General features: G+C 66.6%; 51 protein-coding genes, 1 tRNA gene and 1 pseudogene (2 of these 53 running past the window's edge). 26 read left to right on the top strand and 27 right to left on the bottom strand.

What is annotated here, in order from left to right; genetic code table 11:
- Positions 1 to 709 carry the end of a YbaL family putative K(+) efflux transporter gene (gene ybaL, locus Q8M13_RS04200; RefSeq protein ID WP_305298401.1) on the top strand. It extends 1,241 nt beyond the left edge of the window, so the window shows 709 of its 1,950 coding nt (coding positions 1,242-1,950); its start codon lies off the left edge, out of view; it ends in the stop codon at positions 707 to 709.
- Here the strand turns inward: ybaL and rnr are convergent.
- The 8 genes from rnr to ruvX form a co-directional block, all read right to left on the bottom strand.
- Positions 706 to 3,015, bottom strand: a complete 2,310-nt coding sequence (rnr, locus tag Q8M13_RS04195; protein ID WP_305298400.1) for a ribonuclease R — start codon at positions 3,013 to 3,015, stop codon at positions 706 to 708. The two genes, ybaL and rnr, sit on opposite strands and share 4 nt — an antisense overlap.
- A gap of 62 nt (positions 3,016 to 3,077) precedes the next feature.
- Positions 3,078 to 5,759, bottom strand: coding sequence for a type I DNA topoisomerase (gene topA, locus Q8M13_RS04190; protein ID WP_305298399.1), 2,682 nt, complete (start codon positions 5,757 to 5,759; stop codon positions 3,078 to 3,080).
- A 149-nt stretch (positions 5,760 to 5,908) separates the two neighbouring features.
- Positions 5,909 to 7,003, bottom strand: a complete 1,095-nt coding sequence (gene dprA, locus Q8M13_RS04185; protein WP_305298398.1) for a DNA-processing protein DprA — start codon at positions 7,001 to 7,003, stop codon at positions 5,909 to 5,911.
- The gene (plsY, locus tag Q8M13_RS04180) at positions 7,000 to 7,647 is read right to left on the bottom strand and encodes a glycerol-3-phosphate 1-O-acyltransferase PlsY (RefSeq protein WP_305298397.1); all 648 of its coding nucleotides are present in this window, start codon (positions 7,645 to 7,647) and stop codon (positions 7,000 to 7,002) included. The genes dprA and plsY overlap by 4 nt, the downstream gene beginning before the upstream one ends.
- 122 nt (positions 7,648 to 7,769) lie before the next feature.
- Positions 7,770 to 9,062 carry a dihydroorotase gene (gene pyrC / locus Q8M13_RS04175; protein WP_305298396.1) on the bottom strand — a complete coding sequence of 431 codons (1,293 nt, stop codon included), beginning with the start codon at positions 9,060 to 9,062 and terminating at the stop codon, positions 7,770 to 7,772.
- Complete coding sequence (locus Q8M13_RS04170; protein ID WP_305298395.1) at positions 9,059 to 9,649, bottom strand: TIGR00730 family Rossman fold protein; 591 nt, start codon at positions 9,647 to 9,649, stop codon at positions 9,059 to 9,061. The genes pyrC and Q8M13_RS04170 overlap by 4 nt, the downstream gene beginning before the upstream one ends.
- Positions 9,649 to 10,626, bottom strand: coding sequence for an aspartate carbamoyltransferase catalytic subunit (locus Q8M13_RS04165; protein ID WP_305298394.1), 978 nt, complete (start codon positions 10,624 to 10,626; stop codon positions 9,649 to 9,651). Before Q8M13_RS04165 ends, Q8M13_RS04170 begins: the two co-directional genes overlap by 1 nt.
- A 48-nt stretch (positions 10,627 to 10,674) precedes the next feature.
- Positions 10,675 to 11,148 (bottom strand): Holliday junction resolvase RuvX, encoded by a 474-nt coding sequence (gene ruvX / locus Q8M13_RS04160; protein WP_056734783.1) that lies wholly within the window; start codon positions 11,146 to 11,148, stop codon positions 10,675 to 10,677.
- A 224-nt stretch (positions 11,149 to 11,372) separates the two neighbouring features.
- Between ruvX and gatC the strand changes: the two genes are divergently transcribed.
- The 4 genes from gatC (at position 11,373) to Q8M13_RS04140 (ending at position 14,753) form a co-directional block, all read left to right on the top strand.
- Complete coding sequence (gene gatC, locus Q8M13_RS04155) at positions 11,373 to 11,660, top strand: Asp-tRNA(Asn)/Glu-tRNA(Gln) amidotransferase subunit GatC (RefSeq protein WP_056734781.1); 288 nt, start codon at positions 11,373 to 11,375, stop codon at positions 11,658 to 11,660.
- A gap of 1 nt (position 11,661) precedes the next feature.
- Complete coding sequence (gatA, locus tag Q8M13_RS04150; RefSeq protein WP_305298393.1) at positions 11,662 to 13,134, top strand: Asp-tRNA(Asn)/Glu-tRNA(Gln) amidotransferase subunit GatA; 1,473 nt, start codon at positions 11,662 to 11,664, stop codon at positions 13,132 to 13,134.
- A gap of 141 nt (positions 13,135 to 13,275) precedes the next feature.
- Positions 13,276 to 13,977 (top strand): DUF4336 domain-containing protein, encoded by a 702-nt coding sequence (locus tag Q8M13_RS04145; protein ID WP_305298392.1) that lies wholly within the window; start codon positions 13,276 to 13,278, stop codon positions 13,975 to 13,977.
- A gap of 74 nt (positions 13,978 to 14,051) precedes the next feature.
- Positions 14,052 to 14,753 (top strand): FABP family protein, encoded by a 702-nt coding sequence (locus tag Q8M13_RS04140; protein WP_305298391.1) that lies wholly within the window; start codon positions 14,052 to 14,054, stop codon positions 14,751 to 14,753.
- Between the two features lie 66 nt (positions 14,754 to 14,819).
- Here the strand turns inward: Q8M13_RS04140 and Q8M13_RS04135 are convergent, their stop codons facing one another.
- On the bottom strand, positions 14,820 to 15,134 hold the full coding sequence (locus tag Q8M13_RS04135) for a hypothetical protein (protein ID WP_305298390.1): 315 nt from the start codon (positions 15,132 to 15,134) through the stop codon (positions 14,820 to 14,822).
- Positions 15,135 to 15,252: 118 nt separating this feature from the next.
- On the opposite strand from Q8M13_RS04135, the gene gatB reads away from it, so the two are divergent.
- Positions 15,253 to 16,746 carry an Asp-tRNA(Asn)/Glu-tRNA(Gln) amidotransferase subunit GatB gene (gene gatB, locus Q8M13_RS04130; RefSeq protein WP_305298389.1) on the top strand — a complete coding sequence of 498 codons (1,494 nt, stop codon included), beginning with the start codon at positions 15,253 to 15,255 and terminating at the stop codon, positions 16,744 to 16,746.
- A gap of 59 nt (positions 16,747 to 16,805) precedes the next feature.
- Here the strand turns inward: gatB and Q8M13_RS04125 are convergent, their stop codons facing one another.
- Positions 16,806 to 17,345, bottom strand: coding sequence for an RcnB family protein (locus tag Q8M13_RS04125; protein WP_305298388.1), 540 nt, complete (start codon positions 17,343 to 17,345; stop codon positions 16,806 to 16,808).
- A 296-nt stretch (positions 17,346 to 17,641) separates the two neighbouring features.
- On the opposite strand from Q8M13_RS04125, the gene Q8M13_RS04120 reads away from it, so the two are divergent.
- The 3 genes from Q8M13_RS04120 to Q8M13_RS04110 all read left to right on the top strand — a co-directional run bounded on the left by Q8M13_RS04120 (position 17,642) and on the right by Q8M13_RS04110 (position 20,124).
- The gene (locus Q8M13_RS04120; protein WP_305298387.1) at positions 17,642 to 17,917 is read left to right on the top strand and encodes a sel1 repeat family protein; all 276 of its coding nucleotides are present in this window, start codon (positions 17,642 to 17,644) and stop codon (positions 17,915 to 17,917) included.
- A gap of 86 nt (positions 17,918 to 18,003) precedes the next feature.
- A complete protein-coding gene (locus Q8M13_RS04115) occupies positions 18,004 to 19,368 on the top strand; it encodes a lipopolysaccharide biosynthesis protein (protein ID WP_305298386.1) in 1,365 nt (454 codons plus the stop codon).
- 54 nt (positions 19,369 to 19,422) lie between these two features.
- Entirely contained in the window at positions 19,423 to 20,124 is a 702-nt protein-coding gene (locus Q8M13_RS04110) for a sugar kinase (RefSeq protein WP_305298384.1), read from the top strand.
- Positions 20,125 to 20,127: 3 nt separating this feature from the next.
- Here the strand turns inward: Q8M13_RS04110 and Q8M13_RS04105 are convergent, their stop codons facing one another.
- Both Q8M13_RS04105 and Q8M13_RS04100 read right to left on the bottom strand, forming a co-directional pair.
- Positions 20,128 to 21,651: an exopolysaccharide biosynthesis polyprenyl glycosylphosphotransferase gene (locus Q8M13_RS04105; RefSeq protein WP_305298382.1), complete on the bottom strand. Its 1,524-nt coding sequence runs from the start codon at positions 21,649 to 21,651 to the stop codon at positions 20,128 to 20,130.
- Positions 21,652 to 21,868: 217 nt separating this feature from the next.
- On the bottom strand, positions 21,869 to 22,873 hold the full coding sequence (locus tag Q8M13_RS04100; RefSeq protein WP_305298381.1) for an alpha/beta fold hydrolase: 1,005 nt from the start codon (positions 22,871 to 22,873) through the stop codon (positions 21,869 to 21,871).
- Positions 22,874 to 23,024: 151 nt separating this feature from the next.
- Between Q8M13_RS04100 and Q8M13_RS04095 the strand changes: the two genes are divergently transcribed.
- The 4 genes and pseudogenes from Q8M13_RS04095 to Q8M13_RS04080 all read left to right on the top strand — a co-directional run bounded on the left by Q8M13_RS04095 (position 23,025) and on the right by Q8M13_RS04080 (position 25,517).
- A complete protein-coding gene (locus Q8M13_RS04095) occupies positions 23,025 to 23,234 on the top strand; it encodes a hypothetical protein (RefSeq protein ID WP_305298380.1) in 210 nt (69 codons plus the stop codon).
- Positions 23,235 to 24,146: 912 nt separating this feature from the next.
- A pseudogene (locus Q8M13_RS20960) lies at positions 24,147 to 24,254 on the top strand (PEPxxWA-CTERM sorting domain-containing protein); the annotation flags it as partial.
- 205 nt (positions 24,255 to 24,459) lie between these two features.
- Positions 24,460 to 24,549: transfer RNA gene (locus Q8M13_RS04085), tRNA-Ser, on the top strand.
- An 83-nt stretch (positions 24,550 to 24,632) separates the two neighbouring features.
- Positions 24,633 to 25,517, top strand: coding sequence for an alpha/beta fold hydrolase (locus Q8M13_RS04080; protein ID WP_305298378.1), 885 nt, complete (start codon positions 24,633 to 24,635; stop codon positions 25,515 to 25,517).
- Here the strand turns inward: Q8M13_RS04080 and Q8M13_RS04075 are convergent.
- Positions 25,514 to 26,269, bottom strand: a complete 756-nt coding sequence (locus Q8M13_RS04075) for a hypothetical protein (protein WP_305298377.1) — start codon at positions 26,267 to 26,269, stop codon at positions 25,514 to 25,516. The genes Q8M13_RS04080 and Q8M13_RS04075 overlap by 4 nt on opposite strands.
- Positions 26,270 to 26,386: 117 nt before the next feature.
- On the opposite strand from Q8M13_RS04075, the gene Q8M13_RS04070 reads away from it, so the two are divergent.
- The gene (locus tag Q8M13_RS04070; RefSeq protein WP_305298376.1) at positions 26,387 to 27,010 is read left to right on the top strand and encodes a hypothetical protein; all 624 of its coding nucleotides are present in this window, start codon (positions 26,387 to 26,389) and stop codon (positions 27,008 to 27,010) included.
- Here Q8M13_RS04070 and Q8M13_RS04065 read toward each other — a convergent pair.
- The gene (locus Q8M13_RS04065; protein ID WP_305298375.1) at positions 27,007 to 28,278 is read right to left on the bottom strand and encodes a M20/M25/M40 family metallo-hydrolase; all 1,272 of its coding nucleotides are present in this window, start codon (positions 28,276 to 28,278) and stop codon (positions 27,007 to 27,009) included. The two genes, Q8M13_RS04070 and Q8M13_RS04065, sit on opposite strands and share 4 nt — an antisense overlap.
- Positions 28,279 to 28,349: 71 nt before the next feature.
- The gene (locus tag Q8M13_RS04060) at positions 28,350 to 28,886 is read right to left on the bottom strand and encodes a sigma-70 family RNA polymerase sigma factor (RefSeq protein ID WP_305298374.1); all 537 of its coding nucleotides are present in this window, start codon (positions 28,884 to 28,886) and stop codon (positions 28,350 to 28,352) included.
- Positions 28,887 to 29,098: 212 nt separating this feature from the next.
- Between Q8M13_RS04060 and egtB the strand changes: the two genes are divergently transcribed.
- A complete protein-coding gene (gene egtB, locus Q8M13_RS04055; RefSeq protein ID WP_305298373.1) occupies positions 29,099 to 31,330 on the top strand; it encodes an ergothioneine biosynthesis protein EgtB in 2,232 nt (743 codons plus the stop codon).
- Here the strand turns inward: egtB and Q8M13_RS04050 are convergent.
- From Q8M13_RS04050 to Q8M13_RS04030, 5 genes are all read right to left on the bottom strand, one after another.
- Positions 31,327 to 31,545 carry a general stress protein gene (locus tag Q8M13_RS04050; RefSeq protein ID WP_305298371.1) on the bottom strand — a complete coding sequence of 73 codons (219 nt, stop codon included), beginning with the start codon at positions 31,543 to 31,545 and terminating at the stop codon, positions 31,327 to 31,329. The two genes, egtB and Q8M13_RS04050, sit on opposite strands and share 4 nt — an antisense overlap.
- Positions 31,546 to 31,809: 264 nt before the next feature.
- Positions 31,810 to 33,159, bottom strand: coding sequence for an ATP-binding protein (locus tag Q8M13_RS04045; RefSeq protein WP_305298369.1), 1,350 nt, complete (start codon positions 33,157 to 33,159; stop codon positions 31,810 to 31,812).
- Positions 33,156 to 33,908: a response regulator gene (locus Q8M13_RS04040; protein ID WP_305298368.1), complete on the bottom strand. Its 753-nt coding sequence runs from the start codon at positions 33,906 to 33,908 to the stop codon at positions 33,156 to 33,158. The genes Q8M13_RS04045 and Q8M13_RS04040 overlap by 4 nt, the downstream gene beginning before the upstream one ends.
- Before the next feature lie 52 nt (positions 33,909 to 33,960).
- A complete protein-coding gene (locus tag Q8M13_RS04035) occupies positions 33,961 to 34,629 on the bottom strand; it encodes an MBL fold metallo-hydrolase (RefSeq protein ID WP_305298367.1) in 669 nt (222 codons plus the stop codon).
- A 63-nt stretch (positions 34,630 to 34,692) separates the two neighbouring features.
- Positions 34,693 to 36,240 (bottom strand): amino acid permease, encoded by a 1,548-nt coding sequence (locus tag Q8M13_RS04030; RefSeq protein WP_305298366.1) that lies wholly within the window; start codon positions 36,238 to 36,240, stop codon positions 34,693 to 34,695.
- 175 nt (positions 36,241 to 36,415) lie between these two features.
- Between Q8M13_RS04030 and hrpB the strand changes: the two genes are divergently transcribed.
- On the top strand, positions 36,416 to 38,851 hold the full coding sequence (gene hrpB / locus Q8M13_RS04025; RefSeq protein WP_305298365.1) for an ATP-dependent helicase HrpB: 2,436 nt from the start codon (positions 36,416 to 36,418) through the stop codon (positions 38,849 to 38,851).
- Between the two features lie 31 nt (positions 38,852 to 38,882).
- Here the strand turns inward: hrpB and Q8M13_RS04020 are convergent, their stop codons facing one another.
- Genes Q8M13_RS04020 through Q8M13_RS04010 form a run of 3 tightly spaced genes read right to left on the bottom strand, consistent with a single transcriptional unit; the run spans position 38,883 to position 40,838 of the window.
- A complete protein-coding gene (locus tag Q8M13_RS04020; protein ID WP_305298364.1) occupies positions 38,883 to 39,668 on the bottom strand; it encodes an RNA methyltransferase in 786 nt (261 codons plus the stop codon).
- Positions 39,665 to 40,567, bottom strand: a complete 903-nt coding sequence (locus Q8M13_RS04015) for a class I SAM-dependent methyltransferase (RefSeq protein WP_305298363.1) — start codon at positions 40,565 to 40,567, stop codon at positions 39,665 to 39,667. Before Q8M13_RS04015 ends, Q8M13_RS04020 begins: the two co-directional genes overlap by 4 nt.
- Positions 40,568 to 40,616: 49 nt before the next feature.
- Positions 40,617 to 40,838: a hypothetical protein gene (locus tag Q8M13_RS04010; RefSeq protein ID WP_305298362.1), complete on the bottom strand. Its 222-nt coding sequence runs from the start codon at positions 40,836 to 40,838 to the stop codon at positions 40,617 to 40,619.
- Between the two features lie 192 nt (positions 40,839 to 41,030).
- Between Q8M13_RS04010 and Q8M13_RS04005 the strand changes: the two genes are divergently transcribed.
- Positions 41,031 to 41,666, top strand: a complete 636-nt coding sequence (locus tag Q8M13_RS04005) for a TetR/AcrR family transcriptional regulator (protein ID WP_305298361.1) — start codon at positions 41,031 to 41,033, stop codon at positions 41,664 to 41,666.
- A 17-nt stretch (positions 41,667 to 41,683) separates the two neighbouring features.
- Here the strand turns inward: Q8M13_RS04005 and Q8M13_RS04000 are convergent, their stop codons facing one another.
- Positions 41,684 to 43,837 (bottom strand): lytic transglycosylase domain-containing protein, encoded by a 2,154-nt coding sequence (locus Q8M13_RS04000; protein ID WP_305298360.1) that lies wholly within the window; start codon positions 43,835 to 43,837, stop codon positions 41,684 to 41,686.
- 126 nt (positions 43,838 to 43,963) lie between these two features.
- Here Q8M13_RS04000 and dapA point away from each other — a divergent pair, with 126 nt between their 5' ends.
- Genes dapA through Q8M13_RS03985 form a run of 3 tightly spaced genes read left to right on the top strand, consistent with a single transcriptional unit; the run spans position 43,964 to position 46,046 of the window.
- On the top strand, positions 43,964 to 44,848 hold the full coding sequence (gene dapA, locus Q8M13_RS03995; RefSeq protein ID WP_305298359.1) for a 4-hydroxy-tetrahydrodipicolinate synthase: 885 nt from the start codon (positions 43,964 to 43,966) through the stop codon (positions 44,846 to 44,848).
- Positions 44,848 to 45,303 carry an SsrA-binding protein SmpB gene (gene smpB, locus Q8M13_RS03990; protein ID WP_293459377.1) on the top strand — a complete coding sequence of 152 codons (456 nt, stop codon included), beginning with the start codon at positions 44,848 to 44,850 and terminating at the stop codon, positions 45,301 to 45,303. The genes dapA and smpB overlap by 1 nt, the downstream gene beginning before the upstream one ends.
- Positions 45,303 to 46,046 (top strand): GNAT family N-acetyltransferase, encoded by a 744-nt coding sequence (locus tag Q8M13_RS03985; RefSeq protein WP_305298357.1) that lies wholly within the window; start codon positions 45,303 to 45,305, stop codon positions 46,044 to 46,046. Before smpB ends, Q8M13_RS03985 begins: the two co-directional genes overlap by 1 nt.
- 30 nt (positions 46,047 to 46,076) lie before the next feature.
- On the opposite strand, the gene Q8M13_RS03980 is transcribed toward Q8M13_RS03985, so the two are convergent.
- Positions 46,077 to 46,724, bottom strand: a complete 648-nt coding sequence (locus tag Q8M13_RS03980; protein WP_305298356.1) for a uracil-DNA glycosylase — start codon at positions 46,722 to 46,724, stop codon at positions 46,077 to 46,079.
- A complete protein-coding gene (locus Q8M13_RS03975; RefSeq protein WP_305298355.1) occupies positions 46,724 to 47,329 on the bottom strand; it encodes an NYN domain-containing protein in 606 nt (201 codons plus the stop codon). The genes Q8M13_RS03980 and Q8M13_RS03975 overlap by 1 nt, the downstream gene beginning before the upstream one ends.
- Before the next feature lie 33 nt (positions 47,330 to 47,362).
- Here Q8M13_RS03975 and folK point away from each other — a divergent pair, with 33 nt between their 5' ends.
- From folK to Q8M13_RS03955, 4 genes are all read left to right on the top strand, one after another.
- Positions 47,363 to 47,875: a 2-amino-4-hydroxy-6-hydroxymethyldihydropteridine diphosphokinase gene (gene folK / locus Q8M13_RS03970; RefSeq protein WP_305298354.1), complete on the top strand. Its 513-nt coding sequence runs from the start codon at positions 47,363 to 47,365 to the stop codon at positions 47,873 to 47,875.
- A gap of 71 nt (positions 47,876 to 47,946) precedes the next feature.
- On the top strand, positions 47,947 to 48,585 hold the full coding sequence (locus Q8M13_RS03965; RefSeq protein WP_305298352.1) for an HAD hydrolase-like protein: 639 nt from the start codon (positions 47,947 to 47,949) through the stop codon (positions 48,583 to 48,585).
- Between the two features lie 84 nt (positions 48,586 to 48,669).
- Positions 48,670 to 49,029, top strand: coding sequence for a DNA-directed RNA polymerase subunit omega (rpoZ, locus tag Q8M13_RS03960; protein ID WP_056734703.1), 360 nt, complete (start codon positions 48,670 to 48,672; stop codon positions 49,027 to 49,029).
- A gap of 89 nt (positions 49,030 to 49,118) precedes the next feature.
- A complete protein-coding gene (locus Q8M13_RS03955; protein WP_305298350.1) occupies positions 49,119 to 51,287 on the top strand; it encodes a bifunctional (p)ppGpp synthetase/guanosine-3',5'-bis(diphosphate) 3'-pyrophosphohydrolase in 2,169 nt (722 codons plus the stop codon).
- A gap of 45 nt (positions 51,288 to 51,332) precedes the next feature.
- On the opposite strand, the gene Q8M13_RS03950 is transcribed toward Q8M13_RS03955, so the two are convergent.
- Positions 51,333 to 51,770, bottom strand: a complete 438-nt coding sequence (locus Q8M13_RS03950; protein WP_305298349.1) for a CBS domain-containing protein — start codon at positions 51,768 to 51,770, stop codon at positions 51,333 to 51,335.
- Between the two features lie 330 nt (positions 51,771 to 52,100).
- Here Q8M13_RS03950 and Q8M13_RS03945 point away from each other — a divergent pair, with 330 nt between their 5' ends.
- Together Q8M13_RS03945 and Q8M13_RS03940 are read left to right on the top strand one after the other, a co-directional pair.
- The gene (locus tag Q8M13_RS03945; RefSeq protein WP_305298348.1) at positions 52,101 to 53,834 is read left to right on the top strand and encodes an amidohydrolase family protein; all 1,734 of its coding nucleotides are present in this window, start codon (positions 52,101 to 52,103) and stop codon (positions 53,832 to 53,834) included.
- On the top strand, positions 53,831 to 55,059 hold the 5' portion of the coding sequence (locus Q8M13_RS03940) for an amidase (RefSeq protein ID WP_305298346.1). It continues 40 nt past the right edge of the window; the window shows 1,229 of its 1,269 coding nt (coding positions 1-1,229); the start codon lies at positions 53,831 to 53,833; its stop codon lies beyond the right edge, outside the window. Before Q8M13_RS03945 ends, Q8M13_RS03940 begins: the two co-directional genes overlap by 4 nt.

Genomic DNA, 55,059 nt, shown 5'->3' with positions numbered 1-55,059 from the left:
GCCCACGCAGCTAGGCGGGCACACGATCCTGGTCGGATACGGCCGGGTGGGCGAGGTGGTCGCCACGGGGCTGCGCGCCGAGGCCTATCCCTTCGTCCTGGTCGAGTCAGAGGCGGAGACCGGGCTCAAGGCGAAGACCCATGGCTATGAGACCATTGTCGGGACCGCCACCGACCCTCGGGTCCTTGAAGCGGCCGGCATTGAACGCGCCGTGCGAATGTTTGTCGCCGTCGCCGACGGCTTCGAGGGCGGCGGCGTGGTGGACAAGGCGCGCAAGGCCAATCCTGGGTTGGAGATCGTGGCGCGCGCGCACTCCGACACTGAGGCTGCACACCTGATCGCCCACGGCGCGAACCGGGTGGTCATGGGGGAGGAGCAAATCGCCCGCGGGATGCTGGAGCCCGAGGGGCTGATCGAGACCGCTGCGGAAGACGTCCCCAGCGAGCTTGCTCCCACTGGCCCTAGGTTGCTGATCCTCGACGACGCCGAGCGCGCGGTGCTGGCCGCCCTGCGCACCATGGACATCTGGCCGGGCGAGGCGATGTCGAGCGCGCCGGTCCGCGACGCCGCGATCACACGCGGCTTTGAGGCCGCGCGCATCGACACCGCTTTCACGTCCCTGCGGGACAAGGATTGCCTGCGTGATCTCGGCGACGAGCGGATCACCATCACCAAGCAGGGTTTCCTGGCGGGGCTGCAGCCCGCCTAGCGGCGCTTGCCGCCCTTACTCTTCGCCTTGACCTTGCCGGCTCCGCCGCCGCGCTTGGGACCGGTGAACGTCCGCGCCCGGACGCCAAGCCTAGGCCGGGGCGCGTTTGGATCGACGGGCAGGGGATCGCTCAGCATTTCGAAGAGCAGGCCGCCGGTGATGGGCGTGGCCTCCTTCAGCTTCACCTGAACCGAGGTTCCTAGCGGCCAGCGCCGGCCGGTGCGCTCGCCGACCAGGGCGTGGGCCTTGTCGTCATGCACGAAGTACTCGTCGCCCAGGGTCGAGACAGGCACAAGGCCGTCGGCGCCCGTTTCGTCCAGCCGAACGAACAGGCCAAACCGGGTGACGCCGGTGATCCGCCCGGCGAACTCGGCGCCGACCCGGTCGGAGAGGAATGAGGCGACATAGCGATCGGTGGCGTCGCGTTCGGCCGCCATCGAGCGCCGCTCGGCGAAGGTGATCCGCTCGGCGGTGTCCTTCATCTGCGAGATGTCGCGGTCGGTGATGCCGTCATCGCCCAGCCCCAGGGCGCGGATCAGGGCGCGGTGCACGATCAGGTCGGCATAGCGGCGGATCGGCGAGGTGAAGTGGGCGTAGCGGTCCAGGTTCAGCCCGAAGTGGCCGATGTTCTCGGTCGAATAGATCGCCTGCATCTGGGTGCGCAGCACGACCTCGTTGATGATCTGGGCGCTGGGGCCTTCGCGAGTTTCGTCCAGCAGCTTGTTGAACCGGTCGGTGCGCGGCGCCTCGCCCTTGTTCCAGGCGATCCCCAGGGTCTGCAGGAACTCGGCCAACGACTGGACCTTCTCCTGGCTGGGGGTGTCGTGGATCCGGTAGATCAGCGGCGACTTCTTCTGCTCCAAGGTCTCGGCGGCGCAGACATTGGCCTGGACCATCATCTCCTCGATCAGCTTGTGGGCCTCCAGCGAGGCGCGCGGCGTGATCGAGGTGACTTCGCCCTCCGCGTTGATGACGATCTTTCGCTCCTGGCTCTCGATAGCCAGGGGCGAGCGGGCGCGGCGGCCCTTCATCATCGTCTCATAGGCCGCCCACAGCGGCTTCAGGATCGGCTCCAGCAGCGGGTTGGTCTGATCGTCCGGGAAGCCGTCGACCGCGCGCTGCGCCTGCTCGTAGGAGAGCTTTGCCGCCGAGCGCATCAGGCCGCGGATGAACTTGTGCGAGCGCTTACGGCCATCTTTGCCGAACACCATCCGCACGGCCAGGCAGGCGCGGTTCTCGCCCTGCCGCAGAGAGCAGAGGCCGGCCGACAGCCGCTCGGGCAGCATCGGTTCGACGCGGTCGGGGAAGTAGGTCGAGTTGCCCTTGTCGCGGGCTTCACGATCCAGGGCGGAGTCCGAGCGCACATAGGCCGCGACATCGGCGATGGCGACCCAGACGATCCAGCCGCCCTCATTGGACGGATCGGTGTCAGGCTCGGCATAGACCGCATCGTCATGGTCGCGGGCGTCCGGCGGATCGATGGTGACCAGCGGGACGGCGCGCAGGTCTTCGCGGCCCTTCAGGGTCGGAGGCTGGGCGGCCTCGGCCTCGGCTTCAGCGTCCTGGCTGAAGCCGGTCGGAATGCCGTGTGAATGGATGGCGATCAGCGAGGCGGCGCGGGGTTGGTCCACGCGGCCGACGACCTCCAGCACCTTGCCGCGCTTAGGGCCGTAACGGACCTCGGCGGTGACCTGGGCCAGGACCAGATCCCCGTCGCTGAGGTTCTCGGCCTCGGCCGGAACCAGGACCAGGCTGTCCTTGGAGCGGCGATCAACGGGCTCGACCCGGACCTGCTTGTTCTCTTTGCGCACGACGCCGAGGATGCGGTGGGCGCTTTGCCCCAGGCGCTTGATGACACGGGCTTCGAGTTCGCCGCTTTCCAGTTTCTCAAACCGAACCAGCAGCCGGTCGCCAAGGCCGGGCGCGCTGCCCACCGCCCCGCTGCGGTCGGGAGCCAGATGAACGAGGGGCGCGTCATCGCCCTTGACCAGCTTCACCAGCAGGTCGCCGTCCGTGTCGCGTTCGACCACGTCGACAACGCCGACCGGCGGAACCGCGCCGGCTTCGGAGAAGCCCCTGCGGCCGCGCTTGCCGAGCGCTCCGGATGTCTCGAGTTCCTTCAGCATGTCTCGCAGCGCGCGGCGATCATTGCCCTTCAGCCCGAAGGCGCGGGCCATGTCCGCCTTGTCGCTCTCGCCCGCCTCGCGAATGAACTTCAGCAAGGTCTCGCGATCAGGCAGCCCTTGGGGCGGCCTCTCGGTCTTGGAAGCAAACCGCGCGGATTTCGGCGTACGTGTCTTGGCCATGTCGCCTTGTAACGCAGGAATCACGCGGAAGTGGCGGGGATTTGGCTCCCCGCCTCAACAGCCTATTCGTCGTCCCAGGGCGCGGGACCGCCAGCGGGTGCGGGCGCTGCTTCCTCAGTCTTGGCGGAGGCCTTCTTCGCAGCAGGTTTTTTCGCGGCCGGCTTCTTGGCCGCGGCCTTCTTGGGAGCCGCCGCCTTTTCCGCCTTCGGCTTAGCCGCGGCCTTCTTGGCGGCCGGCTTCTTCTTGCCGCCGCCCTTGGCCTCGCGCTCGGCGATCAGGAGCACGGCTTCCTCAAGCGTGATCTCCGACGGTTCCTTGCCCTTGGGCACGTTGGCGTTGGTCGAGCCGTGCTTGATGTACGGCCCATAGCGGCCCGCCAACACCTTCACGGGCGCGCCGTCGGCCGGGTGGGGGCCCAATTCCTTCAGCGCCGCGGACTCACCGCGCCCCGGCCGTCCGCCGCCGGCGCGCTTCTCGGCCAGCAGGGTGACGGCGCGGTTCAGGCCGACGTCGAACACTTCATCGACGCTGGGCAGGTTCGCGTAGGTGCCATTGTGCAGCACGAACGGGCCGAACCGGCCGATGCCGGCGGTGATCATTGCGCCGTCTTCGGGGTGGGCGCCGACATCGCGCGGCAGGCGCAGCAGTCGCAGGCCTTTTTCAAGGTCCATCGCGGCGGCCGACCATCCCTTGGGCAAGGAGGAGCGCTTGGGCTTGTCGCCCTCGCCGAGCTGGACATAGGGGCCAAAGCGGCCGGCTTTCAGGAACACCTTCTCGCCGGTGACCGGATCGACCCCCAGTTCACGATCGCCGCTCTCGGCGGCGTTCTCATCGTCCGACGACTGGGCGATGGGGCGCGTGTAGCGGCACTCCGGATAGTTGGAGCAGCCGATGAAGGCCCCGAACTTGCCGGTCTTCAGCGATAGGCGGCCGGTGTCGCAGGTCGGGCAGCCACGCGGATCGGAGCCATCTTCCTTCGCCGGGAAAATGTGCGGGCCGAGCGCCTCGTTGAGGGCGTCGAGGACGTGGGTCACGCGCAGTTCGGCGATCTCGCCCACCGCGGCGTGGAAATCCTGCCAGAACTCGCGCAGCAGGGCCTTCCAGTTCATCTCGCCGGCCGAGACCAGGTCGAGCTTGCCTTCCAGTGCGGCGGTGAAGTCGTACTCCACGTAGCGGGCGAAGAACTGCTCGAGGAAGGCGGTGACCAGGCGGCCTTTGTCTTCCGGAACGAAGCGGTTCTTGTCCATGCGGACGTACTCGCGGTCGCGCAGCACGGTCAGCACCGAGGCGTAGGTCGAGGGACGGCCGATGCCGAGCTCTTCCATCTTCTTGACCAGGCTCGCTTCCGAATAGCGCGGGGGCGGTTCGGTGAAGTGCTGGTCGGCGCGCGCGTCGATCACGCGGCCATCGGCGCCTTCCTTGACCTGGGGCAGGCGGCCGCCTTCCTCGTCGTCGGCGTCGTCGCGGCCTTCTTCGTAGACGGCCAGATAGCCGTCGAACAGGATCACCTGGCCGGTGGCGCGCAGCCCGGTCTTGCCGTCGGCGCTCTCCAGGTCGATGGAGGTCCGCTCAATGCGGGCCGCTTCCATCTGCGAGGCGATCATCCGCTTCCAGATCAGCTCGTAGAGGCGACCAAGGTCGCTCTCCAGTCGCAGAGAACCGGGGTTGCGGGCCAGGCTGGTCGGCCGGATGGCTTCGTGGGCCTCCTGCGCGTTCTTGGCCTTGGTCTTGTAGATCCGCGCGCTCTCGGGGACGTATTCCTTGCCATAGACGCCGGCGATCACCTGACGCGCCTCGTCGATGGCCTCAGGCGCGGCCTGGACGCCGTCGGTACGCATGTAGGTGATCAGACCGACGGTCTCGCCGCCGATGTCGATGCCTTCGTACAGCTTCTGGGCCGCCTGCATGGTGCGCTGGGCCGAGAAGCCGAGCTTGCGTGAGGCTTCCTGCTGCAGGGTTGAGGTGGTGAAGGGCGGGGCCGGCGAGCGGCGGCCGGGCTTTTTCTCGACCGCCGAGATCTTGAAGCTGGCGGCCTTGACCGCGGCCTGGGCGGCGTGAGCCGAGGCCTCGTTTCCAAGGTCGAACTTGGTCAGCCGCTTGCCGTCATGCTTGACCATGCGGGCCAGGAAGGGATCGCCGCCGGCCGAGACGTCGGCCTCGACGGTCCAGTATTCCTGGGTCTTGAACTTCTCGATCTCGATCTCGCGATCGACCACCAGCCGCAGGGCGACGGACTGAACACGGCCGGCCGAACGCGAGCCCGGCAGCTTGCGCCACAGCACCGGCGAGAGGGTGAAGCCGACCAGATAGTCCAGGGCCCGGCGCGCCAGATAGGCGTCGACCAGCTCCATGTCGATATCCCGGGGATTCTTCATCGCCTCGGTGACGGCCGACTTGGTGATGGCGTTGAACACCACCCGCTCGATCTTCTTGTCCTTCAGGACCTTCTTTTTCTGCAGCACCTCCAGGACGTGCCAGGAGATCGCTTCTCCTTCACGGTCGGGGTCGGTGGCGAGAATGATGCGGTCGGAGTTCTTGGCCGCTTCGGCGATGTCGCTGAGACGCTTGGCGGACTTAGCGTCCACGTCCCAGCTCATGGCGAAGTCCTCGTCGGGCCGCACCGATCCATCCTTGGCCGGCAGATCGCGCACGTGGCCGTACGAAGCCAGGACCGTGTAGTCCGAGCCGAGGTACTTATTGATGGTCTTAGCCTTAGCCGGGCTTTCGACGACGACGAGGTTCATGGGCGCTCTATATAGGGGCGTCCCGGGCAGGAGGCCCGAAATTCAAGGGCGCGAAAAGTGAGGGAGGCGCCTAGGCTGTGTCAACCAGCCGGAGGATTTAGGCAAGACGCTCGTTTTAATAGACCTCTGGTCTCGACCAACGGGGCTCTTTAGAGCCCCGCGACTAAACCGCCCGGCAGCAATTCTGCGCGGCCCGCCAGCGTCAACTCGACCAGGGCGGCGAAAACCACTGGGGCAGGAGCTCCAGCCGCCCTCACCAATTCATCGCGAGAGACCGGCGTCGGCGATAGCAGCGCCGCGACGCGTTCGCGCACGGTGTCTATTTCGGCGTCAGGGATTGGCGGCGGGGCGAAGGGCCGTTCCGGCTCGCGGAACCCACCGAAACCCTCCAGCGCGCGCAGCACGTCGTCCACGCCCTCGCACAGCGCCGCGCCCTGCCGGATCAGGTCATTGGTTCCTCGGGCGCGCGGATCGAGTGGCGAGCCAGGGACGGCCAGAACCTCACGGCCCTGTTCGGCGGCGAGGCGCGCGGTGATCAGCGAGCCGGAGCGCAACTCCGCCTCGACCACCACCACAGCCCGTGACAGGCCCGAGATGATGCGGTTGCGACGGGGGAAATCCTTGGCCGTCGCCGTGCGTCCCGGAGAATTTTCCGAAACAATACAACCGCTCGCGGCGATGCGCTCATAAAGGTCGCGATGTTCACGGGGATAGATGTCGTCGATGCCCCCGCCCAGCACGGCGATCGTTCCGGTGGCCAGCGCGCCTTCATGCGCGGCTCCGTCGACGCCGCGCGCCAAGCCTGAGACGACAACATATCCGGCCGCGCCAAGATCGACCGCCAGGCCGCGTGCGAACCGCTGCCCTCCAGCCGAGGCGACCCGCGCGCCGACGACGGCGACGCTGGGGCGGCTCAGCAGCGAGGGTTCGCCGAGCGCCCAGATCACCGGCGGCGGCGGATCGAGCGTCGCCAGCGGCCCCGGAAAGTGGGCCTCGCACGACGCGATCAGCCGCGCGCCCAGCGCCGCCCCGGCCTCAAGTTCACGGGTGATCTGGTCCAGCGGCGGCACGCCCAGCGGCGACACCCGGCCGCCACGTCGCGCCAAGTCAGGCAGGGCGGCGAGCGCAATGGACGCTTCGCCGTAGCGCTCGATCAATTGGGCGAAGGTGACCGGCCCAACGTTCTCGGTCCGCGCCAGCCGCAGCCAGTCGCGGCGTCCGGCCTCGGTGATTTCGCGGATCACGCAGCGTCTTTTTTCTTACCCACGCCGCTCCGGGGTTCCTCACCCCTCAGCAACCGGCCGATATTGTCCTTGTGACGGATGAAGATCAGCACCGCCATGACCAGCGCCATCACCGCGATCGGGTAGGGGCGGTCGAACACGAACAGCGCCAGGATCGGCGCCAGGGCCGCGGCGGTCAGACCCGCAAGCGACGACAGCCGGAAGATGAAGAACATGGCCAGCCAAATCGCCCCGGCGGCCATGCCCACGGGCCACGCGGCGGCCAGCAGGGTGCCGAAGAAAGTCGCCACGCCCTTGCCGCCCTTGAAGCCCAGCCAGACCGGGAACAGGTGACCGAAGAAAGCCGAGCCGCCGGCCAGGGCCGTCAGCTGCGCCTGCGCCTGCGTGCCGGCGTTACGGGTCAGCAGCCAGGCGATGAACACCGCCACCGCACCCTTGCCGCCGTCGCCCAGCAGGGTGATCAGGGCCAGGTCCTTGCGGCCGGTCCGCAGCACATTGGTCGCGCCGATATTGCCCGAGCCGATGGAGCGGATGTCGCCCTGACCGCCGAGCTTAGCGGCGATCAGACCAAAGGGGATCGAGCCCAGCAGATAGCCGCCCACGACGGCGGCGGCGATCAGCATGGGGCTGAGTGAATCAAACATCGGCGTTCCCTCTCGTTGGCGCAGTGGTAGCCGCGCTCGCACGCGCCGTCACCGCCCAGCGTTCAAGGTGAAGCTTCTAGCGAAGGAGCGTGTTCGTCAATTGTTCTTCGCGTTGCCGACGGTTAGACCCGGTAGACCACTCGCCCATCCACAATCGTCATCTGCACTTCGCCGAACAGCCGGCGGCCGTCGAAGGGCGAGTTGCGGGACTTGGACTTCAGCTTGTCCAGATCGACCACTATGGGGGCGTTGAGGTCGCAGAGCACCAGGTCGGCGGGCGCGCCCTTGGCGAGGCGTCCGGCCGCCAGGCCCAGCAGTTCGGCCGGGCGGCTGGTGACCGTGCGCATCAGATCGACCAGCGGGATGCGGCCGTCGTGGTGGAAGGCGAGCAGGGCGGGCAGCAGGGTTTGCAGGCCCACGGCGCCGGGCGCGGCCTCGTCATAGGGCAGGCGCTTGTCCTCGGCCGGCGCCGGGGCGTGGGCCGAGACCACGATGTCGATCAGGCCCGAGGCCAGGGCCTCGATGGTCGCCTGGCGGTCGTCCTCGCCGCGCACCGGCGGGTCGAACTTCAGGAAGGTTCGATAGTCGCCGATGTCGATCTCGTTGAACGACAGGTGGTTGATCGAGGTGGTGGCGGTGACCGGCAAACCCTTGGCCTTGCCGCGCGCCAGGCTTTCCAGCGCGCAGGCGGTGGTGATCTGGTCCACCAGGAACCGTGCGCCGGTCAGTTCGACCAGGGCAAGGTCCCGGTCCAGCATGATCTTCTCAGCGATCGGCGGCACGCTGGACAGGCCCATGCGGCCGGCGAACTCGCTGGCGGTCGCGACGGCGCCCGCCGACAGCCACGGATCAGCGGGGCGGTGGGCGACCAGGGTGTCGAAGGCCTTCGCGTAGGCCAGGACCCGCTGCATCACCTTGGAATTGACGATCGGCCGGTCGGCGTCGGTTACATAGAGGCAACCGGCCTCGCGCATCAGGCCGATCTCGGCCATGCGTTCGCCCTTGGCGCCCTTGGTGGCGGCGCCGGCCGGATAGACGTGGACCAGTTCGATGTCGCGCGTCCGGCGCAGAATGAAGTCCACGACCGAGGCCTCGTCGATCACCGGATCGGTGTCGGGCTGCAGGACGATGGAGGTGACGCCGCCGGCCGCGGCGGCCAGGGCCGCCGACTTCAGGGTTTCCTTGGTCTCGGCGCCGGGCTCGCCGGTCTTCACGCGGATGTCGACCAGGCCGGGGGCCAGCATCGCGCCGCGCGCGTCGATCACGTCGAAGTCGGCCGAGAGCGTGCCGAGATCGCCGCCCTGGGCGACGTCGGCGATCTTGCCGTCACGGATCAGCAGCGCGCCGGGGCCGTCCCAGCCGCTGGCGGGATCGACGAGGCGGGCGTTCACAAATGCGGTCGGGCGTTGGGTCATAGTTCGGGGCGTCCGATCCATTTTTCGACGACGGGCGGGACGTAGGCGCCCAGCGCGTCCAGCATCTCCACGCAGTCCTCGCGGAAAATCAGCATGTCGCGGTGCGGGGCCTTCAGGAACGCCTCGCCGACCGCATGGTCCACAAAGCCGCGCAGGCTGTCGTAATAGCCGCGCACGTTCAGGAACCCGGCCGGCTTGGCGTGAAAGCCAAGTTGGCCCCAGGTCCAGATCTCGAAGATTTCTTCCAGGGTGCCGGCGCCGCCGGGCAGGGCGACGAAGGCGTCCGACAGCTCGGCCATCCGCGCCTTGCGCTCGTGCATCGAACCGACGATCTCCAGGCTGGTGAGGCCGGTATGGGCGATTTCCTTGTCGCTCAAGGCGTGGGGCAGGACCCCGATGACCTCGGCCCCGGCGCCCAGCGCGGCGTCAGCCACAGCGCCCATCAGACCGACCTTGGCCCCGCCATAGACCAGCCGCAGGCCGCGTCCGGCGATCTGGCGCCCCATGGCTTCGGCGGCGGCGCGATAGATAGGGTCGCCGCCAGGGCTCGCCCCGCAGAACACGCAGACGGAGGCGATGGCGCTCATCAGTCGTTGTCCAGGCGCGCCGCGAGCGAGGCCAGCACCGCCATGCGCGCGGCCACGCCCATCTCCACCTGATCCTGGATCAGCGAGACGGCGAGGTCGTCGGCGACGTCGGAGTCGATCTCGACCCCACGGTTCATCGGGCCAGGGTGCATGACCCGGACATTGTCGGAGGCGAAGGCCAGCTTTTCGCGGTCCAGGCCGTAGAAGCGGAAATACTCGCGCTGCGAGGGGGCCATGACCCCGTCCATGCGCTCAAGCTGCAGGCGCAGCATCATCACCACGTCGCAGCCGGCGATGCCCTTGCGCATGTCGTGATAGACATCGACGCCCCAGCGGTCGGCGTCGGTGGGCATCAGGGTCGGTGGGCCGACCAGGCGCACGTCCGCGCCCATCATCTGCAACAGCCCGACGTTCGAGCGCGCCACGCGGCTGTGCAACACGTCGCCGCAGATCGCGATCTTCAGACCGGCGATCCGGCCAAAGGCGCGACGCATGGACAGCATGTCCAGCAGCGCCTGGGTCGGATGCTCGTGCTGGCCATCGCCCGCGTTGATCACCGAGCAGCTCACCTTTTGTGAGAGCAGTGAGGCCGCGCCGGAGGACGAATGCCGCACGACCAGCAGGTCGGGCTGCATGGCGTTCAGGGTGACCGCGGTGTCGATCAGGGTCTCGCCCTTCGAGATCGACGACGAGCGCGGGCTCATATTGACCACGTCGGCGCCCAGCCGCTTGCCAGCCAGCTCGAAAGAGCTTTGGGTTCGCGTCGAGTTCTCGAAGAACAGGTTCATCAGGGTTCGACCCTTGAGCAGGTCGAGCTTCTTTGAATGCTGTCTGTTGAGGGCGACGAAGCTGTCGGCCAGATCCAGCAGTGCGGTGACCTCAACAGGGTTGAGATCGACAACGGACAGGAAGTGACGCTTCGGGAAGGGGAAGGTCCGCGAAAGGACCTCGTTCAGACCGGTGGGTGCTGCGCTCATTAAAGCGGCGTCTTAGGCCTCCTGGCGGGAGGCGCCAAGCGTTGCTGCTCATTCACCCACAGATCGCAGGCGTTCCAACGCGCCCTGCAGGATCCAGGCGGCGGCCATCTGGTCCACCAAACCGGCGCGTTTGGCGCGGCTGGCGTCCAACTGATCGATCAGGAACCGGTTCACGGCCATGGTCGACATCCGTTCATCCCAGAAGGCGATCGGGATCTCACGCAGCCGCAGCAGGTTGCGGGCGAAGGCGCGGTTGGACTGGCAGCGGACGCCCTCGGTGCCGTCCATATTGATCGGCAGGCCGATGACGATGGCGCCTACCTCGCGCCCGTCGATCAGCGAGAACAGCCGGTTGGCCTCTTGGGTGAACTTGGTCTTGCGGATCAGCTCCAGCGGGCTGGCCACCATGCGGGTGGTGTCGGACACCGCCACGCCGATGGTTTTCTCGCCCAGATCGAGGCCGATCAGGGCAGAATAGCGGGGAATCAGGGCGGGAATTTCAGTCAGTTCGACAACGGCCATGGCGTCTCTGTAGATGGATCGTCTCGAAACAAGAAGATGCTCCCCCACTGGGGGAGCTGTCAGCCGGATGGCTGACTGAGGGGGACTTTAACTCTCGCCGCTGACCCCCTCCGTCTCGCCTTCGGCGATCCACCTCCCCCGGCGGGGGAGGATCTGGGCACCAATCGCTTGTCAAAGGGAGGCCCACACGGCTAACCCCTCCCTCGAACCATTAGGAGGGCCCCATGGCCATCGACGCCGCGACCGTCCGTAAGGTCGCGAGGCTCGCGCGGATCGCCGAGCCCGAGGAGAAGCTGGAACAGCTCGCGAGCGAGCTGAACGGCATCATGACCTGGATCGAACAACTGAGCGAAGTCGACACCGACGGTGTCGAGCCGATGACCTCGGCGGTGCACATGCCTGCGCCGATGCGCGAGGACGTGGTCACCGAGGGCGGCGACGCCTCCAAGGTGCTCTCGAACGCGCCCAAGACCGTGGACGGCTTCTTCGTCGTTCCCAAGGTGGTGGAATAGAATGACCTCGCTCACCAAGCTGACCCTCAAGGCCGCCCTCGACGGCCTAGCCGACAAGTCGTTCTCCTCGCAGGAACTGACCGAGGCTCACGTGGAGGCGGTCGCGGCCGCCAAGCCGCTGAACGCCTTCGTGCTGGAGACCCCGGAAAAGGCCATCGAGATGGCCAAGGCCTCCGACGCCCGCCGCGCCAAGGGCGAGGCCGGCGTGCTGGACGGCGCGCCGCTGGGCATCAAGGACCTGTTCTGCACCGAGGGCGTCCGCTCCACGGCCTGCTCGAACATCCTCGGCAACTTCATTCCGACCTATGAATCGACCGTCACCGCCAATCTGTGGCGCGACGGTGCGGTCATGCTGGGCAAGCTGAATCTCGACGAATTCGCCATGGGCTCGTCGAACGAGACCTCGGCCTTCGGTCCGGTGATCAACCCTTGGCGCTCGGAAGGCTCCAACGCCAAGCTGACCCCGGGCGGTTCGTCCGGTGGTTCGGCGGCCTCGGTGGCCGCTGACCTGTGCCTCGGAGCCACGGCGACCGACACCGGCGGCTCGATCCGCCAGCCCGCCGCCTTCACCGGCACGGTCGGGATCAAGCCAACCTACGGCCGTTGCTCGCGCTGGGGCGTCGTCGCCTTCGCCTCGTCGCTCGACCAGGCGGGCCCGATCGCCAAGACCGTCGAGGACGCCGCCATCCTGCTGAAGTCCATGTCCGGCCACGACGCCAAGGACTCGACCAGCCTGGACATCGACGTGCCGGACTTCCCGAGCTTCGTGGGCAAATCGGTCAAGGGCCTGCGGGTCGGCATTCCGAAGGAATACCGGGTCGACGGCATGCCGGCCGAGATCGAGAAGCTCTGGGAGCAGGGCATCGCCTGGCTGAAGGAGGCCGGCTGCGAGATCGTCGAGGTCTCCCTGCCGCATACCAAATACGCCCTGCCGGCCTACTACATCGTGGCCCCGGCCGAAGCGTCCTCGAACCTCGCCCGCTATGACGGCATGCGGTTTGGTCTGCGCGAAGAAGGCGCGAACCTCACCGAGACCTACGAGAACACCCGGGCGGCCGGTTTCGGCCCCGAGGTGAAGCGCCGCATCCTGATCGGCACCTACGTGCTGTCGGCGGGCTATTACGACGCCTACTATCTAAAGGCGCTGAAGGTCCGCCGCCGCATCGCCGATGACTTCGACCAGGCCTTCGAGAAGGTTGACGCGCTGCTCACCCCCACTGCGCCGTCCGCGGCGTTCGGCCTGGGCGAAAATGCCGACGATCCGGTGGCGATGTACCTGAACGACATCTTCACGGTGACGGTGAACCTGGCGGGCCTGCCCGGCATGAGCATTCCGGCCGGGGTCGATGTGAACGGCCTGCCGCTTGGCCTGCAGCTGATCGGCAAAGCGCTGGACGAGGGGACGCTGTTCTCGCTAGGCGGCGCCATCGAGAAGGCCGCCGACTTCAAGGCCAAGCCCGCCAAGTGGTGGTAGGCCTCTGAGCTTCTCCCTGCCTGAAAGGGCAGGGAGCATCGCTCGGGTTCTCTAGGCGGCGGGACGCCGGTTGCCATGAGACGGCGTTCCGCGCCAACTTGGCTGGCGCTCGCTTGAAGCGCCCCAGGGGACGTCGCCGAGATGAGCGTTTCTTTGCTGCAGCCGTTCGGGCCGGAGATCTGGCTGGCCGACGGGCAAGAAACCGAGGTGATCGGGTTTCGCTACCCGACGCGGATGGCCGTGATCCGTCTGGCTAGCGGCGATCTCGTGATCTGGTCGCCGATCGCGCTTTCCCCTGAACTCCGAGCGGAATTGGCGGAGCTTGGCGAGGTCGTCCACCTCATCGCGCCAAATTCGCTGCATCACCTCTTTCTCGGCGAGTGGCGGGAAGCCTATCCCAAGGCCAGCCTCTACGCCGCTCCGGGCCTGAAGCTTAGACGTGCGGACCTTCAGTTCGACGCCGAGCTCGGCGACACGCCATCGCCCGCCTGGGCCCCGGCGCTCGATCAGGTCTTGGTGCGGGGCAACAGGATCACCACCGAGGTCGTGTTTTTCCATCAACCAAGCGCCACGATCCTGTTCACTGACCTGATCCAACACTTCCCGCCGGGCTGGTTCCGGGGCTGGCGGGCGCTGGTCGCGCGGCTGGACTTGATGACGGCGCCGCAACCCTCAGTGCCCAGGAAGTTTCGCGCCGCCTTCGTCGACCGCGCCGCCGCCCGTATCGCGGTGCGGCGGATCCTCGAATGGCCCGCTGTCCGGGTCGTCATGGCTCATGGCCCACCGGTCGGACAGGACGGCCAGGCCTTTGTCGCCAGGGCCTTTCGGTGGCTGACGGGCTAAGGGGCGCCGGTGGACTTGACGCTTGGGAGGTTCCCGATAGAGCCACCACCAAGATTGGCGCGAGCAGGGATGCGATGATCAACTTCCCCGACGATATCTTCACCGAGCCGGAGAATGTGGACCCGGACACCCTGGCCAATTTGGGGCCGCTGGCCCGGCTAGCTGGCGTGTGGGAAGGGCGCAAGGGCGTCGATGTGAACCCGAAGGCCGATGGGCCCGAACGGCGCGACTATCTCGAGCGCATCGAGATGCAGCCTATCGATCCCCAGGCCAACGGGCCGCAGCTGTTCTACGGGCTGCGCTACCATGTCCATATCGTCGCCTCGGACGAGGACACCACCTTTCACGACCAAGTCGGCTACTGGCTCTGGGAGCCGGACACCGGGCTGATCATGCAGACCCTGGCGATCCCACGAGGGCAGGTGGCGCTGGCCAGCGGCCACGCTGCGCCGGACGGCTCTGGCCTGTTGGTCCGGGCCGACCGGGGAGGACCGGGATATGGGATCTGCTCGACCGATTTCCTGGAGTGGGCGTTCCGGACCGATTCCTATGAGCTCGGGGTGAGCTTCAACGCCGATGGCGGCTGGTCGTATGTCTCAACGACCGTGCTCCAGGTTCGCGGCCGCAGCGAACCGTTCAGCCACATCGACCGCAACACTTTGGCCAAGGTCGCCGAGCCACGGCCCAATCCCTCTGCGCGGATCGCGGCGGGCAAGGCCACCCTGGCCGAGGCGCACGGATTCACGTCGATCGGGGCCGGGCTGCCCGGCGCGTAGCAGCGCCAGCCAGAAAAAAACCCCGTCCAGAGGGCGGGGCTTTTCCAATCCGAACGTGGTCGAAGCCTACTTCTTGGCCTTGTCCAGATCAGCCTGCAGGGTCTTGATCTGGTCGTCGGTGATCGCACCTTGGCTCATCGGCTGCACTTGCTTCAGGGTCATGCCCTTGAACTGCTCATAGGCTTCATGGGTGGTCAGGCCGGGCAGGTTCTTGTCCAGCGCGGCCTTGCCTTCCGGCGTAGCGGCGATGTCGGCGATCGGCGTGTCGCCGGCGGAAGGCGCAGCCGTAGCGGCTGCAGCTTGGGCGAAGGCGGGCGCTGCGGCGAGCGCGCCAGCGGCGAGCGACAGGCCGACGATCCCGGCGGTGATCAGCTTTTTCATCTGAGTGTTTCCAAATCCCCTTTTTGAGGTGCGGATTTCAGACTCTGTTCCGCAGATCGCGCAAGGGATTTCGACCCGCCGGCTTCCGCTTCGGCGCGAGGGGCGCTAGGAACGCCACATGACCGATACGTCGAAATTGATCACCGGCCGCACCGGCCAATGGGAAGTGGTTCTGGGCCTGGAGGTTCACGCCCAGGTCGCCTCGAACGCCAAGCTGTTCTCGGGCGCCGCCGTCGGATTCGGCGCGGGTCCCAACCAGCAGGTTTCGCTGGTTGATGCGGCCATGCCCGGCATGTTGCCCGTCATCAATCGCCACTGCGTCGAGCAGGCGGTGAAGACCGGTCTTGGCCTGGAGGCTAAGATCAATCTTAGGAGCCACTTCGACCGGAAGAACTACTTCTATCCGGACCTGCCGCAAGGCTACCAGATCAGTCAGTTCAAGGACCCGATCGTGGGCGAGGGCGTGGTCATCGTCGAACACGACGACGGCTCTACCTTCAATGTCCGGATCGAGCGTCTCCACCTTGAACAGGACGCCGGCAAATCGCTGCACGACCAGGACCCGAACTCGACCTATGTCGACCTGAACCGGGCCGGCACGGCGCTGATGGAGATCGTGTCGATGCCCGACATGCGCTCATCGGCCGAGGCTGCGGCCTATGTGAAGAAGCTCCGCACCATCCTCGTCTATCTCGGCACCTGCGATGGCGACATGGAGAAGGGCAATCTTCGCGCCGACGTGAACGTGTCGGTCTGCCGCGTTGGCTCGTATGAGAAGTTCCGCGAGACCGGCGACTTCAGCCATCTGGGCACGCGCTGCGAGATCAAGAACGTCAACTCCTACCGCTACATCCAGCAGGCGATCGAGTACGAGGCACGCCGGCAGATCGAGATCATTGAGGACGGCGGCAAGATCGATCAGGAAACACGGCTGTTCGATCCGAACAAGCTGGAGACCCGGTCGATGCGTTCGAAGGAAGAGGCGCACGACTATCGCTACTTCCCCGATCCGGACCTGCTGCCGCTGGAACTCGATCCGGCGTGGGTGAAGGCGATTCAGGACGCGCTGCCGGAACTGCCGGACGCCAAGAAGGCTCGCCTGCAATCGCAGTATGGCCTGACCGCCTACGACGCCGGCGTGCTGATCATCGAGCAGGCCCGTGCCGACTTCTTCGAGGAAGCCGCCAAGGGCCGGGACGCCAAGCTGGTCTCGAACTGGGTGACCAACGAACTGGCCGCCAAGCTGACGGCTGGCGGCCTGGACATCACCGACAGCCCGCTGAAGCCTGACGTGATCGCCGAACTGGTCGCGCTGATCGAGGAAGACGTCATCTCTTCCAAGATCGCCAAGGACGTCTTCGAGCGCATGTCGGCCGGCGAGGGCCGTCCGCGGGAGATCGTCGAGAAGCAGGGCCTGCAACAAGTCTCCGACACTGGGGCGCTGGAGAAGATCATCGAGGATCTGATCGCCGCTAATCCTGGTCAGGCGGACTCGGTCAAGGAAAAGCCTCAGGCCATTGGCTGGTTCGTCGGCCAGGTGATGAAGGCCACCGGGGGCAAGGCCAATCCCGGGACGGTCAACCAGCTACTGAAGTCCAAGCTGGGCATCTGATAGTCAAACGCCCCGGAGGAGACCTCCGGGGCGTTTTTCGTTTTGGCTGTGTTGCGTCGTCAGTTGGCGATGATGTCGAAGATGATGCCGCTGGCTATGGCGGCCAGCAGATAGTCATTGCCGACCCGGTACCAGGCGTAGCCGCGCGGCGGCTGGCGCAGGTGGTAGCGGTGGTAATCGTTCACCACGTAGCCGCGATAATAGGGCGGCAGCGACGAGCCACGACGCCACGAGGCGTAGCCGGGGCGATAGTAGGGGTTGCCGTAGTAGGCTTGAGGCGGCGGCCCGTAGAACCAGCGATTGTTGTAGTAGTAGCCGTTGTGGCGGCCGCGATCCCAGTTGCTGTAGGCGGGGCGATGGTCGCGTCGATCATAGCGGCCGCGATTGTCGTCCCGGCGATCATAGCGATCACGATCACCGCGGTAGTCCCGGCGGTCGCCGCGATCACGGTCGCCGCGATGGTCGTTCCGGTCCCAGCGTTGTTCGTGATTGCCGCGGCCGCGGCCGCGGTCATCGTCAGCGGCGGCGGAGGTCGCGGTGAACGCCATCGGGGCGGCGACGGCGGCGACCGCGGCGATGCTCAGGATCAGGCGTTTCATGGACTTGGCTCCGAGTTCAGCGGTCTGTGGCGTTGACACAAACACTGCCGGCGGCCGCCTGAACTCGACCTGAACGGAACTGTCAGTTTGCCGACTTGTGCGTGGATGCCGGCGCCGCCCAGTCGATGAAGTTTCCGCTCAGTAAACGAAGCGAATAGTGAAAAAAATCCCGTTCTCGTAACTCGGTTCTGGCGGTTAACCCTATCTTTAGTGGCGGTAGACTTCTCTAGGATCACAGAACGCCGGGATCGGAACCCAGAACGGGGACGAGCTGGCGGGGCTAGGGAAACGAGATCATGCTTACGAGCGTGGAGATTGCAGGCGCGGAAGGGCTGCCGCTGCCGACCCCGGACGCTTCGGGGGACGACCTTTTCAAGATGGGCCTGCTCTATTCGACCGGGCAGGGCGGCGCGCCGCTCGACTATGTATCGGCTCATATGCTGTTCAATCTGGCCGCCATGCGCGGGTCGCTGGAAGCCAAGATCTATCGCAAGGAACTGAGCCAGGAGATGGCGTCCGAAGACGTCGCCGAGGCCCAGCGCCAAGCCCGCGAGTGGCTCGCCACCGGCTGATCGCCGTTGCGAAAAGCGCTCGGCGGAACGGGTAATGGGATGTTACTCGCAGGGTCAGGACCAGGGCCGGTCCTGATTGGGATTCGATGGCCGCGCAGGGCGCTTGGGCAGACACGCAAGATACCAGGCCGCCCCCGAAGCGGGCGGTCCGCAGGCGTTTCGCCCTGTCCGATCTTCCCATCCTTCTTTGGCGTGAACGCGGCCTGATCCTGGCCGTCTTTCTGGCGGTGCTCGCGCTTGGGCTGGCCGCCGCATTCGCCATGAAGACCAGCTATCAGACCCATTCCAGTCTGCTCGTGCGGCTTGAGCCTGGGTATGGCTCCGGGCCCAGGACGGGAGAAACCTCCCGGCTCGCACCCGACTCCGATCAACTGCTGCAATCGGAGCTTGAGATCCTCGGGGCAGGGCAGTTGCCTCTGCGGGTCGTGGAGCGGCTGGGACTATCGCGAACCTATCCTGAGCTCGCGGCGAAGGCCGCCAAGGCCGCGCCAGCTGATCGGCGCCGGTTCGTCGCGCAAGCCGCCGCCTTGATCGAGAAGAGCCTCAGGATCGAGAGCACGCCAGGAAGCCCGGTCGTGCGCCTTGGCTTCAGTCATGAGGATCCTAAGGCAGGAGCCTTGATCCTCAACACCCTGCTGGAAGAGTACCTGATCTACCGTCGTTCGGTTCTGCTGGCCCCTAACTCCGAAGCTCTCGACCAGCAGCGCCGCCTGTTTCAGGCGCGTCTGGCGCAGGCGGACAGCGCCTATCAGGACTTCCTGGTCAGCAACAAGATCGGCGATTTTGTCGCCGAAAAGACCGCCTTGTCGGCGCTCCAGGCCCAGATCGAACAGCAGAGGTACGAAACCGACGTCCAGCTACAGGATCGGGCCGGCAGGTTGGCGGCGCTCGACGCCCAATTGGGAGGTGTCGCACGCGAGGTTCGCCTGCATCGCGACGTCACCAGCGGCCCTCGGGAGGCGACGCGCACACGAACTGGCGTCAATCCCGTCTACCAGGCGCTGCAGACCGAGAAGATCCAGCTGGCCGCCGATGTCGCGGCCCTGAAGCGAGCTCAGGCCACGCTGGCCGAACAAGTCAGCCAACTGACGGAGCGGCGGCTGCGTCTCGCCGGTCTTGAGCCGCGCTTCCGCGAGTTGTCGCTGGGGCGCGATGTTCTCCAAGCCAGCGTTCGCGACCTGACTGTCCGCGAAGAGCAGGGCAGGGCGGCCCAGGAGGTCGCCTTGCTGGCCAATGACAGTATCCGGATCGTCCAGCGCGCCGCACCGGCGACACGTGGTGCAAGCCTCCGCTGGCCCGTGATCGGGCTCACCCTGCTCTTGGCTAGCCTGGCGGGTCTCAGCGCGGGACTGGTTCGAATGCTGATGCGGCCCGGTCTGCCCACCGCGCAGGTGGCGTCCCGCACGCTGGACCTGCCGATCCTCGGCGCCGCTTCGATGAAGCCGCGCTAGAGGGCCCTGCTTTGCGATAACTTCGCGAGGGTGGACGCACGACGATTCGGGGACATGGTCGATCTGAGCTCCGAGATGGCAGAGCTGTGGGCGTCCCTTGGGGCGTCTGTCTCCGGCCGTGGGCGGGTTGTCCAGATCACCGCCGCGCGCCGGGGTGAGGGCGTCTCCACCGTGGCGCGGGAGTTGGCGCTGTTCGCCGCCCGCCGCGCAGGCCGATCGGTGTGGCTGGTGGACCTGGATCTGATCGCCGCGCCCCAACATGCAGCCATTGTCGATGGGGCTGCGCGCTATGGCGCGCTCTCGGAGCCGGCCCAGGCCAGCCCGGATGGCTCGATGTTCTTTACGATCCAGCCGCAGGCTCAGACCGCGGCTGGTGAGGTTCGGCCAGACGCCCAGTACCTGGCCGCCCACCGCGTCGGAGCGGCGCGATGGTGGGTTACGAGGTTTCAGCGCGAGTGCCTGGCTGCAGGCCAGGGCGTCCATGTGCTGGCTGCCGGCCACTATTGGGACAGCCTGCGACGCGTCGTCGATCTGGTCATCGTCGACGGCCCCTCGCCGGAACGCTCGCGCGCGGGGCTGACCGTTTCGCCGTTCATGGATCAAACTGTGCTGGTGGTCGCCGCCGACCAGCCGGATGTCGGGGCGCCGGCGCGCATGCGCGATGCGGTGATGGCCGCGGGCGGCAATGTGGCGGGTTTGTTCTTCAATCGCGGCGTCGTCGAGCCGCCAGGGTTTCTGAGCCCGGCGCGGCCCTAGCGCCTAGCGCACCGTGTCGGAGTCGCCGAGCAGGCAGGGCACGGTCATGAACATGATGTAGAGGTCGAGCCAGAAGGACTGGCGCTCGATGTACTCGACATCGAGGGCGACCCGGTTGCGAACCAGTTCTGGAGTATCCACCGCGCCGCGCGAGCCGTTGATCGCCGCCCAGCCGGTCATGCCGGGCTTCATGCGGTGGCGGTGGGCGTACTCGCTGACCAGGCGCGAGCTTTCCACATCGCCGGTCTTCATGCCGATGGCGTGGGGGCGGGGGCCGACGAGAGACATCTCGCCGTTCAACACGTTCAGAAGCTGCGGCAGTTCATCCAGGCTGGTCTTGCGGATGAAGCGGCCGACCTTGGTCACGCGGTCGTCGTCGGTGCTGATCTGGCGCGCGGCCTTGGCGTCGGAGGCCTCGAACCGCATCGAGCGGAACTTCCAGACGACGATCTCTTCATTGTTGAAGCCATGGCGTCGCTGGCGGAAGAAGATCGGGCCAGGGCTATCCAGCTTCACCGCGATCGCAACCAGCAGCATGATGGGCGCGGCCACGAACAGAGCGATCGAGCCGACAACTATGTCCTGTAGGCGCTTGGTTATCGCCTTGCCGTGATTGATCTGGTCCCCGGAGATCCGGGTCAGAGGAATGTTGGCGATCCGGTCGATGGCCTGGGCTTCGTCGTGCTCGCCGTCCTGATCGAGCAGCAGGGTGATTTCATTTGGCAGGACCGCCAGCCGTTCCAGCAGATTGTGAATCCGCTCGCGCGCGCCCGTGGGAACGGTCAGCACGATCCTGTCGACAAACGGCATGATCCGGTGCGCAAGCAGTTCGTCTGTGCCGCCGAGCAGAGGCACGCCGTGCAGTTCGGGCGGAGCCTCGGCGATACGATCATCGAAAACGCCCAGGACGTTGGCTTCCCGGGTTTCGAGAATGGCCGAGATCAGACGCTCCGCCGCGCCGGTCGCGCCCACGATGACGAGATTGGGGGTCAGACGGCCGTTCGCGCGCCATCGCTTGACGTTCAGCCACCAAACGCCATGCGCGGCCGCTACGGTCAGGAAGGCCATGGGCGTCCACACGCCGAGCGCGGCCGCGAGCATCAGGACGCCGACGAAGTGAGTCAGCAGCGCAAAGCACATGGCGACCGCGACCGCGAAGCAGACCGTCACCCGCATGAGGTGGGTGGGCAGGTCTTCACGTCGGCCGAATTTGTAGCAGTCAAACAGCCGCAGGCTGGCGAACGTCACCACCGCGGCGCTGCCATAGATCAGAAAGACGTTGGCGCCGTGGGTGAGGGAGGCGGCCAGGAAGCCGCCGCCAGCCAGGGCCAGTGCGTCGCCGCCCTGGAAGAACCTCGTCAGCACTCGGCCGGACAGGCGTAGCCGGGTGGGCGTCAGGCGGGAGGGGCGCAGCGGGCCGCGCCGATCGCGTCCCGGCTCCACCCACGCGCCAGCCGTCGCATCGCCCTGACGCCGGGCGCGGCGTTCGGGCGGAGCGTTCGGCTTCAGGTCGGCGAGAGAGGACATTTGGGACCGGCAGATGCGACTATGCTCCGCGACATTGTCACGCAGGCTCTATGCGAGCAGTTAACACGGACGAAGATGGGCTTACAGGTTTCGCACAACTCCTGCGAACTCGGCTGGCTGAGCCCTCGAAGAGGGGCGGTTAAGCCGTTCATGTGATCCGATTGTAAGCAAACAACAATCGGCGCGACGAGGATGTTTACCGCTCCGGTCGGTCTTTTCATCGCGACGGCGAGCTTTGTCGGCCGGTTGCGGACACTTCAGCGATCGCGGCGGCCACGACTTGTGGATGCTCGTTCATGAGCATGTGTGAGCTGTTTGCGACGACCCGGTTGACGCCAGCCGAGGACCGCGCCGCCAGCTCTTCATGCAGGTTCTGCCAGAGCGCTTGGGCCGGCGCCGCGTTGGCGTAGGTTCCATCGGCGGTAAGGACGATGAGCGGCATGTCGCCATAGGTTTGGCGGCCCGCGGCGATCTGGTCCGAAGTCGCTGGCCAGAGGCTGTCGAGCTCCGAGACCTGCGTGCGCCACGTCGAGGCGCGCAAGCTTTCGGCCAGGCGCGCGGCGGTCACCTTGGCCGGCTGGTCAGGCCGAGGCTTGGCGACGCAGTTTTGGAGACCGGCCACGGTCGAGGGGAGCTGCTTGAGTTCCGCAGCCTCGAGACAGGCGGCCGCCTTGCGTCTGATGGGCGCGACGCCGCCAGCCCCCGGCCCGAACACCTCGGCGAAGCGCGTGTCCTGATGTTCGACGGAGGGATCGACCAGGACCATGCCGACAACTTCCAGCGGCCGACGATTGGACAGCAGCCGCACGTAAAGCGCGCCTGCCGAATGCCCGACCAGGACGAACGGGCCGCTGATGCGCGCCGCGCGAAGTCCCCGATCGAGGTCGCGAGCTATGGCTGCGCCGTCACGGGGCAGGGGGCCAGGATCGCTGAAGCCGTAGCCGGCGCGATCATAGGTGCAGACGCGGTTGGTGCGCTCGACCTGAGCTCGAACACGTGTCCAGGCGAGCGAGGTCGCAGCATAGCCGCCTTCCAGGATGACGGTCGGAGAGCCCTTTCCTGAACAGCGGAAGTTCAGCGCTCGCCCATCGGGCAGGCGTGCGAGTTGGCCCGGTTGGGCGGAGGCCTCGCTGGCCTTGGGCTGCGTCCTCGCTAAGGCGCCGCTGTCCAGCAGTGCCAGGCTGAGCGCGATGACGAAAGTCAGAGGCCTGTTTAACGTCAATTTGAGCCCCGGGTGGGTGGAGGCATCTCTATGCAGATGCATGAAGTCGGGCAACTATACTCGCCTCAATGTGGCGCCTTTTGGGGTTCAGCCTCAACGAGCGGGCGAATGTAGCGGTCCGCGGTTTGGTATTCAGCAAGTCGAGGGTGCAGTGGTCGATCGTTCTGTTTTACAGGCCGGCGAAAATTCGCCGGAACACGTCGCTTACCGGCTCATGGAGTGCATCGCGGACGTGGAAGGCATATCCCTCTCGAAGTCCGGCAAGGAAAAGATGGCGACCCGCAAATGGATCCTCGACGCCTATGCGGAGAGCCTGGACGCGGTGCGCGCGAACCGACGCTATAACAAACCGCAAACCTAGATGAGAGTCAGCGAGGGAGCGCCCGCTGAGCGCCCCCTCGCTTTTCGCCGGCGCCTGTTGGGCCGGCTGCGCGCACGAGACGATGGGCTCGTTTTGGTGCGCGAGTGTCTCGCAATGATCTGACCAGCAAGACTTGTGCCCAGCGTCGATCTTCGACTTGCGGTTAGATAGCTGCGTGCGGGACCCACGAATCCGGGGCGAAATCTCAGCAATTCCCCCTGCGCGCGAAAAAAGCGGCCTGCGTTGCAATTCGTATCTGAAAAGCTTGGCGAGACGCGGTTGCATGGTTGACGGGGTGTTAACTAGCAGCGCAGTTGGCGTAACGGCGTTGGAATAGCGCCGATCTTCCATCATCGTGGGGTTTTCATGCGTAATCTAGTTTTGGCGGGCGCTGCTGCGGCGGCTCTGCTGCTGACGGCCGGTACCGCCTCGGCCGCCACTGTCCTGCTCGAGTCGACCTTCGAAGACATCGCCGTCGGCTCCAACAGCTATGTGATCGTCAATACGGCGGATGGCTGGACCAAGGGTGACGGTTACGGTTCAGGCGTGGCCGGGATCGAAGTTCAGAACAATGTCGCCGGCGCTCCGGCCGCGAACGGTGGGCTGAAGTTCGTCGAGCTCGACAGCACCGCCAACAGCTCGATGTACTACACGTTCAGCTACACCGGCCGCGTAGACCTTAGCTTCCTGTACTCGCCGCGCCCCAACGTGTCGGCTGATAGCAACGGCATCTCCATCCTGCTGAACGGCCAACTGTTGAACCCGCCGCTCACCGTGACTGGCGGCCCGTTGCAGCAGACGCAATGGCAGACCTACGGCGCCAATTTCTCGGTGAACTCCGGCGACATCCTGAGCTTCTCGGCGGTCGGGACGAATGATTCGCTCGGCGGCTACGTCGACAACATCACCATCTCGGCGGTTCCGGAACCGGCGACATGGGCGATGATGATCATCGGCTTCGGCAGCGCGGGCTCGATGGTTCGCAGCGCGCGCCGCAAGCAAGCGCTCGCGGTCGCCTAAGACCCAAAAGGTGAAAACGAACGCGCCGCCCTTCGCAAGACGGGCGGCGTTTTTGTGCCTGGCCACAGGTTCTGTGGGTTAATCGCTCTCGCCCCGTTGCTCCGGGCATATAGTTTCGGCTATGAGGTGCGACCCGATTTGGACCGCTCGCTGTCGAAAGACTGCGGAGGGCCTTACCGGACGGGAGACAACCCGTAAAAACACTGGTGACGTGGCCGAGTGGCTGAAGGCAACGGTTTGCTAAATCGTCATACGTGAAAGCGTATCCAGGGTTCGAATCCCTGCGTCACCGCCAATTTCTCCCTTTCTGAGCAACCTTCTCCGGGCCGGGGATCGCGGATGCTTGTCGACTTGGTCCGGCAATGTCGGGATCATGCGATGCAAAGCATGGGAGGCATCATGGACATCGACGAGCGGAAGTTCCGCTTCGAGGCGGCGGACGGGGCGTCCATCGCGGCCTATCGCTGGGCGGCGACCGGCGTGGAGCCCAAGGCTATTCTGCAGATAGCCCACGGGATGGGCGAGCATGCGGGGCGATACCCGGCTGCGCTGGCCCCGATCATGGCCGACGGCTTCATCCTGTACGCCGAAGATCACCGCGGACATGGCTACACCGCAGCCAGCAAGGAGTCGCTGGGCGACTTCGGTGAGACCGGCGCCGAGCGGGTGGTCGAGGATATCGCTCAGCTTAATGCGATCGCCCGTGCGGAGCAGCCGGGCCTCCCTCTCGTCTTGCTCGGGCATAGCCTCGGATCCTTTTTCGCCCAGGCCTACGTGTTCGATCATGGCGACGAGATCGATGGCCTGGTCCTGTCGGGCACGGCTGCGTTCGGAGACAGAAGCGGCCCGGCTAAACGATTGGACGAAATCGGCGTAGGCGAGGCCAAGCCGCGCACCCCCTATGACTGGCTGTCTCGGGACGAGGCGGAGGTGGACGCCTACATCGCCGACCCGCTCTGCGGCTTCTCCCGCCATACTGACAACGCCGCGAGCTTCGCGCGGGTAGCGGCGCGGCTGAAGGACGGCGCCGAGATCGCGAAAATACCGAAGGCCCTGCCGATCTACGTGTTCGTTGGCGACAAGGATCCGATCAACCAGGACCTGACGCTGCTCAAGCCACTGGTCGATCGCTACGTCGCGGCGGGTATCGAGGACCTTGAGGTCAAGATCTATCCGGGCGGCCGTCACGAGATGCTCAACGAGACCAATCGAGCCGAAGTCGTCGCCGACCTGCTGGCCTGGTTGAAGAGGGTGGCCGCCTAGACCTTGTCTTCGGGCGGCGGCTCGCCTTCGCTTGCCGGCGCGCTCAACGGGTCCTGAGCGTCGCGCTGGATCCGCCAATCAGTGAAGCTCCGTCCGAACTCGTCCTGTCGCGCGCCGCGGAAGACGCGATACTCCGCGTCATATTTCCGGTGCTGCTCGGCCCGCCAGGCGGCGTAGTCCTGGTCATGGCTGCGCAGTTGCTCGTCGCGCCAGGCTAGATAGTCGGGATCGAATTCGGCGTCGGCGTGGGGATGGTATGCATAGTCGGCCGGCGGTCCGAATTCACGGACCCCGAGGTCCCGCCGATCCAACGGCTGATCGCCATAGGGGGCGTCCTCGTAACCGGACGGGGCGCGCTGGTGGCGCGGTCGATGCTTGTGCTGGCGCGGCAGGGATTCGCGGTAGCCATGCGCCTCAATGCCGTATTCCTGCCCGCCATGCGGTCCCTCAAGGCTGTAATAGCCCCGCGTGAGGGCGTCTTCGTAGTCCGGCGGCAGGTTGGGGCCGGGCTCCGGACCAGCCGGATCGAACCGGGCGCGTCGCCAGGGCGGACGCTCGGCGTGCACGTGGTGGGTGGCGTAGGGGCCGTAGGATCGCGGCTCGGCGCCGTAGTAGCGGGCCTGATCGGATGAAAAGCGACCTTCCTCGCCGAAGCTGCGCCGATCATCGGCGCGCCGCTCCTCGCGGCGTTCGGCTTCGCGCCAGCGACTTTCGCTGCGCGGATCTGCTGGGTGATGGTCGCGGTTGGCCATGGCGTGATCTCCATTCGCTCCCTTGGGAAACGAAGCGGCCGGGCGGCCGTTCCGCTGCGCCTTCTCAGAGCAATAAGCCGCAGGCCAAGCCGCGCCGCCGAGGGTAGATTGCCGCCGATGCGTCAGATCCAGTTTCTTCTCCCGCCGCTGTTCCTCCTGCTCGCCGGTTCGGCGAGCGCCGCCGATCGCGGCACGACCCAGCGTGACGAAGGGTTTCGCGGGGCGGTGACGGCGCCGCTCGAAGACCTGAACATCAAGCAGGCCGATATTCCGGACGTGTTGTTGAGGGCGGTCGCCGATCCCTATGACGTGAAGGATCTGCCGCGGTGCGAGGCCATAGCCGCCGAGATCGGGAAACTCGACGCGGCTCTCGGCCCCGACCTGGACGAGGCGCCGCCGCCGGACAACCGCACGCGCACCCAGAAGGTCGCCGCCCAGGCGAAGGCCGCGGCGGTCGCCGGAGTGCGCGGCGAAAGCCAGGACGTGCTGCCGTTTCGCGGCTGGGTGCGCAAGCTCACCGGCGCCGACCACCATCGCAAGCAGGTCGAGGCGGCGGTGAAGGCGGGCTCCGTCCGGCGCGGCTATCTCAAAGGGGTCGGCATGCGCATGAACTGCTCGCCGCCGGCCGCCCCGAGTTGGTTCGTTCCCGAACCGCCCCCGACGCCCAAGTCCTGGCTGGCGGGGCTTTGGGAGAGCATCACGACCTGGTTCAAGGGCGTGCTGGCGATGCTTGGGCGCTAGTCGACGCCGGCCGCCGAGAGGACTGCGGCTAGCCCGACGCTCATCCCGCGCACGCTCGCGCCTTTCTCGACGTCGATCCACTCCTCGAGCGAGTGCGCCCGCCCGCCGGTTCCGCCTGAACCGATAGTGATGGCCGGAATGCCTTTGGACATCGGCGCATTGGCGTCGGTGGACGAGGCGTTGAAGCTGGGCGTGAAGCCGAGGGCCGTGACCGCCGCGGCGGTGTTGGCGACCAGCGGCGCCGTCGCCGGCGTCTGGCCGGCCGGGCGGTCGCCGATGGAGGTCAGTTGGACGCTGACAGCGCCAAAGCGCGTCGAGCGGGCCTTGTTCTCATGAACCACCGCTTCGTCCATGATCGCCTTGAAGCGGGTCTCCAGCTTGGCCAGTTCGCCGGCGTCGGCTGAGCGCATGTCGAAGTCGGTGAACACCTTGTCGGGGATGGCGTTCACCGAGGTCCCGCCGCCGGTGATCGAGGCCGAATAGGTGACCTTGGGGTTGGTCGGCGCCTCGATGGTGTAGAGGTCGGCGACGGCCTTGCCCATGGCCGCCATCGGGTTGACGATGCCGAACGCGCCATAGCTGTGGCCGCCGGGCCCCTTGAAGGTGGCGCGGTAGCGCTTGGACCCGACGCCGATGTGGGTGATCTGGCTGGGATCGATGCCGTCTACTGAGAAGAACGCCTTGGTGCGGTCCTTGTATTTGCCCTCGTTGAAGAAGTGCCGGACGCCGCGCAGGTCGCCGGCTCCTTCCTCGCCGACCGTGCCCACGAACAGGATGTCGCTCTCGGTGCGGATCTTGGCCGCGTCCAGCGCGCGAGCCCAGGCCAGCAGGACGGCCAGGGCCCGGCTGTCGTCGGCGATGCCCGGCGCGTAGAGCTTCGTTCCCTCGCGGCGCACCTTCACGTCCGTTCCTTCAGGGAACACCGTGTCCAGGTGAGCCGAGACCACCACCACGGGACCAGGCTTTGATCCCTTGCGCAGGGCCATGACATTGCCCTCGGAGTCGATCTCGATATTGGTCAGGCCGTGCGCTTCAAGCATCGCCCTATAGGCCTTGCCGCGCGCTTCTTCCTTGAACGGCGGGGCGGGGATTTCCGTCAGGGTGATGATGTCGGCGACCGTGCGGTCATGCTCCCGATCCAGGGTCGCCACCGCGGTCTTGAAGGCCGGGCTGGCGACGATCTTGCCGACGTCATGGGTTGGCGCAGCCAGGGCCGGCGAAGCGAGGAGCGCGCCAAGGGCGACGACGGCGGGAAGGGTGCGGGGCATGGACTATCCGGTCGGAAATTGAGTCGCCGCATAGTAGCGGTGGAGGAGGGGGCGGCTAGAGCGCTTCCGGCCTAGGCCCGGCTGGCCTCTGGAAGATCGAGGGCCATTACGTCGGAGGCTTCGTCGGCGTCCATGATCTTGAGCAGCCGGGCTCGCGCCCGGTTCACCCGGCTCTTGATGGTGCCCAGCGCGCAGCCGCAGATCTCGGCCGCTTCCTCATAGGAAAGACCCGCGGCGCCGACCAAAATCAGGGCCTCGCGATGTTCGTCGGGCAGTCGGGCCAAGCCGGCTTGCAGCGCGCGCATGGCGACGCTCCAGTCCTGGGTGGGCGGCGAACTCAGATTGTTGGCGTACTCGCCGGTCTCGTCGCGAACTTCACGTCTGCGGCGGATCACCTGGGTGTAGTAGGTGTTGCGCAGAATGGTGAACAGCCAAGCTCGAAGATTGGTACCGACTTCAAACTTGTCGCGGTTGGTCCAGGCCTTGATGAGAGTGTCCTGCACCAAGTCATCGGCGTCCGATCCGTTGTGGCACAAGGACCAGGCGAAAGCCCGCAGGGCCGGGATCATCGCCACGACCTCGCTGCGCCAATCGCTGTCTTCGCTCATGCTGGCCTCGGTCCGCGCCTCGCCTCGGAGGGGAATTTCGCGTTTCGGTAGTTTCTCAACGCGTCCTTGATCCAACCGTTCCGGCTTGCGATCGGCCGCGGACACCCCAGATTTCCGGAACTGCGTTTTGGTTGCGGCGTTTGGCGGGGGACCGGCGGCGGCAGCGGCACGGACGACGACACTCACGATCTCATGAACGAATGGAACGGCGAATGGCGTCACATGACGAGCAGGGCTTGGCCCCGGCCCCATTTAGAGCGGCCCGCGCGCGCGAGGCTGTGACCCGCTATCGCAGGGTGCGTCAGGGCACCTTGGCGTTAACGCGCCATCTGTCCGCCGAGGACCAACTGGCTCAATCGATGCCTGACGCGAGTCCGGCGAAATGGCATCTGGCCCATACGACCTGGTTCTTCGAGACTTTCCTGCTCGGACCACGACTATCCAGCTACGCGCCGTTTGATCCGGCCTTCGCGTATCTGTTCAATTCCTACTACGAGGCGCTGGGACCGCGTCAGCCACGACCGGAGCGCGGCTTGCTGACCCGGCCGTCGCTGGATCGGGTGCTGGCCTATCGCGCCCACGTCGATGATGCGATGGCGGTGCTGCTCGACGGAGGCTGCGAAGGCTTCGCCGAGTTGCTGGATCTTGGCCTGGCGCATGAGGAGCAGCATCAGGAACTGATCCTGATGGATATCCTCCACCTCTTCGCCCAATCGCCTCTGAAGCCCGCCTATGCGCCGGCCCCGGCGCTGCCCGTCGGGCGCGATCCCGGCAAGGTCGTTCAGGTCGCATTCGATGGCGGGTTGGTCGAGATCGGACACAACGGCGACGGCTTCGCATTTGACAACGAGAGCCCGCGCCACAAGACGTTCCTGGAGCCCTATCGCCTGGCCGATCGCCTGGTGACGAACGGCGAATGGCTCTCGTTCATGGCTGACGGCGGCTACAGCCGACCCGAGCTTTGGCTCGCCGAAGGTTGGGCTAGGGTGCAGGCCGAAGGTTGGACCGCGCCGCTTTACTGGGAAGAGGGTCCTGGCGGCTGGCTGGCCATGACGTTGCAGGGCCGCCGCGCGGTCGCGCCGCATGCGCCGGTGACGCACATCAGCTTCTATGAGGCGGACGCCTATGCGACCTGGGCGGGCGCGCGCCTGCCGACCGAGGCCGAGTGGGAACACGCCGCGGTGGGTCTGCCGACGACCGGCAACCTTCTGGACGAAGGCCAGTTAGGGCCCGCCGCCGCAGCACCTGGTCCTGGCCTGCGCCAGATGTTCGGCGACGTCTGGGAATGGACCCGCAGCGCCTACGCGCCCTATCCGGGTTTCCACCCGGCGGCCGGGGCGGTGGGTGAGTACAACGGCAAGTTCATGATCGGCCAGATGGTGCTGCGCGGCGGTTGCTGTGTGACCCCGGATGGACACGTGCGGGCGAGCTATCGCAACTTTTTCTACCCCCATCAGCGCTGGATGTTCTCCGGGCTCCGATTGGCGTGGGACGCGGGGCCTGAACGCGCGTCGGCGTCGCCGGCCAACGACAGCTTCAGGGACGATGTCCTGGCGGGCCTCTCGCGGCCTCAGAAGGAGCTTTCGGCGAAGTACTTCTACGACGCCGAGGGATCACGGCTGTTCGAAGAGATCACCGAGCTGCCGGAGTACTATCCAACCCGCACTGAGCTTGCGCTCCTGAAGGACCAGGCGCCGGAGATGGCGGCCGCGATCCCGACGGACGCCGCCTTGGTCGAGTTCGGCAGCGGCGCCAGCACGAAGACGCGGCTGTTGCTCGACGCCGCGCCGCAGCTTGGCGTCTACGTGCCCATCGACATCAGTCAGTCAGCTCTGGACGCCGCGGCCGCATCCATCGCGCGCGACTATCCGAGCTTGCGTGTGGCGCCGCTGGTCGATGATTTCACGACGGCGCTGGCCTTGCCCAGCGAGACGGAGGGGCTGCCGCGCGTCGGCTTCTTCCCTGGCTCCACCATCGGCAATTTCAAGCCAGACGAAGTGGTGGCCTTCCTGGCTGGCGCCAAGCGCCTGCTAGGCCCGGGGGCCGGCTTCCTTGTTGGGCTGGATCTGGCGAAGGACGAGGCGACCTTGGTCGCGGCCTATGACGACGCCCAGGGCGTCACCGCGGCGTTCAATTTGAACCTGCTGAGCAGGATCAATCGCGAACTGGATGGAGACTTCGATCTGGCTGCGTTCGAGCATCGCGCGATCTGGAACGCGGTCGAGAGCCGCGTCGAGATGCATCTGGTCAGCTGCAAGGACCAGATCGTGGGTGTGGCGGGCCACAGCTTCGCGTTCACCGCGGGCGAAACCATCCATACGGAGAACTCCTACAAGTTCACCGTGGCAGGTTTCGAGAAACTCGCCGGTCAGGCGGGTTGGAAGCTGGAACGCTGCTGGGAAAGCCCCGCTCCAAGCTTCGCAATGGTGCTTCTGAGAGCCTAGCTCTCCAGACGCTCGCCGCGGGTGCGGCCGCCGCCCCGCGAAGACTCTCCACCCTTACGCCCGGCTGAGGCGGCGAGGTCGCGGTCCTTGGCGAAACTGCGTTTCTCGCCGGGCACGCTGGCGCCGCCCTTGCGGGCGATCTCACGGCGACGTTCCGGGTTCATGGCGGCGAAACCGCGACGCGACTTCGGCTTGGCGTTGGCATCAAGATCCATGGGCGGCTCCTCTTTGCGTCAACCGTCGGGGGAGGGCGGTGACGCCGCTGCTTCCGTTACGGTCAAGCAAACTCGCCAAACGTAGCGGTGGTTGCGCGGAAAATGAGATTGAGCCTGCGGCTATTAGCCCAACGCAGCCGGCTTGAGCCGAGGGGCAAATGAGGCCTGGGGTGAGAATCATCTCGCCAGGCCCCGAAAACGCTAGGGAAACCGCGACGGCGTAACCGCCGCCTTGGCAGTCGTCCGGCTTTCGACGGGCGAAAATCAAATCGGCAGTTGAACCTTGGCGGTCAGGCCGCCGCCGGGCCTGTTGACGAAGGTCACGTCGCCGCCGTGACCGCGGGCGATGGAGCGGACAACGGCTAGGCCAAGGCCAATGCCGCCGGTCTGGCGGCTGCGGGAGGGCTCGCGACGGTAGAACGGCTCGAACACCCGCTCGACCTCTTCGGTCGGAATTCCCGGGCCGTCGTCCTCGATTTCCACGATCGCGCTGGTCGCGTCGCTATAGATCCGGGCCCTGGCGCGCCCGCCGAACTTCACGGCGTTCTCCAGCAGGTTCGTGAACAGGCGCCGCAGGGCGAGCGGATCGCCATGCAGAACCACCTTTTCCCCAAGTTCGACCTGGGTGTCGGCGCCGGTCTCGGCCATCTCGTCGCACAGGCTTTCGAGCAGCGAGGACAGTTCCAGCGGCGTGCGCTCGCCGTCGCGGGTGGTGTCGCGGACGAAGGCGAGGGCCGCGGAGATCATCTCCTCCATCTGGTCGATGTCGGCCGCCATCTTGACCCGCACGTCCTCCGGGACGTTCTCGATCCGAAACCGCAAGCGGGTCAGTGGCGTGCGCAGGTCGTGGGCGATGGCTCCCACCATGGCGGTGCGATCCTCGACGTAGCGGCGCAGGCGTTCCTGCATGTCGTTGAACGCCTTCACCGCGACGTTGATCTCCGCCGACCCCTTTAGCGACAGCGGCGGAGCGCGAGGGTCGCGGCCCAGCCGCTCGGCGGCGTCGGTGAACAACCGGATGGGGGCGGATAGCCGGCGGGCGAAGACAAAGGCGACGGGCGCCATCACCAGGGCCGACAGGAAGAACAGCAGCACGATCCGTTGCTGCCAAGGATCCAGTCCGATGCCGCGTTCGGGGCGGACGATCTGCCAGCGGCCGTCGGCCTGTTGGACCGCGACATCGAACGGCGCGATCAGGAAGTGCTCTTCCTGCTCGCCGCCGTCCCGGGCCATGCGGTCGCGGATCACCCGGAATACGCGGCGGTCCGATACCGGAAAGCGCGAGGCGGACGAAATCACCACTCGCTCGATGGGGACGTGCAGCGCCTCAGCCAGCTGACTGCGGATCTTTGGCGTCATCCGGCTGTCGATCACCATCGCCGGGGCGTTATCGACCGTCTTGATCACCAAAGGTCGACGCTCGGTGAAGGCCGGCGGTGTTCCGTTGAACGCCTGGACGATCTCGCTGATGCGATAGAAATCGGGCGCAGGCGGAGGCAGGTTGAACAGCAGGATCAGGCTGATGACCTGCGCCGCCGCCAAGCTGATGCCGATCAGGGCCAGGAGCTGGCCGAACAGCGATGCCGTCGGCCGCCCCGACCAAGGCGGCGTCATGTACGCTTCACCTTGGCGGTGAACATATAGCCTTCATTGCGAATGGTGCGGATCAGGTCCTGGCCGCCGCCATCGTCCAGCTTGCGGCGCAGGCGGCTGATCTGGACGTCGATCGCGCGATCGAACGCCTCCGAATCCGGACCCCGCGCGAACTCCAGCAACTGGTCGCGGGTAAGCACGCGCTGCGGGCGCTCCACGAAGGCGCGCAGCAGCGAGAACTCGCCCGATGACAGGTTCACCACCACGCCCTCAGGCGAACGCAGCTCGCGGCGCACGAGGTCGAGCCGCCATCCGGCGAACTCGCAGCCAGCGCCGACCCCGGCGTTTTGCCCGCGATGCTCGGCCCGGCGCAGCACGGCGCGCACGCGCGCCAGAAGCTCACGCGGATTGCAGGGCTTGGAGAGATAGTCGTCGGCGCCGAGCTCGAGGCCGACGATACGGTCGGTGTCCTCGCCCATGGCCGACAGCATGATCACCGGCGGGCCTTCGCCGACGGCGAGGCGGCGGCAGATCGCCAGGCCATCCTCGCCCGGAAGCATGACGTCCAGCACGATCAGATCGACCGAGCCGCGCTCCAGCACCTGTTCCATCTCGCGGGCGTCGCCGGCGGTTTCGACGGTGTAGCCGTGCTTTCCCAGGAAGTCGGAGACAACGTCACGGATCCCGGGGTCGTCATCGACCATCAGGATGCGGGCGCCGGCCGGTGCGCTCTGCGCAGAGGCGGCGGACTGTTCGATGCGCGTTTCCATCCGGGGCATCTTTACGCGCTCGCGTAACGCTCAGATTTCACGATTGAAAGCATCAGGCGCCGGCCAGGACCTGATCGGCGACATAGGGATTGGTTCGGCGCTCCTGGCCGAAGCTCGACATCGGGCCGTGACCTGGCACGAACCGCACATTGTCGCCCAGCGGCCAGAGCTTGCCGGTGATCGAGTCGATCAGCTGCTGATGGTTGCCGCGCGGGAAGTCGGTGCGGCCGATGGAGCCCTGGAACAGCACGTCGCCGACTTGTGCGAACTGCGCCTGGCGATGGAAGAAGATGACGTGACCCGGCGTGTGACCGGGGCAGTGATAGACCTCGAACTCGGTCTCGCCGAGCGTCACTTTGTCGCCGTCCTGCAGCCAGCGGTCCGGCGTGAAGGTGCGCGCTTCCGGCATGCCCCACTTGGCGCCCGAGGCTTCCATTTCGTCGATCCAGAAGGCGTCGTCGGGGTGGGGCCCCTCGATTGGAACGTTGAAGGCGGCTTTCAACGCGGCCGTCCCGCCGGCGTGGTCCAGGTGCCCGTGAGTGATCCAGATCTTTTCAAGCGTCAGGTTCTGGGACTTCAGCGCCTCGATCAGACGCGGGACCTCGCCGCCGGGATCAATGATGGCCGCCTTCAGGGTCTTGGCGCACCAGACGATGGTGCAGTTCTGCTGAAGCGGGGTGACCGGGGCGATCAGGGCGCGGATGGGAGGCTCGGCTTGCATGCCCCCAACATCGGCCCTGACGCGCCATAAGAAAAGGCCCGGGCGAACCCGGGCCTTTCCATTTTAGTGCTGGCGATCGCCGGGAGCGGGCGCTCCGGGCATCGGCGCGACGGGCCCGGGAGGCGCATCGGGGTCGAGTTCCGGCACCTCGGTGACGCCAAGGCCAACGTGGCTGCGGCGGTAGCCGTAAAGGAAGTAGACGACCAGCCCGATCGCGGCCCAGGCCACGAACAGCAGCTTGGTTTCCATCGAGAGGCTGAAGAACAGGTAGACGCAGCCGATCGCCGCCAAGGGCGCGACGACGATGATCGCCGGCGTGCGGAAGGGGCGTTTGCGGTGCGGATCGGTGCGACGCAGCACCAACACGGCGATGGCCACCATGGCGAACGCGAACAGCGTCCCGGAGTTCGAGATGTCGGCAAGCACGCCGACCGGGAAGAACGCCGCGAACAGCGACACGAAGACGCCGGTGATGATGGTGATCACATAGGGGGTGTGGAAGGTCGGGTGGACCTTGGAGAAGACAGCCGGCAACAGGCCGTCACGGCTCATGACGAAGAAGATGCGGGTCTGGCCGAACATCATCATCAGGATGACCGAAGGCAGGGCGAGACCGGCGGCCAGGCCGAGCAGGTTGCCGATTTGCGGCCAGCCGATTTCACGCAGGGTCCAGGCCAAGGCTTCCTTGGAACAAACCACGTGGGTGTCGCCGACGAGCTTGCAGGCTGCCGTGAGTTCGGCGCTGCCGGGGCGGAGGCCCGCGCCCGCGGCGTCCATCACCGGCTGAGCGCCGACCGTCCCGATGACGCCCATGGCGACCAGGATGTAGAAGATGGTGCAGATGCCGAGCGAGCCGATCAGGCCGATAGGCATGTTGCGTTGAGGGTTCTTGGTCTCTTCGGCCGCGGTCGAGACCGCGTCGAACCCGACATAGGCGAAGAAGATCGAGGCCGCCGCCGCGGAGATCCCGGCCATGCCGAGCGGGGCGAACGGTTCGAAGTTCTCCATCTTCATCACCGGCAGCGCCAGGATGCAGAAGAGCGACAGGGCCGAGACCTTGATCGCCACCAGGAAGGCGTTGACGGTCGCTGATTCCTTGGTGCCGACCACCAGCAGGGCGGTGACCACCAGGGCGATCATGGCCGCTGGCAGGTTGACGATGCCGCCGTCCATGGGGCCGAGCACCAGGGCGTTGGGGATGTCGATATGGAAGGCGTTCTCGATCAAGCCGACCACATAGCCGGACCAGCCGACAGAGACGGCGCCGGCCGCCACCGCGTATTCGAGGATCAGCGCCCAGCCGACCATCCAGGCCAGCATCTCGCCCATGACCGCATAGCTGTAGGTGTAGGCGGACCCGGAAACCGGGACCATGGAAGACATTTCAGCGTAGCAGAGCGCGGCGACCGCGCAGACGAAGCCGGCGATAATGAACGCCGCGATCATGCCGGGCCCGGCCTTTTGGGCGGCCTCGGCGGTGAGTACGAAGATACCAGTACCGATGATGGCGCCGATGCCGAGCATCGTAAGCTGGAACGGGCCCAGCGAGCGTTGCAGCGACTTCTTTTCTGCGGTCGCCAGAATCGCGTCGAGCGATTTAACTCGCCACATATTTCCTCCAGGAGAATCCGGCGGCCCCCGCCGCTCGGTCATGCTTTGACGCTACGTGGCCTCTTAGGAACCGTGCGGTCAAGCGCCAAGCAACGACGCTGGTTTGCATGAAACACGGCGCCTGCGGGACGAGCGTACCGCTTGGCGCAGCATGCAGGCGCGGCTAGATCACGGCATGCTTCCCGTTGAGGATATTTTGCCTGCGCTGCAGGCGGCGCTGACCGCCCGCACCGAGGCGGTTCTCGTCGCCCCGCCGGGGGCAGGGAAGACCACGCTCGTACCGCTTCGACTGCTGGACGCGTCCTGGCTCGCGGGCCGTAAGATCGTCATGCTCGAGCCGCGCCGCCTGGCCGCCCGCGCCGCCGCCGACCGCATGGCCAAGACCCTGGGCGAGAAAGTCGGCGAAACCGTCGGCTACCGGGTCCGCATGCAGTCGAAAGTCTCGGCTCGGACCCGAATCGAGGTGGTCACCGAGGGCGTCTTCAATCGGATGATCCTGGGCGACCCCAGCCTGGAAGGCGTCGGGGCGGTGATCTTCGACGAGTTCCACGAACGTAGTCTGGACGCCGACCTTGGGCTGGCGCTGGCGCGCGACGCCCAGGGGGTGCTGCGCGATGATCTGCGTATCCTGGTCATGTCGGCCACCCTGGACGGCGCCGCGGTCGCCCGATTGCTCGGCGACGCGCCGGTGATCGAGAGCCAGGGCCGGGCCTTCCCCGTCGAGACCCGATACCTTGGGCGCGACGACCGGCTGCGGCTGGAAGATCGCACTGTTCGCGCGGTCGAGCGCGCCCTGGCCGAGGAAACCGGCAGCGTCCTGGTCTTCTTGCCGGGGCAGGGAGAGATCCGCCGCACCGCCGAGATGCTGGCCGAGCGGGTGCGCCGACCCGATGTGCGGATCGCGCCGCTCTATGGCGCGCTGGACCCCGCCGAACAGGATCAGGCGATCTCGCCGCCGCCGGCTGGGATCCGCAAGGTGGTGCTCGCCACATCGATCGCCGAGACCAGCCTGACCATCGAAGGCGTGCGCGTGGTCATCGATTCCGGCGTGGCGCGCGTGCCCCGGTTTGATCCCGCCAGCGGTCTGACCCGGCTCGCCACCGTCAGGGTTAGCCGGGCGGCGGCCGATCAGCGACGCGGCCGGGCCGGGCGGACCGAGCCTGGCGTCGCCTACCGCCTGTGGGACGAGGCCGAGACCAGGGCGCTGCCGGCCTTCGCCGATCCGGAAATTCTCGACGCCGATCTATCGGGCCTGGCGCTCGATCTGGCGCGCTGGGGCGCGAAGGATGCGAGCGACCTGGCCTTCCTCGACCCGCCGCCGAGCGCGGCGTTCAACGAGGCGCGAAGCCTGCTGCTGCGCTTGGAGGCCTTGACCGAGGACGGCGTGCTGACCGGGCACGGGGAGGCGCTGAGCGAGTTCCCCCTGGCGCCGCGCCTGGCCCACATGGTGCTGAAGGCCGCCGCCACCGGCCAGGCGCCGCGTGCGGCGCAGATCGCCGCCTTGGTGACGGAGCGAAACCTTGGCGGCCGCGACGCCGACCTCCGCCACCGCCTCGAAGGCTTCAAGCGCGATCGATCCACGCGCGCCCGCGACGCACGCACGCTCGCCGAGCGCTGGGCCGGCTTGGCTGGAAAGCCCGGCCGAGGCGAGGCGCTGGATGACGGAATGCTGCTCGCCTTCGCCTATCCGGAGCGCATCGCCAAGGCGCGCGGCGGGTCGGGCGAGTTCCAGCTCGTGACGGGACGCGGCGCCTTCGTCGAGCCCACCGACGCCCTGGCTCGGGAAAAATGGCTGGCCATCGCCGAGCTTGGCGGCGGTGATCGCCGCGATCGCATCCTGCTGGCTGCGCCGCTGGATGAGGCTGAGCTGATCTCGGCCTTTTCCCAGCAACTGGAGACGGAGGATCGGCTCGAGGAGAGCGGCGGTGGACGCCTGCGCGGCAAGCGGCTGACCCGGCTGGGTCGGCTGACGGTGCGCGAGGAGATCGACGAAAAACCCGACCCGGCGATGATCGCCTCGGCGCTGGCGGCGCGCGTGCGGAACGAAGGGCTGGCCAAGCTGCCTTGGGGTGAAGCGGCCCGGTCGTTTCGGGAGCGGGGCGCCTTCCTGCGGGCGCAAGGCGCGGACTGGCCCGACCTGTCCGACGCCGCCTTGATCGAGGCGGTGGATGATTGGCTGACTCCGCTGCTGACCGGCGTAAGGTCGCTCACGGCCCTCAAGCCTGACGTGCTGGACGGCGCGGTGCGGGCGCTGGTCCCGTGGGAGCAGCAGCGACGGCTGGAATCGACCGCGCCGGCCCGCTGGACCGCGCCGACCGGCAACAGCTTCGCCATCGACTACGCCGCCGAGGGCGGACCGCGCGTGGATGTGCGCGTCCAGGAGGTGTTCGGCCTGACCGAGCATCCCCGGGTCGCCGGCGTGCCGCTCACCCTGTCGCTGCTGTCGCCTGGTCATCGCCCGATCCAGACCACGAAGGACCTGCCGGGCTTCTGGGGCGGATCATGGAAGGATGTGCGCTCCGACATGCGCGGGCGCTATCCCAAGCACGTCTGGCCCGAGGACCCCGCCAACACCGCGCCCACCGCCCGCGCCAAGCCGCGCGGAACTTGAGGTTCCTGTCCCCGAGGGAGAGGGCGAGGAGTTAAGTCGCGGCGTAGATCATGATCCCGGTGGCGACCGACAGGTTCAGGCTGTCGGCGCGGCCGCGCATGGGGATCTTGACGTTGACGTCACAGAGCGCGGCCATGTCCGGCGTGAGGCCCTGCTGCTCGTTGCCCATCAGCACCAGGGCGGGCTTAGCGTAGGTCGCCTGGCGGTGGTCGACGTCGGCGGTCAGCAAGGTGCCGACGACCGAGCCGGGCCACGAAGAGCGCCATGCGGCGAACTCAGCTTCGGTGGCGCGCACGATCGGAACCGCGAAGATCGAGCCCATGGTGGCGCGCACGGCCTCGACCGAAAACGGGTCGCAGCATTCGCCGACCAGGATCACCGCGCCGCAGCCGGCGGCGTCAGCGGTGCGCACGATGGTGCCCAGATTGCCTGGATCGCGCACCCTGTGCAGGGCGACGAAGCAGGGGGCTGCGTCGGGATTCAGCTCGGCCAGCGGTGTGAAGACCTGGGCGAACACCCCGACCACGGCTTGAGGGTTATCGCGGCGGGACACCTTGGCCAGGATGTCGTGGGTGACCTCGATCACCTCGCCGCGCGCGGCCCGGGTCGCCTCGATGGCGCTGCGGAGCAGGGGGTGGCTGTGGGCGTCCTGCCCGTACATCAGGATGCGCGGCGCATGGCCAAGTTCGACCGCGTCGGTGACGATCTTGAGCCCTTCGGCCACGAACAGCCCGGTTTCCTCGCGCTCCTTGCGTAGGTGCAGGGCGCGGACCGCCTTGACGGTGGGATTGGTCAGCGAGGTGACGGCGCGGTTCATGACGCCCACCGGCCATAGAAGGACATGCCGATCTGCCGGTCCTGCTTGTCCTCGACCAGGGTGAGTTCACCCCAATCGATGCTGCCGCCGCGATCTTGGAGGTTCGAGGCCAGAAGCGAGGAGAGCGCCGCGCCGGATATCCGCTCGGCATAGGCGTTGAGCAGCAGGAAGGACGCGTTTTCCGAAAGAAGTTCAGTGCATAGCGCTGCAAGCTCAGGCAGGTTTTCGAACAGACGCCAGACTTCGCCGTCGGGCCCCCGACCATATTTCGGCGGGTCGAGGATGATGCCGTCGTAGCGCGAGCCTCGGCGGACCTCACGCTGCACGTAGCGGCGGGCGTCCTCGCAGATCCAGCGGATCGGCCTGTCCTCCAGGCCCGACAGCGCGGCGTTCTCACGCGCCCAGCCGATGGCCTTCTTCGAGGCGTCGACATGGGTGACGTGGGCGCCGGCGGCGGCGCAGACCAGACTGGCGACGCCGGTGTAGCCGAACAGGTTCAGCACCTTCGGCTGGCTGGGCGCGGCGCGCAGGCGCTCGTCCAACCAGCCCCAGTTGGCGGCTTGTTCGGGGAAGAAGGCCAGGTGGCGGAAGGCGGTGAAGCGGGCATGGAATTTCGCATCGCCCCAGGCCATCGGCCAGCTTTCCTGCGGCTTGCCCTTGAAGCGCCAGTTGCCGGCGTCTTCCTCGTCGCTGGGATTGAAGACCGCGTCGGCCTTTTCCCAGGCGCTGCCTGGCAAGCGCGGGGTCCACATCGCCTGCGGTTCGGGGCGCACGACAGTATAGGGGCCATAGCGTTCCAGCTTACGGCCGCCGCCGGAGTCCAGCAGGGCGTAATCGGCCCAGCCGGTGGTGCGCATGGCGCCGGGAAGATCCGCGACAACGGGGGCAGGCTTGCTCATGGCCACCGACTAGCCGGTTCGGCGCGCCGAGGTCCAGCCCCCGAGGATGTCAGCGGCCGTGAAGGGCCGCCTCGGTGCCCTCGATTTCGTCGCGGATCCAGTCGTGGCCATTGGCGGACAAGACCCCGTCCAGCGCCGCGATGTGGACGCTGAGTCGGTCGCGGATCTCGGGATCGACGTCAGACCTGCCGGCCATCCATTTGGCGATCAGGTGAAATCCGAAAGCGCTGTGCAGCGCCAGGCGTTGCAGTTGGTCGTCGGGCAATCTCATGGTCGCTCCGTTCAACTTGTCCCCCGACAGCGCTAGTTTGGCGCTCAAGCTGGCGCCTACGTCAAGAAAACGCTGTCTTGACCAAAGGGCATGGCCTTAGTCATGGAATTGCCTCGCTTTCTTACGGGCGGACTTGCCACAGCCGTGGTTTTGGTTTCCGCTCAGCAATAATTCGGACTCGGAAGGAAACCCGTGACCACTTCAGTGACCACGAGGCGATCGGCCCGGAAACCCAAGGGCGACGGGCACCTGCGTCGGGCTGAGATCCTGGCGGCCGCCGAGCGCATCTTTGTCGCCGAAGGCTATGACGGCGCGACGATCCGGAAGATCGCCGATGAGGTGGGGGTCTCCTCCACCGCGCTCTACATGCACTTCCCCGACAAGAGCTGCATTTTGCTGGAGATCTGCGAAGGCACGATCCGCCACCTTCTGGAACGCAACGCAGAGATCGCCGCCAAGCCGATGGATGCGGCCAATCGTGTCAAGCTCATGCTCGAAACCTACATGCGCTGGGGGCTCGATCACCCGAACGCCTACGAGCTGGTGTTTTCGTCGGCCCGCCACGTCACCGCGGTGATGGCCGACGAGGGGGCGACGGCCGACCTGGGCGCAGAGTGCTACGAGATATTCTCAGGCGTCGTCCGCGAGATCGCGGCCGAGGGACGCCTGCGCGCCGGCACGGCCGATTCAGCGGCCCAGGCGCTGTGGGGCTCCTGCCACGGCGTGGTCAATCTGATGATCAACCGCCCCAACTTCGTATGGGCCCCGGCCGACGAATTGCTGTCGGTGACGCTTGAGGGCCTCATGTACGGCCTGGTCGCCGACTGAGGCCCTCGCCCGAACCCCTAAGGGTTCGGGATCGGCGCCATGCTAGTGCTGCCGGCTGAAACGGGCCGGGCAGGGCCGCTCATAGGACCGGCATAGGTTCCGTAGGCGCCGCGCTTCAGGTCGGTGGTCAGGGTGATCGGCGCCGAGCCGTTGTTGAGCCGCGCGCGATAGACCTGCATGCCCTCCATCACCCGCATGACGTAGTTGCGGGTCTCCGAGAACGGGATGCACTCGACGAAGTCGATGGGATCAGTCGAACCACGCGGATCGCCACAGAAGGTCACCCACTGCGGGGGGCGACCGGGTCCGGCGTTATAGGCCGCGATGGCCATCGGATAGGAGCCGGAGAAGTTGTTGATCTGCCGGCCGAGGAAGGCCTGGCCGAGCTGCATGTTGTAATCCGGCTGGTACAGCATCGAGGTGTCGTAGCCCATGCCTAGGCGACGCGCCTCGCTGGCCGCCGTGGCCGGCAACAGTTGCATCATGCCGCGCGCATCGGCGCCTGAGCGCGCCATCGGATCAAAGCCGCTTTCCTGGCGGGTGATGCCCAGAGTCAGCGCCGGCTCCGGGGCGCCCATCACCTGCGGCGGATTGCGCAGCGGATAGCCGCGTTCCGGCAGGATGAAACCACGTTGCGCCGCGGTCCGTACCACCTTCATCGAGGTGTCCTGATCGCCATAGCCACGCGCCAGGTCGACCAGCAGGGCCTGTTCCTCGACCGTCGGCAGGATGTCGTCGAGCGCCAGCACGAAGGCGCGGAAGAGGTCGCGATTGCCGATGTCGTAGAGCAAGCGCGCGGCGCGCACCGTGTCGCGCGCCTCGAACCGAGCCCGGTCGGCCTGGGTGATGACGGGATCAGAACCCAGGACCAGACGTCCGCCATTGACCTTCTCGCCGGCCAATTGGCCGTAGAACGTCGTGTTGTACTTGGCGCCTGCGCCATAGAAGGCCTGGGCTGCGACTTGATCGCCGCGACCTTCGGCCGCGCGTCCGCGCCAATACAGCGCCCGGCCGCGGGTGATCGGCGACTGGCCGATGCGCTCTAGGTTGGCGAAATGGATGTCGGCCTGGGCCGGGTTCTTCAAGCGGGTCAGGGCGATCCACCCGGCATAGAACTCCGCGTCGGCGGCGGGCGCGCCCGAGGTCAGACCGCTGTTGGCCGCGGCGGTATAGGCGCCGGCCGAGTCGCTATTGCGCAGAGCATAGAGGATCAGGCGATAGCGCTCGGCCCAGATCCGCTCGGCCATGTCGCCGTGCGCCAGGTCGCTGGGGAACTTCGGCACCTGGGCGAGGGCGAGGCTCTCAAGGTTGCGCTGGCGATAATAGCTGGCCCGCTCGAAGGCGATGCCCGGATCGTTGGCGAGATTGGCCGGAAGATTGGCGACCATTTCGTTGGCGTTGCCAGCGCCTGAACGCAGCGCCATCCGGGTTTGGGCGGCCTGCAGCTTGTCCGGCGGCAGCAGGATCAGGATTTCGCGGGCGGCTGGTCCCTGCGCGCCATAGAGCAGGATGTCGGCGCGGCGGGCGTGATCGTCCGGCGTCAGCATGCCGCCGAAGCGGGCCAGCATGGTGCGTTGCGGCCCCACCTCGAACAGCCGGTCGCGCCAGAACCCGCGGATCAGGTCGGCGGCCTCCTTCGACTTTCCGGTGGCCTGGAGGGCCGAGGCCAGCGCCATCGCGCCTTCGGCGGTCTGCGGCTCCGCGCCGCCGAACCAGGCGATGATCTGCTGGGGGGTCTGGCCCGAGGTTTCCAGTTGCTTCTCGGTGGCGAGCTGACGCCAGGCGGCGCGCGGCCAGCCCGCCAGGTCGCGGCGTGCCTGGTCCAGTTCGAAGAACGACAGCGAGTCGCCTGCCGAATCGACCAGCGCCCAGGTGGCGATTTTCTTGGCGATAGGGTCGCTGAGCATGGCGATGGCGCTTCGCGCGCCGGTCACGTCGCCGCGTTTCGCCGAGGCGAGGGCGGAATTCAGCGCCACGGTGTCGGCTTGCCCGATGCTTTGACGGTAGGCCGAGGGAGGCGTCTGGGTCAGCTCGATGGGGCGGGGGGCCTCATACGGCATGTGGCCCTGAGGCCTGGACGCCTGATTCGGCGCCTGCTGGGCCTGGGCGACAGTCGCCAGCAGAACGAGCGAAGCCGTTGTCAGGAACGCTTTATGGGCCTTGAGAGCCAAGGTGTGGAACTCCGGGTTTCGCGGATTATGGAAGATATGTTGCGGCGCAGGGTCGCCCCGCCATATTGTCCGCCCAAATCTTGAGGCCGCAACAACTGGCCTCGCTTTCACGGCTTTATGCAGACCATGTCAGAACCTTTGTTCAAGGGCGTCATGCCGGCGCTGGTGACTCCTTTCCGCGACGGCGCGGTGGACGAGCAGGCCCTTGTGGCCCTCGTCGAGCGCCAGATCGCGGGCGGCGTCCACGGGCTCGTGCCCGTCGGCACCACCGGTGAGACCGCGACCCTGTCGCACGACGAGCATCGCCGTGTCGTCGAGCTGACGGTGAAGACCGCGGCCGGACGTGTGCCCGTGATCGCAGGCGCTGGCTCCAACGCCACGGACGAAGCGATCGAGTTGGTCCAGCACGCCAAGGCCGTTGGGGCCGATGCGGCCCTGGTGGTGACGCCCTACTACAATCGCCCCAGCCAGGAGGGCCTCTACGCCCACTATGCGGCGATCAACGAGGCCGTTCAGCTGCCGGTGCTGGTCTACAATGTGCCCTCGCGCACGGCGGTCGACATCTCCGACGATACCCTGGCTCGCCTGGCCAAGCTGCCCAACATCGTCGGGATCAAGGACGCCACCGGCGACATGACCCGCGCCACCGTCCAGCGCCTGAAGTGCGGGGATGACTGGGTGATGCTGTCGGGCGACGACCTGACGGGCCTGGGCTACATGGCCCACGGCGGCCACGGCTGCATCTCGGTCAGCGCCAACGTCGCGCCGGACCTCTGCGCCACCTTCTACAACGCCATCATGAGCGATGACTGGAAGACAGCGCTGTATTGGCAGGATCGCCTGTTCCGCCTGCACAAGTCGTTGTTCAGCGACGCCTCGCCGTCGCCGACCAAGTTCGCCCTGGCGCATCTCGGCGCCTGCCTGGAAGACGTGCGGCTGCCGATCGTGGCGGCCTCCGAGGCGTCGCGCGCCGCAGTGCTGGACGGCATGAGAGAAGCTGGCGTCATCTGATGGCGGGCAAGCTGATCGCCGAAAACCGCCGTGCGCGGTTCGACTACTTCCTCGAAGACACCTTCGAGGCCGGCATCATGCTGACCGGATCCGAAGTGAAGTCGCTGCGGGTCGGACGCGCGAACATTGCCGAGTCCTACGCCTCGATCGAGGGGAACGAGGTGGTGTTGATCAATGCCGACATCCCGCCCTTCGCCCAGGCCAACCGCTTCAACCACGAGCCGCGCCGGCACCGGAAGCTGCTGCTGCACCGTAAGCAGCTCGACAAGCTGATCGGCGCAGTCCAGCGCGATGGCCGCACCATCATCCCGACCAAGCTCTATTGGAACGAGAAGGGCCTGGCGAAGCTCGAGATCGCGCTCGCCAAGGGCAAGAAGCTGCACGACAAGCGCGAGGCGACCGCCGACCGTGACTGGGCTCGCGACAAGGCCCGTCTGCTCCGCGACAAGGGCTAGTGGTCACGTCCGCCGACGTCGAGGCTATCGAGCGCGCGACGGCCGCCGCTGTCGCGCCGCGCGAAGTCCTGGAAATCGGCGACTGGCTGATCACCCTGGACCCCGGCACGATCCGGCGCGCCAACAGCGCGGTTCCACTGCGGCATGAGGTGTCGCTGGATCGCACGGCCGTCGATGAAATCGAAGCGGCCTATGCCGCGCGCGGCCTGAACCCGGCCTTCCGGATCGCCGATGGGCCGGGCCTGGAAGATGTCCGCACTGAGCTTACGCGTCGCGGCTACCGCTCAGAGCAACCGACCCTTGTGAAGTCGGGCACGGCGCTGGCCATGATCGCCGGCGCGCGGGGCGAGCCGGCCCCGGTCGCGAGCGCGCCCGGTCCTGGCTGGGCGGCGGTGTTCACCGGTGAAGGGTTTGACCCAGCGGACGGCGCCAATCGCGTTGCAGCCCTGACCAGGGCGGCCGACGCCGTCTATGGCGGGATCAGCGAGGGCGAGCGGACCATTGCGGTGGGCGTGGCCGCCTTCGGTCATGGCTGGGCTAGCGTCCACGGCATGCGTACCGATAGGGCCAGGCGCGGGGAGGGGCTTGCCGGGCGCGTCCTGGCTGGCCTTGGAGCCGCCGCTCAAGCACGCGGGATCGAGAGGGTGTTCCTGCAGGTCGAGGAAGGCAACACCGGCGCCAGGTCGCTCTATCGCGGCGTCGGGTTCGAGCGCGCCTGGCGGTATCTGTACTGGAGCAGGTAGCAGAGGGGGCGGCCCTCAAGGATTGGGGTGTCAGCCGTCCACCAGTTCACGCGCCCGGCGGAACACCGCCTCGAACATCTCCGCCGTCAGCCGACCGGTGTTGGTGTTGAGGCGGGAGCAGTGGTAGCTGTTCAGCACGATATAGGGGCCGGCCTGAAACTCGGTCCCGTGGCCGGGAATGCCGGCGGAAGCTTTCAGGCCGATGGCCTTCAACAGATTGCGGCGGGCGACATCGCCCAGGGTGACGATGACTTTGAGCCTCGGCAGGGCTTCGAGCCGCGCGGTGAGGAATGGCCGGCAGGTGTTCTCTTCGCTGGTTTCGGGCTTGTTGCCGGGCGGGGCGCAGCGCACGGCGTTGGTGACCATGCAGTCGATCAGTTCCAGGCCGTCATCGACGCGGGCGTCGAACTTACCGTTGGCGAAGCCGGTCTTGGTGAGGGTGTCGTAGAGCATCCATCCGGCGTGATCGCCGGTGAACGGGCGGCCGGTGCGGTTGGCGCCGGTGCGGCCGGGGGCCAGCCCCGCCACCAGCAGCCGGGCCTGCGGATCCCCGAACGACGGCGCCGGTCCGTTCCACCAGTCGGCGTTTTGGGCCTGGTTCGTCTGGCGGTAGGCGACGAGCCGGGGGCATAGAGGACAGTCGCGGGGCGGTTCGGCGCCCCATAGTTCGACCGACATCAGGCCTCGGCGTCGACGTCGTGATCGGCGTCGCTGTCGCGGGCGACCCGGCTTTCCTGGATGAAGCGCGGCAGACGCGAGGGCCGGCCAATGATGTCGGCCAGGTCGGCCAGGTCCACGAAGCTGTCAGCTTGGCGGCGCAGATCATCCGACGCCATCGGGGGTTGTGATTTGACAGTGGAGACCACGGTCACCCGGGCGCCGCGCCGTTGCACGGCCTCGACCAGCACCCGGAAGTCGCCGTCGCCGGAGAACAGCACCAGGTGATCGGCGTGCGCCGCCATCTCCAGCATGTCGACCGCGATCTCGACATCCATGTCGCCGCGCCAGCGCTTGCGCCCCTGGGCGTCGGTGTATTCGCGAGCGGGCTTGGTCACGAGCCGGAAGCCATTGTAATCCAACCAGTCCACCAGCGGACGGATCGGCGAATATTCCTGATCCTCGACGAGGGCGGTGTAGTAATAGGCCCGCACCAGCACGCCACGCTTGCGGAACTCTTCCAGCAGCTTGCGATAGTCTATATCGAAGCCCAGACCCTTGGCGGCCGAATACAGGTTCGCCCCGTCGATGAAGAGCGCGAGCCTGTCGGTGGGGTAGAAGGTCATGGGTGCGAAGATCCTGGAAATAGGGCGTTGGGCATGAATACGGACGAGGCGGTCATCGTCGCCCTTGGCGGCAATATGGCCGGCGACTTTGGTTCGTCCGAAGCCCTTCTGGAGGCGGCGCTCGCTGGTCTCGCGGAGGCGGGATTGCCCATTCTTTTGAGGTCGTCCTGGTGGCGCTCCGCCGCCTGGCCCGACCCGAATGCTCAGGAGTATCGCAACGGCGTTGTGCTTGTCGAGGCTCAGCTTTCGCCGCAAGACCTAATCCAAACATTGTTCACGATCGAGGCGCGGTTCGGGCGGGCGAGGGGCGCGCGCAACGCATCGCGGACGCTCGACCTTGACCTGATCGCCTATGGCCGCGTGGTGTCGGACGACCCGGCCCTGACCCTGCCGCATCCGCGAGCCCATGAACGGCTGTTTGTCATGGGGCCTTTGGCCGAGATCACCCCTAGGTGGCGCCATCCGGTCCTGGGGCGCACCGCGCAGGAGCTGGCGGCCACCGCCAGCGTCGGGCGCGACGCCACACCGGTGGGTGCGTCAAATTAGGCGAGCTGCGTTGACTGCATGCCCGGGCGGGTATAGCCCCCGCGCCCCATCATCGGTGCAGGTTTCCCTCCGTGGGCTATCGCCTCCTGATCTTCGATTTCGACGGTACGCTGGCCGACAGCGCGCTCTGGTTTGGGCGCGTCCTCAACGGCGTGGCCAAGCGATATGGCTTCCGGCAGATCGATGTGGCCGAGATGGCCGAGCTGCGCGGTCAGCCGAACCGCGAGATTATCCGGCGCCTGGGCGTGCCCGCGTGGAAGATGCCGTTCATCGCCGCTCATTTCCGCCAGTTGGCCGCCGAGGCCGCGCCGGAGCTGAAGCTCTTCCCGGATGTCGAGGTCATGTTGCGCCGCTTGTCGTCCGGCGGGGTGAAGATCGCGGTCGTCAGTTCGAACTCGGAGGCCACGGTGCGCGCGGTGCTTGGCGCTGAACTGGCCGGGCTGATTTCGTACTATGGCTGTGGCGCGTCGGTGTTTGGCAAGGCGCCGAAGTTCCGGGCGGTGATCCGCAAGGCCGGCGTGGAGGAAGCCGACGTGCTCTGCGTCGGCGACGAAGTGCGGGACATCGAGGCCGCCCGCAAGGCGCATCTGGCCACCGGGGCGGTCACTTGGGGCTACGCCACGCCCGAGATCCTGCGCGCCCAACGGCCCAGCGCAGTGTTCGAAACCCCGCGCGACATCCTGCATGAGGCCGGGCTCTGCGGCATCTGAACGCCGAAAACACCGCGTTGCGGCGTTGCACAATGAGCGCAAAGCCTCTATTTTGTTCGGTTCTACCGCCCCTCTGAGGATTCCATGGCCCGCGTCACCGTCGAAGATTGCGTCGAGAAGGTCCCCAACCGCTTCAGCCTCGTGCTGCTGGCGGCCCATCGCGCCCGCGCCATTTCCGCCGGCGCTCCGCTCCTGGTCGATCGCGACAACGACAAGAACCCCGTCGTCTCGCTGCGTGAAATCGCCGACGACGTGGTGGACGCCGACGAGCTGCGGGAGAACCTGATCGGGACCCTGCAACGCGTTGACGAACGCTCGGAAGCCGAGGAAGAGGCCGAAACCCTCGCCCTGCTGGCCGACCCGACCCACATGCAGATGAGTGAGCTGGAACTGGTTCGCGCCCTGCAAAGCGACCGCGACGGTGGCCAGGAGGAGCGGTACTGAGCCTAGAAGGCCCAGAACCTCTCACCTTAACGGCGGCGACCCAACCCCCCGCCGAAAAAACGGACGCGCCGGTCGTCAAGCGTCCGAAGATGCTTCGTCAGTACGAGCTGATCGAAAAGGTCCGCTCGTACGACCCCACCGCCGACGAAGCGATCCTGAACCGCGCCTATGTCTACGCCATGCGTATGCACGGCAGTCAGAAGCGCGCTTCGGGCGACCCCTATTTCGCGCACCCCATCGAGGTGGCGGGCATCCTGACCGACTATCGGTTGGACACCGCCACCATCGTCACGGCTTTGCTGCATGACGTGATCGAGGATACGCCGGTTACGCCGGAGGATATCCGCGGCCTGTTCGGCGCCGAGATCACCGAGCTGGTTGAGGGCGTGACCAAGCTCACCAAGCTCGAGCTCAACAGCGAACACACCAAGCAGGCCGAGAACCTTCGCAAGTTCATCCTGGCCATCTCCAAGGACGTGCGCGTCCTGATGGTCAAGCTGGCCGACCGTCTGCACAACATGCGGACGCTCCACTACATCAAGAGCCCCGCCAAGCGGGAGCGGATCGCCCGCGAAACCCTAGACATCTACGCCCCGCTGGCGCGGTCGATCGGCTGTCATCGGATCTGTTCGGAGCTCGAGGAGCTCGCCTTCGAGCACCTGAACCCAGTGGCGCGCGATGCGATTGGTCGCCGATTGGAAGCCCTGCGCGTCGAGCAGGGCGGGGCGGTGGCCGTGGTGTCGGGTGAAATCGCCAGCCGTCTCGAGGCGGCCGGCCTGTCGGCCCGTGTCTTCGGCCGTGAAAAGAACCCCTATTCGATCTGGCGCAAGCTGCAGCGCAAATCGATCGGCTTCTCCCAGTTGTCCGACATCTTCGCTTTCCGGGTGATCGTCGACACCGAGGCTGATTGCTACCAGGCCCTGGGCGTCATCCATCGCGCCTGGCCCAGCGTGCCGGAGCGGTTCAAGGACTACATTTCCACGCCCAAGCGGAACAACTACCGCTCGATCCACACCACCGTGGTCGGTCCGCGCGGGATGCGGATCGAGATGCAGATCCGCACTGAGACCATGGACCGGATCGCCGAGGACGGGGTCGCCGCCCACTGGCGCTACAAAGACAAGTCCTACGGCTTCGACGCCGAGGCCCAGGCCGCCGAGGGCGGCCGCGACCCGCTGGTCAATTTGCGCCACCTGGTCCAGGTGCTGGAGCACGGCGGGGATGTCGAGGAACTGGTCGAGCACGCCAAGCTCGAGATGTATCTCGATCAGGTGTTCGTCTTCACGCCCAAGGGCAAGCTGGTCAGCCTGCCGCGCGGCGGCATGCCGCTGGACTTCGCATATGCGGTTCACACCGATGTCGGGGACACCTGCATCGGCGTAAAAATCAACGGCGAACTCAAGCCCTTACGGACGGCTCTTCAGAACGGCGACGTTGTCGAGGTCATCCGTGGGACCAAGCCTGTCGTGCCGCCCGATTGGCGCTCCCTGACGGTGACGGGGCGGGCGCGTTCGGCGATCCGTCGCCATATCCGCCAGACGGAGAAGGAAGAGTTCCTTCGGCTTGGCCGCGCGACGGTCGATCAGACTTTCGAGCGGGCCGGCAAGGCGCGCAAGGATGTCTTGCTCAAGCCATCGCTGGAGCGCTTCGCGGTCGCCACGGAGGACGATCTCTTCGAGGCGGTTGGCCGCGGACGGATCTCGCCGACCCAGGTGCTCGATGTCATTTTCCCCGGCCTCAACGCAGCCGACCGCGATGCGGCCACCGCCACGCGGCGGATCGAGGGCGGCAAGGGCGCCAGGCTCTATGTGCGCGGCGGCGGGCTGACCCCTGGCGTCTCGCTGAACTTCGGGACGTGCTGCACGCCGGTCCCCGGTGACCGCATCGTTGGCATTCTTGAGCCCGACGGCACGGGCCTGACCATCCACACCATCGACTGCGCCACCTTGGCCGACTTCGAGGATCGCGAGGAACTCTGGCGCGACCTGCAGTGGACGCCCGAGGCTGAGCGCAACACGGTCACCCTGTCGAAATTGAGCGCCACCATCAAGAACGCGCCTGGAGTGCTGGGTCAGGCCTGCACGGTGATCGGCGAGGCGGGCGGCAATATCGTCAATCTGCGCATGCACCGCCGCCAGTCGGATTTCTTCGACGTGGATTTCGATGTCGAGGTGAAGGACGCCAAGCACCTCACCCATATCGCCGCGGCCCTGCGCGCCAATCCCAGCATCGAGACGGTCGACCGCGCCAAGGGTTAGCGGGCGCGCTCGGCGCCCGCCGTGACCTTGGTGCCCAGTTTTGCCTCAGTGAATGGACTGCGAGTGCTCTCCGCCGGGCCGCACAATGCCGCCCAAGGCCTCGCCGGCGCGGGCCGTTTGGCCGATCGAGGCTAGGTCCGCGAGCGAGACGATGCCGATCAGGCGCTTCTCGCGGTTAAGCACCGGCAGGCGGCGGACCTGAATGTCGCCCATATTGCGCAGCACCGCGTCGCTTTCCTCGTCATCGAAGCAATAGCGGACCTCGCGGCTCATGATGTCGCTGACCTTGGTGTCCGGCCCCTTGCCCTGAGCGACCGCCCGTATGCAGATGTCGCGGTCGGTGATCATGCCCACCAGCCGGTCGCCGTCGCTGACCGGCAGCACCCCGGCGTCTAGTTCCGCCATGAGCTGGGCCGCGTCGCGCAGGGTTTCGTTCGGATTGGCCATCCTGACGTCGCGCGGCATGCAATCGCTTACTCTCATGGCGAAGACTCCTGTTGGGAAATGGGCGGCCGACATGGCCGGCATGCAGTCGAAACGAGTGCAGGAAAGGTCGCGTTCCGACTTTTCTTCACATTTCACTGGGGGAATCTGGGAGCCAGACACAGCGAAGCCCGACGGTCTCACCAAGATTGTGGGAGGCTCCGCCGGGTTTCTTGTCCGATCATTTTCCATTTCTGGCTCTTGATCGGGCGTGATCTCCGATTTTCACTCGTCGATCAGTGAGTAAACGAGAAGCCCATCGGCGCGGTTCCTGTCGTTCCCAAAAATCTCTGGCCTGACAGCAGATAGAATCTCGCTTCACATGTGGTCATGTACAGACCTGTCGCCATCGCCCTGACCGCCGCTCTGCTGGCGTCCACCGCCAGCATCGCCGCATCGCCTCCGGCCTATGATGTCCTGATCCGCAACGCCCAGATCTATGACGGATCTGGCGGCGCGCCGTTCAAGGGGGACGTCGCAGTGGCCGAAGGCCGCATCGCCTATGTGGGCCCGAAAGCTCCGGAGAGCGCCCGCAAGACGATCGACGCCGGCGGCAAGGCGGTTTCGCCCGGCTTCATCAACATGCTGTCCTGGGCCACCGACAGCTTGATCGCCGATGGTCGCGGGCTGTCGGACCTGAAGCAGGGCGTGACGCTTGAGGTGATGGGCGAGGGGACGTCGATGGGGCCGCTGAGCCCCGAGATGAAGCGCCTGGAAACCCAGCGGATGGGGGACATAAAGTACCCGATCGAGTGGACGACGCTGGATGAGTATCTGACCTGGCTGGAAAAGCGTGGGATCGCCGTGAATGTCGCCTCGTTCATTGGCGCGGCGACGGTTCGTGAACATGTGCTGGGCGAGGGCGACGTCGATCCCAGCCCTGAGCAACTGCTGGCGATGCGAAAACTAGTGGTCGACGCCATGGAGGACGGGGCGCTTGGGGTCGGGTCGTCGTTGATCTACGCCCCAGCGAGCTACGCCGAGACGCCGGAGCTAACCGCCTTGGCCACCGAGGCGGGGCGTTGCGGCGGCATCTATATCAGTCACATGCGCTCGGAAGCCGACCGGCTGCTGGAAGCCATCGACGAGCTGATCGAAATCTCCCGGGCTTCTGGCGCGCCGGCCGAGATCTACCACCTGAAGCAGGCCGGCCGGGCCAATTGGGACAAGCTGGACCCTGCCATCGCCCGTATCGAGGCGGCACGCGCCAAGGGCCAGCGGATCACCGCCGACATGTACAGCTATACGGCCGGCTCGACGGGCTTGGACGCGGCCATGCCGCCCTGGGTGCAGGCGGGCGGGGTGGAGCAGTGGATCGCCCAGATTAAGGATCCGGCCACGCGCGCCAAGGTCATCGCCGAGATGCGCCAGGAAAAGCCGTCCTTCGAGAACCTCTATCGTCACGCAGGGGCCGAGGGGACGCTGCTGGTCGGCTTCAAGAACCCGGCGCTCAAGGGGCTGACCGGCAAGACGCTCGCCGAGGTCGCCAAGGCCCGCGGGGTGTCGCCGGAGGACGCGGCCATCGACCTGGTGATCGAGGACGGCAGCCGCGTGCAGGTCGTCTACTTCCTGATGTCGGAGGAAAATGTCGCCCGCCAGACCGCGCTGCCGTGGATGAGTTTCGGCTCGGACGCCTCGGCCCAGGCCCCTGAAGGGGTCTTCCTGAAATCCAGCACCCATCCGCGCGCCTACGGCAACTTCGCCCGGGTGCTGGGAAAATATGTGCGTGAGGAAAAGACGACCACCCTGGCCGATGCGGTGCGCAGACTGTCGGCCTTTCCCGCCCAGAACCTGGGTTTGACAGATCGCGGCCTGCTGAAGGTCGGTTATCACGCCGACGTGGTGGTGTTTGACCCCAAGACTATCGGCGACCACGGCACCTACGAGAGACCCCAGCAGTTCGCGACCGGGGTCAGCCATGTGCTGGTCAACGGCAAGCTGGTGCTGGCCGATGGAGAGCCCACCGGCGTCGCCGCCGGCCAAGCCGTGCGCGGCCGGGCTTGGAAGGGCTGGGCGGGCGGCGGCTGCAAGCCCACCGCCAAGGATTGGAGCTGGGCCTGGTGACCCCGACGCAGGCGAAGGAACGCATCGACCGTTTCGGCGGGAAGCTGAACGCCTTCACCCAGGTCTTCGAGCCGGCCGCCGGCGACGGGCCGACCTTCGCCATCAAGGACATGATCGACTTCGCCGGCGTACCGACCGGCGGCGGCGGGCGTTTGCCGCTCGATCCATCCCCGGCGCGCCATGCGGCTGGCGTGGAGCGGTTGCTGGAAGCTGGATGGGCCGCGGTCGGCAAGACCCAGACCGTTGAGCTGGCCTATGGCGGCTGGGGCACGAACCGCGCGGTGGGGGGGCCCTGGAATCCTTGGGACGCCGAGGTGCACCGCGCGCCAGGCGGGTCGTCCAGCGGCTCGGCGGTCGCCGTGGCGGCCGGGCTCTGCGACGTTGCCCTGGGCACTGACACCGGCGGGTCTGTCCGCATTCCCGCGGCGGCTTGCGGCGTGGTTGGGCTGAAGCCGGGGAGGGGCCTCGTTTCGTTGCGCGGCGTCCACGATCTGGCCCCGAGTCTCGACACGCTCGGAACCCTGGCGCGCAGCGTCGCCGACGCGGCCCGAGTTCTGGAGATCATCTCCCGGCCAGACGCGGCTGATGCCGGGCGCGGGACGTTCGACGCCGAGGCCGCCCTGAAGTGTGACGTGCGCGGCTGGCGGGTCGCCGCCTTGGCCTCCGGCGACATCGCCGATCTTGAGCCGGAGATCGCCCGCCTCTACCTGCTGGCGCTGGAGGGGCTGCGCGCGGCGGATGTCGATGTCGTCACGACCACGCCGCCGCGCCCGCTCTCGGCCTATTTCGAACCCAATGGCGTGCTGATGGCCGCCGAGGGCTGGCGGCTGCGGGGCGCCTGGATCGAGGCCCATGCCGACCGGATGGATCCTTGGATCGTCAGCCGCTTCCAGGTCGGCCGCGGTATCACTGACGCCCAACTGGACGAGGCGGGCCGTCGCCAGGTTGAAGATCAAGCCGAGTTCCAGGGCTGGCTCTCGGATTATTCGGCGTTGATCTGTCCGACCGCGCCGATCGAGGCGCCGCCAATAGCGAGCGTCGATGAGACCGTGTCGCCGCTCTCCAGCCTCACCCGCGCCGGCAACTATCTCGACTTGCCGGCCGCCAGCGTGCCGTGCGGACTGACGGGCGACGGCATGCCGGCCGGCTTACAGATCATGGGCGGCGCGCAGGACGAAGCCTCGGTGGTCGCCCTGGCGGCGGCCTTCGAACGGGTGTCTGGCTG

Origin of the sequence: Phenylobacterium sp. (assembly GCF_030681155.1) — a bacterium.
Classification (GTDB): domain Bacteria; phylum Pseudomonadota; class Alphaproteobacteria; order Caulobacterales; family Caulobacteraceae; genus Phenylobacterium.
The sequence above is the reverse complement of the archived record's forward strand: the minus strand, read 5'-3'. Positions and strand labels throughout refer to the sequence as shown.

What these genes read in the sequence shown, in the direction of transcription:
- egtB (WP_305298373.1), top strand. Translation starts at nt 29,099, where the DNA reads ATGGCGTCACATGACGAGCAGGGCTTGGCCCCGGCCCCATTTAGAGCG.
- Q8M13_RS04020 (WP_305298364.1), bottom strand. Translation starts at nt 39,668, where the DNA reads ATGAACCGCGCCGTCACCTCGCTGACCAATCCCACCGTCAAGGCGGTC.
- dapA (WP_305298359.1), top strand. Translation starts at nt 43,964, where the DNA reads ATGTCAGAACCTTTGTTCAAGGGCGTCATGCCGGCGCTGGTGACTCCT.
- gatA (WP_305298393.1), top strand. Translation starts at nt 11,662, where the DNA reads ATGACCTCGCTCACCAAGCTGACCCTCAAGGCCGCCCTCGACGGCCTA.
- pyrC (WP_305298396.1), bottom strand. Translation starts at nt 9,062, where the DNA reads ATGACCCAACGCCCGACCGCATTTGTGAACGCCCGCCTCGTCGATCCC.
- Q8M13_RS04065 (WP_305298375.1), bottom strand. Translation starts at nt 28,278, where the DNA reads ATGCCCCGCACCCTTCCCGCCGTCGTCGCCCTTGGCGCGCTCCTCGCT.
- Q8M13_RS04075 (WP_305298377.1), bottom strand. Translation starts at nt 26,269, where the DNA reads ATGGCCAACCGCGACCATCACCCAGCAGATCCGCGCAGCGAAAGTCGC.
- Q8M13_RS04115 (WP_305298386.1), top strand. Translation starts at nt 18,004, where the DNA reads ATGGCCGCGCAGGGCGCTTGGGCAGACACGCAAGATACCAGGCCGCCC.
- Q8M13_RS04105 (WP_305298382.1), bottom strand. Translation starts at nt 21,651, where the DNA reads ATGTCCTCTCTCGCCGACCTGAAGCCGAACGCTCCGCCCGAACGCCGC.
- Q8M13_RS04050 (WP_305298371.1), bottom strand. Translation starts at nt 31,545, where the DNA reads ATGGATCTTGATGCCAACGCCAAGCCGAAGTCGCGTCGCGGTTTCGCC.
- topA (WP_305298399.1), bottom strand. Translation starts at nt 5,759, where the DNA reads ATGAACCTCGTCGTCGTCGAAAGCCCGGCTAAGGCTAAGACCATCAAT.
- ruvX (WP_056734783.1), bottom strand. Translation starts at nt 11,148, where the DNA reads ATGGCCGTTGTCGAACTGACTGAAATTCCCGCCCTGATTCCCCGCTAT.
- Q8M13_RS03950 (WP_305298349.1), bottom strand. Translation starts at nt 51,770, where the DNA reads ATGAGAGTAAGCGATTGCATGCCGCGCGACGTCAGGATGGCCAATCCG.
- folK (WP_305298354.1), top strand. Translation starts at nt 47,363, where the DNA reads ATGAATACGGACGAGGCGGTCATCGTCGCCCTTGGCGGCAATATGGCC.
- smpB (WP_293459377.1), top strand. Translation starts at nt 44,848, where the DNA reads ATGGCGGGCAAGCTGATCGCCGAAAACCGCCGTGCGCGGTTCGACTAC.
- Q8M13_RS04140 (WP_305298391.1), top strand. Translation starts at nt 14,052, where the DNA reads ATGATCAACTTCCCCGACGATATCTTCACCGAGCCGGAGAATGTGGAC.
- Q8M13_RS04040 (WP_305298368.1), bottom strand. Translation starts at nt 33,908, where the DNA reads ATGGAAACGCGCATCGAACAGTCCGCCGCCTCTGCGCAGAGCGCACCG.
- rnr (WP_305298400.1), bottom strand. Translation starts at nt 3,015, where the DNA reads ATGGCCAAGACACGTACGCCGAAATCCGCGCGGTTTGCTTCCAAGACC.
- Q8M13_RS04080 (WP_305298378.1), top strand. Translation starts at nt 24,633, where the DNA reads ATGCAAAGCATGGGAGGCATCATGGACATCGACGAGCGGAAGTTCCGC.
- plsY (WP_305298397.1), bottom strand. Translation starts at nt 7,647, where the DNA reads ATGTTTGATTCACTCAGCCCCATGCTGATCGCCGCCGCCGTCGTGGGC.
- Q8M13_RS04030 (WP_305298366.1), bottom strand. Translation starts at nt 36,240, where the DNA reads ATGTGGCGAGTTAAATCGCTCGACGCGATTCTGGCGACCGCAGAAAAG.
- Q8M13_RS04170 (WP_305298395.1), bottom strand. Translation starts at nt 9,649, where the DNA reads ATGAGCGCCATCGCCTCCGTCTGCGTGTTCTGCGGGGCGAGCCCTGGC.
- gatB (WP_305298389.1), top strand. Translation starts at nt 15,253, where the DNA reads ATGACCGATACGTCGAAATTGATCACCGGCCGCACCGGCCAATGGGAA.
- Q8M13_RS03955 (WP_305298350.1), top strand. Translation starts at nt 49,119, where the DNA reads ATGCTTCGTCAGTACGAGCTGATCGAAAAGGTCCGCTCGTACGACCCC.
- rpoZ (WP_056734703.1), top strand. Translation starts at nt 48,670, where the DNA reads ATGGCCCGCGTCACCGTCGAAGATTGCGTCGAGAAGGTCCCCAACCGC.
- Q8M13_RS04125 (WP_305298388.1), bottom strand. Translation starts at nt 17,345, where the DNA reads ATGAAACGCCTGATCCTGAGCATCGCCGCGGTCGCCGCCGTCGCCGCC.
- Q8M13_RS04035 (WP_305298367.1), bottom strand. Translation starts at nt 34,629, where the DNA reads ATGCAAGCCGAGCCTCCCATCCGCGCCCTGATCGCCCCGGTCACCCCG.
- Q8M13_RS04145 (WP_305298392.1), top strand. Translation starts at nt 13,276, where the DNA reads ATGAGCGTTTCTTTGCTGCAGCCGTTCGGGCCGGAGATCTGGCTGGCC.
- Q8M13_RS03975 (WP_305298355.1), bottom strand. Translation starts at nt 47,329, where the DNA reads ATGACCTTCTACCCCACCGACAGGCTCGCGCTCTTCATCGACGGGGCG.
- Q8M13_RS04060 (WP_305298374.1), bottom strand. Translation starts at nt 28,886, where the DNA reads ATGAGCGAAGACAGCGATTGGCGCAGCGAGGTCGTGGCGATGATCCCG.
- Q8M13_RS04045 (WP_305298369.1), bottom strand. Translation starts at nt 33,159, where the DNA reads ATGACGCCGCCTTGGTCGGGGCGGCCGACGGCATCGCTGTTCGGCCAG.
- Q8M13_RS04120 (WP_305298387.1), top strand. Translation starts at nt 17,642, where the DNA reads ATGCTTACGAGCGTGGAGATTGCAGGCGCGGAAGGGCTGCCGCTGCCG.
- Q8M13_RS04110 (WP_305298384.1), top strand. Translation starts at nt 19,423, where the DNA reads ATGGTCGATCTGAGCTCCGAGATGGCAGAGCTGTGGGCGTCCCTTGGG.
- Q8M13_RS04010 (WP_305298362.1), bottom strand. Translation starts at nt 40,838, where the DNA reads ATGAGATTGCCCGACGACCAACTGCAACGCCTGGCGCTGCACAGCGCT.
- Q8M13_RS04135 (WP_305298390.1), bottom strand. Translation starts at nt 15,134, where the DNA reads ATGAAAAAGCTGATCACCGCCGGGATCGTCGGCCTGTCGCTCGCCGCT.
- hrpB (WP_305298365.1), top strand. Translation starts at nt 36,416, where the DNA reads ATGCTTCCCGTTGAGGATATTTTGCCTGCGCTGCAGGCGGCGCTGACC.
- Q8M13_RS03945 (WP_305298348.1), top strand. Translation starts at nt 52,101, where the DNA reads ATGTACAGACCTGTCGCCATCGCCCTGACCGCCGCTCTGCTGGCGTCC.
- gatC (WP_056734781.1), top strand. Translation starts at nt 11,373, where the DNA reads ATGGCCATCGACGCCGCGACCGTCCGTAAGGTCGCGAGGCTCGCGCGG.
- Q8M13_RS04070 (WP_305298376.1), top strand. Translation starts at nt 26,387, where the DNA reads ATGCGTCAGATCCAGTTTCTTCTCCCGCCGCTGTTCCTCCTGCTCGCC.
- Q8M13_RS04165 (WP_305298394.1), bottom strand. Translation starts at nt 10,626, where the DNA reads ATGAGCGCAGCACCCACCGGTCTGAACGAGGTCCTTTCGCGGACCTTC.
- Q8M13_RS04015 (WP_305298363.1), bottom strand. Translation starts at nt 40,567, where the DNA reads ATGAGCAAGCCTGCCCCCGTTGTCGCGGATCTTCCCGGCGCCATGCGC.
- Q8M13_RS03980 (WP_305298356.1), bottom strand. Translation starts at nt 46,724, where the DNA reads ATGTCGGTCGAACTATGGGGCGCCGAACCGCCCCGCGACTGTCCTCTA.